This is a genomic window from Rhizobium sp. Rhizsp82 (assembly GCF_047325115.1).
GTDB lineage: Bacteria > Pseudomonadota > Alphaproteobacteria > Rhizobiales > Rhizobiaceae > Rhizobium.
In genome coordinates this window covers 1,621,521-1,677,570 of record NZ_CP168571.1, presented here as the reverse complement: position 1 = coordinate 1,677,570, position 56,050 = coordinate 1,621,521, and the positions used below count along the sequence as shown (strand labels likewise).

The 56,050-nt window shown below is 62.8% G+C and carries 52 protein-coding genes (2 of these 52 only partly in view); 20 read left to right on the top strand and 32 right to left on the bottom strand.

The genetic code is table 11. From position 1 onward, the window contains the following. Positions 1-671 carry the 3' portion of a precorrin-4 C(11)-methyltransferase gene (cobM, locus tag ACEN84_RS31990; protein ID WP_413711935.1) on the top strand. The gene continues 88 nt to the left of window position 1, outside the view, so 671 of the gene's 759 nt are visible here — the last part of the coding sequence; its start codon lies beyond the left edge, outside the window; it ends in the stop codon at positions 669-671. Position 672: 1 nt separating this feature from the next. Here cobM and ACEN84_RS31985 read toward each other — a convergent pair whose 3' ends face one another. Both ACEN84_RS31985 and ACEN84_RS31980 read right to left on the bottom strand, forming a co-directional pair. Next, positions 673-1,485: a TIM barrel protein gene (locus ACEN84_RS31985; RefSeq protein ID WP_413711934.1), complete on the bottom strand. Its 813-nt coding sequence runs from the start codon at positions 1,483-1,485 to the stop codon at positions 673-675. 154 nt (positions 1,486-1,639) lie between these two features. Continuing rightward, on the bottom strand, positions 1,640-2,668 hold the full coding sequence (locus ACEN84_RS31980; RefSeq protein ID WP_203430161.1) for a LacI family DNA-binding transcriptional regulator: 1,029 nt from the start codon (positions 2,666-2,668) through the stop codon (positions 1,640-1,642). A 135-nt stretch (positions 2,669-2,803) separates the two neighbouring features. Here ACEN84_RS31980 and ACEN84_RS31975 point away from each other — a divergent pair, with 135 nt between their 5' ends. Genes ACEN84_RS31975 through ACEN84_RS31960 form a run of 4 tightly spaced genes read left to right on the top strand, consistent with a single transcriptional unit; the run spans position 2,804 to position 6,290 of the window. Next, positions 2,804-3,889, top strand: a complete 1,086-nt coding sequence (locus ACEN84_RS31975) for a fatty acid desaturase family protein (RefSeq protein WP_413711933.1) — start codon at positions 2,804-2,806, stop codon at positions 3,887-3,889. A 27-nt stretch (positions 3,890-3,916) separates the two neighbouring features. Further along, positions 3,917-4,231, top strand: coding sequence for a MocE family 2Fe-2S type ferredoxin (locus ACEN84_RS31970; protein WP_130280165.1), 315 nt, complete (start codon positions 3,917-3,919; stop codon positions 4,229-4,231). 10 nt (positions 4,232-4,241) lie between these two features. After that, positions 4,242-5,465 (top strand): NAD(P)/FAD-dependent oxidoreductase, encoded by a 1,224-nt coding sequence (locus ACEN84_RS31965; protein WP_413711932.1) that lies wholly within the window; start codon positions 4,242-4,244, stop codon positions 5,463-5,465. Between the two features lie 12 nt (positions 5,466-5,477). Continuing rightward, entirely contained in the window at positions 5,478-6,290 is an 813-nt protein-coding gene (locus ACEN84_RS31960) for a 3-methyl-2-oxobutanoate hydroxymethyltransferase (protein WP_413711931.1), read from the top strand. Positions 6,291-6,292: 2 nt separating this feature from the next. Here ACEN84_RS31960 and hutC (ACEN84_RS31955) read toward each other — a convergent pair whose 3' ends face one another. The 5 genes from hutC (ACEN84_RS31955) to ACEN84_RS31935 all read right to left on the bottom strand — a co-directional run bounded on the left by hutC (ACEN84_RS31955) (position 6,293) and on the right by ACEN84_RS31935 (position 10,274). Then, entirely contained in the window at positions 6,293-6,994 is a 702-nt protein-coding gene (gene hutC / locus ACEN84_RS31955) for a histidine utilization repressor (RefSeq protein WP_413711930.1), read from the bottom strand. Between the two features lie 20 nt (positions 6,995-7,014). After that, the gene (locus ACEN84_RS31950) at positions 7,015-7,800 is read right to left on the bottom strand and encodes an ABC transporter ATP-binding protein (RefSeq protein WP_199625513.1); all 786 of its coding nucleotides are present in this window, start codon (positions 7,798-7,800) and stop codon (positions 7,015-7,017) included. Next, on the bottom strand, positions 7,797-8,570 hold the full coding sequence (locus ACEN84_RS31945; protein ID WP_413711929.1) for an ABC transporter permease: 774 nt from the start codon (positions 8,568-8,570) through the stop codon (positions 7,797-7,799). Before ACEN84_RS31945 ends, ACEN84_RS31950 begins: the two co-directional genes overlap by 4 nt. A 67-nt stretch (positions 8,571-8,637) precedes the next feature. Then, a complete protein-coding gene (locus ACEN84_RS31940; RefSeq protein ID WP_413711928.1) occupies positions 8,638-9,585 on the bottom strand; it encodes an ABC transporter substrate-binding protein in 948 nt (315 codons plus the stop codon). Positions 9,586-9,701: 116 nt separating this feature from the next. Continuing rightward, positions 9,702-10,274, bottom strand: coding sequence for a HutD family protein (locus ACEN84_RS31935; RefSeq protein ID WP_413712531.1), 573 nt, complete (start codon positions 10,272-10,274; stop codon positions 9,702-9,704). An 81-nt stretch (positions 10,275-10,355) separates the two neighbouring features. Here ACEN84_RS31935 and ACEN84_RS31930 point away from each other — a divergent pair, with 81 nt between their 5' ends. Together ACEN84_RS31930 and ACEN84_RS31925 are read left to right on the top strand one after the other, a co-directional pair. Further along, positions 10,356-10,610 carry a type II toxin-antitoxin system Phd/YefM family antitoxin gene (locus ACEN84_RS31930; protein WP_413711927.1) on the top strand — a complete coding sequence of 85 codons (255 nt, stop codon included), beginning with the start codon at positions 10,356-10,358 and terminating at the stop codon, positions 10,608-10,610. Further along, positions 10,607-10,990 carry a type II toxin-antitoxin system VapC family toxin gene (locus ACEN84_RS31925; RefSeq protein WP_413711926.1) on the top strand — a complete coding sequence of 128 codons (384 nt, stop codon included), beginning with the start codon at positions 10,607-10,609 and terminating at the stop codon, positions 10,988-10,990. The genes ACEN84_RS31930 and ACEN84_RS31925 overlap by 4 nt, the downstream gene beginning before the upstream one ends. 9 nt (positions 10,991-10,999) lie before the next feature. Here the strand turns inward: ACEN84_RS31925 and hutU are convergent, their stop codons facing one another. From hutU to hutI, 3 genes are read right to left on the bottom strand one after another with little or no spacing between them, the layout of a single operon-like run. Then, positions 11,000-12,685 (bottom strand): urocanate hydratase, encoded by a 1,686-nt coding sequence (hutU, locus tag ACEN84_RS31920; RefSeq protein ID WP_413711925.1) that lies wholly within the window; start codon positions 12,683-12,685, stop codon positions 11,000-11,002. 1 nt (position 12,686) lies between these two features. After that, on the bottom strand, positions 12,687-14,222 hold the full coding sequence (gene hutH / locus ACEN84_RS31915; RefSeq protein ID WP_413711924.1) for a histidine ammonia-lyase: 1,536 nt from the start codon (positions 14,220-14,222) through the stop codon (positions 12,687-12,689). Then, positions 14,219-15,469: an imidazolonepropionase gene (hutI, locus tag ACEN84_RS31910; RefSeq protein WP_112712548.1), complete on the bottom strand. Its 1,251-nt coding sequence runs from the start codon at positions 15,467-15,469 to the stop codon at positions 14,219-14,221. Before hutI ends, hutH begins: the two co-directional genes overlap by 4 nt. A 116-nt stretch (positions 15,470-15,585) precedes the next feature. Between hutI and ACEN84_RS31905 the strand changes: the two genes are divergently transcribed. From ACEN84_RS31905 to ACEN84_RS31895, 3 genes are all read left to right on the top strand, one after another. After that, a complete protein-coding gene (locus tag ACEN84_RS31905) occupies positions 15,586-16,932 on the top strand; it encodes a formimidoylglutamate deiminase (protein WP_112712546.1) in 1,347 nt (448 codons plus the stop codon). Between the two features lie 59 nt (positions 16,933-16,991). Then, positions 16,992-17,708: a histidine utilization repressor gene (hutC, locus tag ACEN84_RS31900; RefSeq protein ID WP_413711923.1), complete on the top strand. Its 717-nt coding sequence runs from the start codon at positions 16,992-16,994 to the stop codon at positions 17,706-17,708. A gap of 77 nt (positions 17,709-17,785) precedes the next feature. After that, positions 17,786-18,904, top strand: a complete 1,119-nt coding sequence (locus tag ACEN84_RS31895; protein ID WP_413711922.1) for an RHE_PE00001 family protein — start codon at positions 17,786-17,788, stop codon at positions 18,902-18,904. Between the two features lie 143 nt (positions 18,905-19,047). On the opposite strand, the gene ACEN84_RS31890 is transcribed toward ACEN84_RS31895, so the two are convergent. Genes ACEN84_RS31890 through ACEN84_RS31880 form a run of 3 tightly spaced genes read right to left on the bottom strand, consistent with a single transcriptional unit; the run spans position 19,048 to position 21,079 of the window. Next, positions 19,048-19,764, bottom strand: coding sequence for a Bax inhibitor-1/YccA family protein (locus tag ACEN84_RS31890; RefSeq protein WP_112712540.1), 717 nt, complete (start codon positions 19,762-19,764; stop codon positions 19,048-19,050). 21 nt (positions 19,765-19,785) lie between these two features. Continuing rightward, complete coding sequence (locus ACEN84_RS31885) at positions 19,786-20,553, bottom strand: anti-sigma factor family protein (protein ID WP_413711921.1); 768 nt, start codon at positions 20,551-20,553, stop codon at positions 19,786-19,788. Beyond that, a complete protein-coding gene (locus ACEN84_RS31880; RefSeq protein ID WP_413711920.1) occupies positions 20,540-21,079 on the bottom strand; it encodes a sigma-70 family RNA polymerase sigma factor in 540 nt (179 codons plus the stop codon). The genes ACEN84_RS31885 and ACEN84_RS31880 overlap by 14 nt, the downstream gene beginning before the upstream one ends. 117 nt (positions 21,080-21,196) lie before the next feature. Between ACEN84_RS31880 and ACEN84_RS31875 the strand changes: the two genes are divergently transcribed. Both ACEN84_RS31875 and ACEN84_RS31870 read left to right on the top strand, forming a co-directional pair. Further along, positions 21,197-21,436 carry a type II toxin-antitoxin system VapB family antitoxin gene (locus ACEN84_RS31875; RefSeq protein WP_130280135.1) on the top strand — a complete coding sequence of 80 codons (240 nt, stop codon included), beginning with the start codon at positions 21,197-21,199 and terminating at the stop codon, positions 21,434-21,436. Next, a complete protein-coding gene (locus ACEN84_RS31870; RefSeq protein WP_413711919.1) occupies positions 21,436-21,867 on the top strand; it encodes a type II toxin-antitoxin system VapC family toxin in 432 nt (143 codons plus the stop codon). The genes ACEN84_RS31875 and ACEN84_RS31870 overlap by 1 nt, the downstream gene beginning before the upstream one ends. Here ACEN84_RS31870 and cueR read toward each other — a convergent pair. The 6 genes from cueR to ACEN84_RS31840 all read right to left on the bottom strand — a co-directional run bounded on the left by cueR (position 21,864) and on the right by ACEN84_RS31840 (position 35,630). Then, positions 21,864-22,259 carry a Cu(I)-responsive transcriptional regulator gene (gene cueR, locus ACEN84_RS31865; protein ID WP_130280131.1) on the bottom strand — a complete coding sequence of 132 codons (396 nt, stop codon included), beginning with the start codon at positions 22,257-22,259 and terminating at the stop codon, positions 21,864-21,866. The two genes, ACEN84_RS31870 and cueR, sit on opposite strands and share 4 nt — an antisense overlap. A gap of 9 nt (positions 22,260-22,268) precedes the next feature. Further along, positions 22,269-24,788: a heavy metal translocating P-type ATPase gene (locus ACEN84_RS31860; RefSeq protein ID WP_413711918.1), complete on the bottom strand. Its 2,520-nt coding sequence runs from the start codon at positions 24,786-24,788 to the stop codon at positions 22,269-22,271. Positions 24,789-24,883: 95 nt separating this feature from the next. After that, positions 24,884-27,325: a malto-oligosyltrehalose synthase gene (gene treY / locus ACEN84_RS31855; protein ID WP_413711917.1), complete on the bottom strand. Its 2,442-nt coding sequence runs from the start codon at positions 27,323-27,325 to the stop codon at positions 24,884-24,886. Between the two features lie 95 nt (positions 27,326-27,420). Further along, complete coding sequence (locus ACEN84_RS31850; protein ID WP_413711916.1) at positions 27,421-27,984, bottom strand: dihydrofolate reductase family protein; 564 nt, start codon at positions 27,982-27,984, stop codon at positions 27,421-27,423. A 90-nt stretch (positions 27,985-28,074) separates the two neighbouring features. After that, entirely contained in the window at positions 28,075-30,156 is a 2,082-nt protein-coding gene (pbpC, locus tag ACEN84_RS31845) for a penicillin-binding protein 1C (RefSeq protein ID WP_413711915.1), read from the bottom strand. Further along, positions 30,156-35,630 (bottom strand): MG2 domain-containing protein, encoded by a 5,475-nt coding sequence (locus tag ACEN84_RS31840; protein ID WP_413711914.1) that lies wholly within the window; start codon positions 35,628-35,630, stop codon positions 30,156-30,158. Before ACEN84_RS31840 ends, pbpC begins: the two co-directional genes overlap by 1 nt. A 202-nt stretch (positions 35,631-35,832) precedes the next feature. Between ACEN84_RS31840 and msrA the strand changes: the two genes are divergently transcribed. The 3 genes from msrA to ACEN84_RS31825 all read left to right on the top strand — a co-directional run bounded on the left by msrA (position 35,833) and on the right by ACEN84_RS31825 (position 39,815). Continuing rightward, on the top strand, positions 35,833-36,528 hold the full coding sequence (gene msrA / locus ACEN84_RS31835; RefSeq protein WP_413711913.1) for a peptide-methionine (S)-S-oxide reductase MsrA: 696 nt from the start codon (positions 35,833-35,835) through the stop codon (positions 36,526-36,528). 230 nt (positions 36,529-36,758) lie between these two features. Continuing rightward, positions 36,759-37,199, top strand: coding sequence for a response regulator (locus ACEN84_RS31830; protein WP_112712516.1), 441 nt, complete (start codon positions 36,759-36,761; stop codon positions 37,197-37,199). 591 nt (positions 37,200-37,790) lie between these two features. Continuing rightward, a complete protein-coding gene (locus tag ACEN84_RS31825) occupies positions 37,791-39,815 on the top strand; it encodes a methyl-accepting chemotaxis protein (protein WP_413711912.1) in 2,025 nt (674 codons plus the stop codon). A 126-nt stretch (positions 39,816-39,941) separates the two neighbouring features. Here ACEN84_RS31825 and ACEN84_RS31820 read toward each other — a convergent pair whose 3' ends face one another. The 4 genes from ACEN84_RS31820 to ACEN84_RS31805 form a co-directional block, all read right to left on the bottom strand. Further along, positions 39,942-40,478: a cytochrome b gene (locus ACEN84_RS31820; protein WP_413711911.1), complete on the bottom strand. Its 537-nt coding sequence runs from the start codon at positions 40,476-40,478 to the stop codon at positions 39,942-39,944. Further along, the gene (locus tag ACEN84_RS31815) at positions 40,475-41,518 is read right to left on the bottom strand and encodes a catalase family peroxidase (protein WP_413711910.1); all 1,044 of its coding nucleotides are present in this window, start codon (positions 41,516-41,518) and stop codon (positions 40,475-40,477) included. Before ACEN84_RS31815 ends, ACEN84_RS31820 begins: the two co-directional genes overlap by 4 nt. Positions 41,519-41,657: 139 nt before the next feature. After that, positions 41,658-41,879, bottom strand: a complete 222-nt coding sequence (locus tag ACEN84_RS31810) for a hypothetical protein (protein WP_130280113.1) — start codon at positions 41,877-41,879, stop codon at positions 41,658-41,660. 186 nt (positions 41,880-42,065) lie between these two features. After that, a complete protein-coding gene (locus ACEN84_RS31805) occupies positions 42,066-42,464 on the bottom strand; it encodes a VOC family protein (protein ID WP_413711909.1) in 399 nt (132 codons plus the stop codon). Positions 42,465-42,562: 98 nt separating this feature from the next. Between ACEN84_RS31805 and ACEN84_RS31800 the strand changes: the two genes are divergently transcribed. Further along, a complete protein-coding gene (locus ACEN84_RS31800) occupies positions 42,563-43,264 on the top strand; it encodes a helix-turn-helix transcriptional regulator (RefSeq protein WP_413711908.1) in 702 nt (233 codons plus the stop codon). 14 nt (positions 43,265-43,278) lie between these two features. Here the strand turns inward: ACEN84_RS31800 and ACEN84_RS31795 are convergent, their stop codons facing one another. Both ACEN84_RS31795 and ACEN84_RS31790 read right to left on the bottom strand, forming a co-directional pair. Next, positions 43,279-43,554 (bottom strand): hypothetical protein, encoded by a 276-nt coding sequence (locus ACEN84_RS31795; RefSeq protein ID WP_413711907.1) that lies wholly within the window; start codon positions 43,552-43,554, stop codon positions 43,279-43,281. Positions 43,555-43,558: 4 nt separating this feature from the next. After that, entirely contained in the window at positions 43,559-44,353 is a 795-nt protein-coding gene (locus tag ACEN84_RS31790) for a DUF899 domain-containing protein (protein ID WP_199625492.1), read from the bottom strand. 110 nt (positions 44,354-44,463) lie between these two features. On the opposite strand from ACEN84_RS31790, the gene ACEN84_RS31785 reads away from it, so the two are divergent. The 3 genes from ACEN84_RS31785 (at position 44,464) to ACEN84_RS31775 (ending at position 47,676) form a co-directional block, all read left to right on the top strand. Beyond that, entirely contained in the window at positions 44,464-45,684 is a 1,221-nt protein-coding gene (locus ACEN84_RS31785; protein ID WP_413711906.1) for a helix-turn-helix domain-containing protein, read from the top strand. Between the two features lie 29 nt (positions 45,685-45,713). Continuing rightward, complete coding sequence (locus tag ACEN84_RS31780) at positions 45,714-46,349, top strand: glutamine cyclotransferase (RefSeq protein ID WP_413711905.1); 636 nt, start codon at positions 45,714-45,716, stop codon at positions 46,347-46,349. A 151-nt stretch (positions 46,350-46,500) separates the two neighbouring features. After that, positions 46,501-47,676 carry an MFS transporter gene (locus ACEN84_RS31775; protein ID WP_413711904.1) on the top strand — a complete coding sequence of 392 codons (1,176 nt, stop codon included), beginning with the start codon at positions 46,501-46,503 and terminating at the stop codon, positions 47,674-47,676. 22 nt (positions 47,677-47,698) lie between these two features. On the opposite strand, the gene ACEN84_RS31770 is transcribed toward ACEN84_RS31775, so the two are convergent. The 6 genes from ACEN84_RS31770 to ACEN84_RS31745 form a co-directional block, all read right to left on the bottom strand. After that, the gene (locus ACEN84_RS31770) at positions 47,699-48,730 is read right to left on the bottom strand and encodes a histone deacetylase family protein (protein ID WP_413711903.1); all 1,032 of its coding nucleotides are present in this window, start codon (positions 48,728-48,730) and stop codon (positions 47,699-47,701) included. A 62-nt stretch (positions 48,731-48,792) separates the two neighbouring features. After that, complete coding sequence (locus ACEN84_RS31765) at positions 48,793-49,827, bottom strand: extracellular solute-binding protein (RefSeq protein ID WP_112712494.1); 1,035 nt, start codon at positions 49,825-49,827, stop codon at positions 48,793-48,795. A gap of 16 nt (positions 49,828-49,843) precedes the next feature. After that, complete coding sequence (locus ACEN84_RS31760) at positions 49,844-50,644, bottom strand: ABC transporter permease (protein ID WP_112712492.1); 801 nt, start codon at positions 50,642-50,644, stop codon at positions 49,844-49,846. Further along, positions 50,637-51,551, bottom strand: coding sequence for an ABC transporter permease (locus ACEN84_RS31755; RefSeq protein WP_203431135.1), 915 nt, complete (start codon positions 51,549-51,551; stop codon positions 50,637-50,639). Before ACEN84_RS31755 ends, ACEN84_RS31760 begins: the two co-directional genes overlap by 8 nt. Before the next feature lie 7 nt (positions 51,552-51,558). Next, entirely contained in the window at positions 51,559-52,650 is a 1,092-nt protein-coding gene (locus ACEN84_RS31750; protein ID WP_112712488.1) for an ABC transporter ATP-binding protein, read from the bottom strand. A gap of 100 nt (positions 52,651-52,750) precedes the next feature. Then, positions 52,751-54,424: an amidohydrolase gene (locus tag ACEN84_RS31745; RefSeq protein ID WP_413711902.1), complete on the bottom strand. Its 1,674-nt coding sequence runs from the start codon at positions 54,422-54,424 to the stop codon at positions 52,751-52,753. A 283-nt stretch (positions 54,425-54,707) separates the two neighbouring features. Here ACEN84_RS31745 and ACEN84_RS31740 point away from each other — a divergent pair, with 283 nt between their 5' ends. Beyond that, entirely contained in the window at positions 54,708-55,451 is a 744-nt protein-coding gene (locus ACEN84_RS31740) for a metallophosphoesterase (RefSeq protein WP_413711901.1), read from the top strand. A gap of 28 nt (positions 55,452-55,479) precedes the next feature. Here ACEN84_RS31740 and ACEN84_RS31735 read toward each other — a convergent pair whose 3' ends face one another. Continuing rightward, positions 55,480-56,050, bottom strand: the 3' portion of a protein-coding gene (locus ACEN84_RS31735) for an N-formylglutamate amidohydrolase (RefSeq protein WP_413711900.1). It continues 176 nt past the right edge of the window; only the last 571 of its 747 coding nucleotides appear in the window; its start codon lies beyond the right edge, outside the window — the gene reads right to left on this strand; its stop codon occupies positions 55,480-55,482.

Here is a 56,050-nt window from a genome sequence, read left to right as displayed (position 1 = left end):
GCCTCTATGCCGGCTCGATCGTTTCGCCGGAGCTCCTGCAATATTGCCCGCCGGGCGCCCGCATCGTCGATACCGCGCCGATGTCGCTCGATGAGATCGAAGCCGAGTACCTGAAGGCCGCCAATGCCGGTCAGGATGTGGCGCGGCTGCATTCCGGCGATCTCTCCGTCTGGAGCGCCGTGGCCGAGCAGATCCGCCGCCTCGAAAAGCATGGCATCGATTTTACCATGACCCCCGGCGTTCCGGCCTTTGCCGCCGCGGCCTCGGCGCTCGGACGCGAGCTGACGATCCCGGCCGTGGCGCAGAGCCTGGTGCTGACCCGCGTTTCCGGCCGGGCATCGCCGATGCCGAACGAAGAGACGCTGGAGAAATTCGGGGCCACCGGCTCGACGCTCGCCATTCATCTGGCGATCCATGCGCTCGGTCAGGTCGTCACCGAGCTGACGCCGCTTTACGGCGCCGATTGCCCTGTCGCCATCGTCGTCAAGGCCTCGTGGCCGGACGAGCGGATCGTTCGCGGCACGCTCGGCGATATCGAGGCGAAGGTTGCCGCAGAACCGATCGAACGGACCGCGATCATCTTCGTCGGTCCGTCCCTTGCTGCCAGCGATTTCCGCGAAAGCTCGCTTTACGATCCTGCCTATCAGCGCCGCTTCCGCGGCCGCGAATAGCTCAGACCGCCGAAGAGAGATAATCCATGCTCTGGCGCAGCGCCGCTGCCGGATCTTTCAGTGCATGGACTTCGGCCGAGAACGGCTCGAAGGAGGCGGGACCCTTGTAACCTGCCTGCAGCAGCGCGCGCACCTGGCCGGCATTGTCGAGCCGGTCAGCGGATGTCACCAGAACGCGGTGCGGGTCGCGCATGTCCGAGACGGAAACGTCCTTGTCATCGACGCCCGAAATATGGATCAGGCCGGTCATATCAGGGAAGATCGCGGCCTCGCCAGCGAGATGGTGGTGGAACGTGTCGTGGACGAGCTTGAACGTGCCTTCAGCGCCGAGTTCACGGATCGCATCGGCGGCTTCCGTCTTTGAGCTCAGCGAGCAGATTTCGAAGCCGAGCGGCTCGACCAAACCGGTGATGCCGGCAGCATCGAGCATCGGCTTCAGCGCGGTCAGCGACTGACGCAGATTTGCCTGGCGCGCGCCGTCTTCACGGCCGGTGCCGTCGTTCTTCGGAACCAGCACCAGCGCCTTGGCGCCGCAGGCGGCTGCGTAGTCGATCAGTTCCTTGGCTTCGGTGGCGCGGGTCTCGTTCCACTCGTTGAAACGCTGCAGGGCGTTGATCGAGATAATCGTCACGCCGTGGCGCTCGGCGGCCGCCTTGATCTCCGCCGGCTTGGTGCCGTCGAGGATCGCGTTGCCACTGAGGTCGTTGCGGATTTCGACGGAGTCGATGCCGAGCGACTTTGCGAGCGCGAAGAAGCTGTCAATCTTCAGTGCGGGCGCTGCCATATGGTTCAGCGCGTAGCGAACAGATGCCATTTCAAAAGTCCTCCCAAGGGCGCTCCGGTCCTGGAGCGCAAATCTAGCCCGGGGGAATCTCTATCCGAAAATTGCCAAGGCGCCAGCAGGCAGACGGCTGTCCATCCTATCATCCGTGACAGATTTTCATGATGAATGATGGAATTCCATCATTCTAGATATTCTCCGGAATATAGATCTCGAACGGCAGGAAGGTCTGGCCGGGAACTGCCGCCTCACCGTTGCCGATGGCGGCGATCATCTGGGCGACCAGCTCGCGGCAGATCGCCGGCAGCGGGGTGCTGAGTGCCATGGTCACCGTTCCGTCCATCAGCGCGGCCTTGCTCTCCGGCACCAGCTCATTGACGATCAGGGCGACCTCGCCGGTGCGTTTCTCCTCCTGGATCGCAGCGATCGCCCCCTCCATGCCGCCACCGCAGACATAGAGGCCGACGAGATCAGGGTGTTTCTGTAGCAGCGTCGACGTCGCCTCATGGGTGATCTCCACGGTGTCGAGATTGATGAGCGTTTCCAGCACATCGAAATCGGGCGCTTCCTCGCGGAAATAGGAACGGAAGCCGACTTCGCGCAGCTCATGCCCATGGAAGCGATGGCTACCGACGAAACAGGCGACCTTGCCGGGCTTGCGGGCCGTGCGGGCGATCGTCCAGGCCGCAGAACGGCCGACCTTGCGGTTATCGAGGCCGATATAGCCGGCGCGCGTCCCCTCGGCGAAATCCGACAGCACGGAAAAGACCGGGATGCCCTTGTGTTTCAGCTCTTCCACGGCTGCGGTGACGGCCGGATAATCCGGGGCCACCATGGCCACCGCCTGGTTGCGGGCCGTCAGCGTCCGGAGCTTCTCGGTAATGGCGGCAGGCGTGGAGGCCGCCGGATAATCGATCTGGATTTGCAGCCGCGCGGTGGTGCAAGCTGCCGCCGCGATCTCGATCTCGCGGCTAAAGGCCTGGTAGAAGGATTGCATCGGCTTCTGCAGCAGGAAGGCCAGCTGATAGCGCGGCAGGTCCTCGAAGACGCGCTGCCGGATCAGGCCGACAGCGTGGTAGCCGATTGATTGCGCCGCGTCATAGACACGCCGCGCCGTTTCCTCGCGAACCTTGTGGCGCCCGTTGAGCACGCGGTCGACAGTCGCGACACTGACGCCGGACGCATGGGCAAGGTCTGATATCGTCGGTCGGCGCATGACAGTTCCTGATATAATCCATCACAGATGAGAGCCATGTGTGATGGCTTTTGATAGAATATATCAAGACTGCATTGAGCCCGGGGCAAAGTCAACTTAACCTTCATATCAGCCAAGGATTGGCGGGAGGCAAAAATGACCGAGACGATGAAACGCGACTACAGCCTGCTGGGGGAGAGCAGCCGCCGGGCGGTTGAGACCGGGCTTGCGGCAGCGCAATGGTATCACACCGACGTAGCGCGCAAGGAGATGAAGGCGCTGATGCAGCGTTCGGATGCGCCTGCGATCCGCGACACGATCATCTGGCTCGGCAGCATGCTGGTTTTCGCTGGCCTCGGTATCTACTTCTGGGGTTCGTGGATCTGCCTCCCGTTCTTCCTCGCTTACGGCGTTCTCTACGGCTCGGCGTCCGACAGCCGCTGGCATGAATGCGGCCACGGCACGGCCTTCAAGACGCGCTGGATGAACGATGCCGTCTATCAGATCGCCTGCTTCATGATCATGCGCAACCCGGTGACCTGGCGCTGGAGCCATACCCGCCATCACACGGACACCGTCATCGTCGGCCGCGATCCTGAAATTGCCGTCATGCGCCCGCCGGACCTCTTCCGGCTGATCCTGAATTTCTTCGGCATCCTCGACGCCGGCTATGCCGTGATCGACATGCTGCGCAACGCCTCCGGCGTCGTCAGCGAGGCGGAAAAGACCTTCATTCCCGAGATGGAGCAGCCAAAGACGATCCGCGTCGCGCGCATCTGGCTGGCGATCTATGTCGCGACCATCGCGCTCTCCATTTATATGGGCTCGTTCCTGCCGCTGATGTTGATCGGCCTGCCGCGTCTCTATGGCGCCTGGCACCATGTCATGACCGGCCTGCTGCAGCATGGCGGCCTCGCCGACAACGTCATCGACCACCGGCTGAACAGCCGCACGGTCTACATGAACCCGATCAGCCGCTTCATCTACTGGAACATGAACTACCACGTCGAGCATCACATGTTCCCGATGGTGCCCTACCATGCGTTGCCGCAGCTGCACGCGATGATCAAGCACGACCTTCCGGCGCCGAACCCGTCGATGTGGTCGGGCTACAAGGAAATGATCCCGGCTTTTCTTCGCCAGCTGCGAAACGAGGACTATTTCCTGAAGCGCGAACTGCCGCAGACGGCGCGGCCGTATCGCGAGGAGTTCCACGCCGAGCTCGCCCCGGCGGCTCAGTAAGACCAACGATAATTCTGGGAGGAAGATATGAGCGGAAACTGGATCGAAGTCTGCGCCAAGGATGATATCGACGAAGAGGATGTCATGCGCTTTGACCATGACGGCAAGACCTTCGCCGTCTATCGCAGCCCCGACGACGAATTCTTCGCGACCGACGGGCTCTGCACCCACGAGCGCATCCATCTCGCCGATGGCTTGGTGATGGAAGACATCATCGAATGTCCGAAACATAACGGCCGCTTCAACTATAAGACCGGCGAGGCCAAGGGCGCACCCGTCTGCGTCAACCTGAAGACCTATCCGGTCAAGGTCGAAGGCGGCTCTGTCTTCATCTCCATCTGAGGAGGTTTCCATGTCTCACTTCGTCATTATCGGGGCCGGCGAATGCGGCGCCCGGGCCGCCTTTGCTTTGCGTGAAAAGGGCTTTGACGGCGAGATCACCCTTGTCGGCACCGAGCCGCTGTTGCCCTACGAGCGCCCGCCTTTGTCGAAGGCGAGCATCAGCGAAGCCCTCGAGCCGAAGCTGATTGCCGCCTCCGAGCGCTATGCGGAAGCTGGCATCCGCCTGATGACCGGCGTATCGGCCAAGAGCCTCGATGCGGAAGCCAAGCGCGTCGTTCTCTCGGATGGCTCTGTCCTCTCCTATGACAAGCTGTTGCTTGCAACGGGCGCCAGCCCGCGTGCCTTTCCGGGTGCACCGGCCGTCAGCGCCCGGATCCGCGCATTGCGCACGCATCACGACGCTGTTTCGCTCCGCGATGTGATGAAGCCCGGCAGGCACATCGCCATTATCGGCGGTGGCTTTATCGGCCTCGAGGTTGCCGCCACCGCGATCAAGCTCGGCGCTCGCGTCACCCTCGTCGAGGGACTGGAACGCGTCCTGAAACGCGGCGTGCCGGAAGACATCGCGCTGGCGCTTTCCGAGCGTCATCGTGGCGAAGGCATCGATCTGCGCTGCGGCGCCGCCATTGAGGCCGTCGGCGAAGAGACCGGCCACGCCTTCATCAAGATTGCCGGCGAGAGGCTGGAAGCCGATCTTATCCTGGTCGGAATTGGCGCGCAGCCGAATGTCGAACTCGCCGAAGCGGCAGGCCTTGCGATCGAGAACGGCATTGCCGTCGACGGGCATTTGCAGACCTCATCGCCGGACACTTATGCCGCTGGCGACTGCTGCTCTTTTCCCCTTGAAATTTACGGCGGTAAACGCGTGCGACTTGAGTCGTGGCGCAATGCGCAGGAGCAGGGCAACCTCGCCGCAGCCAATATGATGGGTGCGAACGAGGCTGTTTCGGCCGTTCCGTGGTTCTGGTCGGATCAATATGACCTGACGCTGCAGATCGCCGGACTTGCCGATGGAGCCGTCACACATCTGCGGCGCGACCTCGGCGATGGCGCCTTCATCCTCTTCCATCTCGATGGCGAGGGGCGGCTGCTGGCCGCAAGCGGCATCGGCACCGGCAATGCCGTCGCCCGCGATATCCGTCTTGCGGAAATGCTGATCGCCGCGCGTGCCCATCCCGATCCGGCGGCGCTGACCGCCAGCAATGTCAAACTGAAGTCGCTGCTCGCGGCCTGAACGGAGAACAAGATGAAGAAGCATAGCCGGCCGACCGTTGCCGACCTCCTGTCGATAAAAGGTAAGCGTCAGCTTACGATGCTGCGCGTCACCACGCTGGAAGAAGCCGAAGCCGCGGAGAAGGCGAAGATCGACATGGTCTCCGTTCCCCCGGCGCTGCTCGGTCCGGTCTTCCGTGAGGCGGCGCCGAGCCCGTTTGCCGTTCCTGGCCTCGAATATGGCGATTATGTCAGCGCCGAGGAATATCTGCGCGAAGCCTTCAAGGCGCTGAAGGCTGGCGGTGACGCCGTCTATTGTGCTGCTGGCCTCTCCATCATCCGCCGCATGCGCGAAGAGGGCATTCCGGTCTGCGGTCATGTCGGCCTCATCCCTTCGAAGGCGACATGGACCGGCGGCTTCCGCGCTGTCGGCAAGACGGCGGCCAGCGCCTTCGAGATCTGGCGGCAGACAAAGGCGCTGGAGGACGCAGGCGCCTTCGCAGCCGAGATCGAGGTCGTGCCCGGCGAAGTCGCCGCAGCGATCAGCCAGAACACCTCGATGCTGATGATCTCGATGGGCGCCGGTACCGGCTGCGATGCGCAATATCTCTTCGCTGACGACGTGCTCGGCGCCAATCGCGATCACTACCCGCGCCACGCCAAGGTCTACCGCAATTTCGCCGCCGAATATGACCGGCTGCAGCGCGAACGGATCGCCGCCTTCACCGAATTCGCTGATGACGTCAAGAACGGCGCCTATCCGGAAAAGCGGCATCTCGTCGGCGTTGACGAGGAACAGCTGAAGCTCTTCCTGCAGCGGCTGAGGAGCGAGCTGGATCAAGCTTAAGGTTATCCGCCATGGGCGAACTGGGCCACGAGTTCGTGGCTATCGCCCGGGTAGGTGAGCTTTACATGGGTGACATGCACATCGCCGCTCTGCGTCTTGCGCTCGATGACCAGGCAGGCGCTGCCCGCCGGGATCGCCAGCGCTGCCGCGATGTCGGCCTTGGCGGGCTCGGCGCGGATGCGGTGTTCGGCTGAGCTCCAGGGCACCTTGCCGAGCAGCCATGTGCCGGGTGGGCTGTCCTCGAAGGGTTCGTCGGCGGCCTCGGGAACGGCGGAAAGATTGATCAGGCGCTGTTCATGGCAGAAGGGGCGGTCGCCGGCGAAGTGATCGCAAACGATGTCGAGCACCGACGTCCCGGCCTCGAGGTCTAGCCGCGAGCTGTCCTCTCGCTTGACCCGGCGGGCCTTCAGGCTGGCGATCGTGTAGCGGTAGGGGAGGCCGAGGGCCTGCACTTCGCGCCGGAGGTCGTGGATTTCCATGACCGCCGATTGCGCATGCGGGAAGCGGACGTAGGTTCCGGCTTTGCGCCGCCGCTCGATCAGCCCGCGCTTGACGAGATCGGTCAGCGCCTTGTTCACCGTCATCCGCGAGCAGCCATATTGTACGGTCAGTTCATGCTCGAAGGGAATGCGATGGCCGGGCGGCCATTCTCCGGAGAGAATGCTGCGTTCGACGTCGTTCTGGATGCGAAGGTGAAGCGGCATGTCCCCCATGGCCTGCTTCCCTATCCGTGCGCCGCCGCCGCGATCGCCTCGCTGCGGATTTCTTCGGTGAGCTTCAGGCGCAGCGCCGAAAATTCCGGGCTGGCCTTGACCGTGTAATGCCGGGGATGCGGCAGGTCGACCGGCGTGATCGACTTGATGCGGCCCGGCCGCGCCGTCATCGTCACCACGCGCGAGGCCATGAACACGGCCTCCTCGATATCGTGGGTGACAAAGATGACGGTCTTCTGCTCGCGCTCCCAGATGCCGAGCAACAGTTCCTGCATCAGGCCGCGGGTCTGGTTGTCCAACGCGCCGAAGGGTTCGTCGAGGAGCAGGATCTTTGGATTGTTGGCGAGCGCCCGGGCAATCGCCGTGCGCTGCTGCATGCCGCCGGAGAGCTGTTTCGGCCAGTGGTTCTCGAAGCCGCGCAACCCGACCTTGTCGATATAGCTGGCGACGATCTCGTTCTTCTCCTTCTCCGGCACGCCCTTTTCGCGCAGGCCGAAGGCGACGTTGTCGCGGATCGTCAGCCAAGGGAAGAGTGTGTAGGACTGGAAGACCATGCCGCGGTCGGCGCCCGGTCCGGTCACCGCCTTGCCTTCGAGCGTCACGGTCCCCGTCGTCGGCTTGTCGAGGCCGGCGATGATGCGCAGCAGGGTCGATTTCCCACAGCCCGAGGGCCCGAGGATAGTCACGAAGTCGTTGCGGGGAATATCGAGGTCGGTCGGCTGCAGCGCCAGCGTCGGCTGGCCGCCGTGCACACCGGGGAAGGTGCGGCTGACACCCTTGATGACGAGTTCGCTCATGCGAGCCTCCAGGCGAAGAGGCGGCGGTTCAGCCATTTGAAGGCGAAGTCCGAGATGAGGCCGATCAGGCCGATGACGATGATGCCGAAGATGATCTGGCCGGTCGCCAGCAGCGCCTGGCTGTTGATGATCATATAGCCGATGCCCGAGGACGCGCCGATCAGTTCGGCGACGATGACATAGGTCCAGGCCCAGCCGAGAACGAGGCGCAGCGTCTCGGCGATATCGGGCGCGCTAGCGGGAATGAGGACGCGGCGAACGACACCGCTGTCTCCGGCGCCCAGCGTATAGGCGGCCTCGACCAGGTCGCGGCGCGTGTTGGAAACCGAGACGGCGACCATCAGCACGATCTGGAAGACGGCGCCGATGAAGATGACGAGCAGCTTCTGCGTCTCGCCGATGCCCGCCCAGAGGATCAAGAGCGGCACGAAGGCGGAGGCCGGCAGATAGCGGGCGAAGGAGACGAAGGGTTCGAGCAGCGCCTCGACCGGCTTGTAGGCGCCCATCAGGATGCCGAGCGGAACGGCAACCAGCGCCGACAGGATGAAACCGCCGACGACGCGCCAGATGGTCATGCCGATATCGAAGAGGAAGCCCTGGTTGACCAAGAGATCATAGCCGTCCTGCACCATGGTGATCGGGTCGGCGAGGAAGGTCTTGGAAACGAAGCCGCCGAGCGTCGCGTAGCCCCAGCCCGCAAAGAAAATCACGAAAAACAGCAGGCCGTAGAGCAGTCTGCTGCGGGCTCCGATGGGTTGTAATGGATGCATGCCGCGCCTTCTCGATGGTCTCGGGAGCGCGCAGGTTTTGCCCGCGCGCTCCCAGGGTGTTCAGGGATTACTTGATGAAGGACGGATCGGCGAGCGTCGTCAGATCAGGCTTCTTCTTGATCACGCCTGCCTGCAGCAGCAGGTCGGCGGCTTCCTCGTTGAAACTCTTGAAGGTGGTTTCGAAGAACTTCTGGGCGGCGGCCTTGTCCTGCCATTCCAGATAGGCGGCGGATTCGCCGAATTCCTTGCCGGACTGCTTCACGTCCTTGCCCATGATCTCGAAGGACTTGTCCTTGTCGGTCTTGATCATTTCGAGCGCGTCGTAGTAGCTGGCGGCCAGCGCCTTTGCGGCTTCCTGATTGTCCTTCAGGAAGGCGGTGGTGCAGCCGAATGTGTCCATGACCGCCGGATAATCGAGCGTCGTGGCGATGATCTTGCCCTTGTCAGGCGCGGCGCGGACGCTGGAGAGGTAGGGTTCGTAGGTCACGGCAGCGTCGTTCTGGCCGGCGAGCAGGGCCTGCGCCGCCGGACCCGGCTCCATGTTGACGACCTTGACGTCCTTCATGGTCATGCCGTTCTTGGCGAGGATGAAGGCGAGCAGGAAGTAGGGCGAGGTGCCGGGCGCCGAAGCGGCAACCGATTTGCCCTTGAGATCGGTGATCTTTTCGATGCCGGGCTTGGCGGCAATGCCGTCGGCGCCGTGGGAAACATCGAGCTGGAAGATCTGCGTCGTGGCAACGCCGGCGGCATTCCAGACGATCCAGGTCTCGACGGTGGTCGCCGCACACTGGATGTCGCCGGATGCCAGCGCCAGATGGCGGCTCGCCTGCGGAACCTTGACGATCGACACGTCGAGGCCGTGCTTCTTGAAGATGCCGGCTTCCTTGGCGAGCGTCAACGGTGCGAAGCCGGTCCAGCCGGAGATACCGATCGAAACCTTGGTTTCGGCTGCATGAGCCGCGCTACCGGCGAGAAGCGCGGCAAGAGCCGCAGCAATAACAGATGCTTTTTTCATGTCTGACGTTCCCTGCTCTTTGTTTAGGCATGCGTTCGGTGTGCCTGTTTATTGGCATATTAGGCACGCCGGTTTTGTCTTGTCTATACAAAAGTAGAGGGAATTTCAGAGTGGCATCACAGCGCGTGGATGTGGATCAGATAGGCGGTTCCCGACCCGTGGAGTTTGAGCGCGGAAGGCGAATCCAGCTGCAATAACAGGGCATCGTCATGATCGAGGTCGATCTGCGTGCCATCATATGTGCAGCTGACGGCTCCATCACGGCAGACCAGCAGCACTGTCCCGGCCTGGACAGTTTCCTCCATGCCATCGACAGCAAGGCGCTCGACAGTGTGCTCAAGGCGTCCGCGCCGGGTCATGACGTTGAGATCGGTGATTGCTCCACCGGCAAGCGTAGCCATGACAGGTACGTCGGCCGGGAAGGCGAGCGGCGTGCTTATCTTGGTTAGAAGCACCGGCTCCCGTCCGTCGATGGCAAGCGCCATGCCGTCGCCGGAAAGGATCGACAGCGTCCGGTCGATACCTTCGAAGATCGAGAACGGCCCGTCGGTCGCGACAGTTGCCATACTCACCCGCCAATCGAAGTCGCCAAGCGCGGCATTCTCGGGAAAGACGGCTATCTCGACCGTCTCCCCGCCGCCGTTCTTCCACGGCATACGGCGGTGATTGGCGGCTCTCAGATGGGTGATGCTGGACATGCCGGGCTCCGGATTGAAAATTGCGGGCAAGTGGACTAAGTTTAGTGGACTAAGTTCAACGAGGTTTACGCCATGGAAATCGTCAATATCCATGAAGCCAAGACCAATCTGTCGCGCTTGATGGAGAAGGTCGCCAAGGGCGAGTCCTTCATCATCGCCAAGGCAGGCAAGCCGATCGGCAAGGTCGTACCCATCGATGAGGCCGAGAAGCCGAAGCGCCGTATCGGTTTCATGAAGGGCATGATCAAGGTCCCTGATGATTTCGACACCATGATGGCCGACGAAATCGAAGAGATGTTTTACGGTGGCGACATCTTCCCCAAATGAGGTTGCTGCTCGATACCCATATTCTCATCTGGCTCGCCGCCGATATAGGCCTGATCCCGGCTCACCTCCGATCGTTGATCGAAGACGCCGGCAACGAGTTGCTTTTCAGCCCCGCCAGCATCTGGGAAACAGCGATAAAGCAAGGGAAGGGCCGTCCGGACTTCCAGGCTGACCCTTACTTGCTTCGAACCCTCCTCCTGGAGAACGGCTATATCGAACTCCCGATCAACGGCGAGCATGCCATCGCTATCGCCGGCCTGCCGCCGCTTCACAAGGATCCCTTCGATCGCATCCTCGTCGCTCAGGCCATCACCGAGGGAGTGCCCTTATTGACGGTCGACAAGATGGTGCTGCAATATCCGGGCCTGATTTCGCTTTAGGCCCGGGCCTCAGTTCCCCAGAATCCCAGGCAACCGCAGGCCCTTCTCCTTGGCGCAATCGATCGCGATGTCGTAGCCGGCATCGGCGTGGCGCATGACGCCGGTGGCCGGGTCGTTCCAGAGGACGTTTCCGAGGCGGCGGGCGGCGTCATCGGTGCCGTCGGCGCAGATGACCATGCCGGAATGCTGCGAGAAGCCCATGCCGACGCCGCCGCCGTGGTGGAGCGACACCCAGGTGGCGCCCGATGCGGTGTTCAGCAGCGCATTCAGCAGCGGCCAGTCGGAAACGGCGTCCGAGCCGTCCTTCATCGCTTCCGTCTCGCGGTTCGGCGAGGCGACGGAGCCGGAATCCAGGTGGTCGCGGCCGATGACGATCGGAGCCTTGAGCTCGCCGTTCCTCACCATCTCGTTGAAGGCGAGGCCGAGCTTGTGGCGGTCGCCGAGACCGACCCAGCAGATGCGCGCCGGCAGACCCTGGAAGGCGATGCGCTCCCTGGCCATGTCCAGCCAGTTGTGCAGGTGCTTGTTGTCGGGCAGCAGCTCCTTCACCTTGGCGTCGGTCTTGTAGATATCCTCCGGATCGCCCGAAAGCGCTGCCCAGCGGAACGGACCGATGCCGCGGCAGAAGAGCGGGCGGATATAGGCAGGTACGAAGCCCGGGAAGGCGAAGGCATTTTCGAAGCCTTCGTCCTTGGCGACCTGGCGGATGTTGTTGCCATAGTCGAGCGTCGGTACGCCGGCATCCCAGAAGGCGACCATGGCTTCGACATGCTGGCGCATCGAGGCGCGGGCGGCATCTTCGACGGCCTTCGGATCGGTTTCGCGCTTGGCCTTGGCTTCCTCGACGCTCCAGCCAACCGGCAGATAGCCGTTGCGCGGGTCGTGCGCCGAGGTCTGGTCGGTGACGATATCAGGACGTGCGCCGCCGGCCTTCGTGCGCCTGACGAGTTCAGGGAAGATTTCGGCGGCATTGCCGAGCAGGCCGACGGACTTGGCTTCACCGGCCTTCGTCCACTTGTCGATCAGCGCCAGCGCCTCATCCAGCGTCTTTGCCTTTTCATCGACATAGCGGGTGCGGATACGGAAGTCGATGCGGGTTTCGTCGCATTCGACGGCAAGGCAGCAGGCGCCGGCCATGACGGCTGCGAGCGGCTGCGCGCCGCCCATACCACCGAGGCCGCCGGTAAGGATCCACTTACCCTTTAGATTGCCGTCATAGTGCTGGCGGCCGGCTTCCACGAAGGTTTCGTAGGTGCCCTGAACGATACCCTGGGTACCGATATAGATCCACGAACCGGCCGTCATCTGGCCGTACATCGCAAGGCCCTTCTTGTCGAGTTCGTTGAAATGATCCCAGGTCGCCCAATGCGGGACGAGGTTGGAATTGGCGATCAGGACGCGCGGGGCATCCTTGTGGGTGCGGAATACGCCGACTGGCTTGCCGGATTGAACCAGCAGCGTCTCGTCCTCGTTCAGCGTCTTCAGCGTCGACGTGATGCGGTCGAAATCGTCCCAGGTGCGGGTGGCGCGGCCGATACCGCCGTAGACGACGAGCTCGTTCGGGTTCTCGGCCACATCGGGATCGAGATTGTTCATCAGCATGCGCAGCGGCGCTTCGGTCATCCAGCTCTTGGTATTCAGCTGGTCGCCGCGCGGCGCACGGATTTCGCGGATGTTGTGACGCGGATTGCTCATCTCAGATCTCCAGGGAAGGAAGGATGTTGGCGGATACGGACGCGTTCAGCGCCCCGGTAGCGATCAGGCTGCTGGCAGCCTCAAGGTCATTGGCCATGTAGCGGTCGATTTCGAGCGTCGGCACGACGGTGCGGATCGCATCGATCGCCTTCTGCAGCTCGGGGCTGGTGGCGAGTGGAGCGCGGAATTCGACGCCCTGGGCGGCGGTCAGCGCCTCGATGCCGATGATGCCGAACAGGTTTTCGGTCATTTGCAGCAGGCGGCGGGCGCCGTGGCAGGCCATGGAAACGTGGTCTTCCTGGTTGGCAGACGTCGGTGTCGAGTCGACCGATGCCGGATGCGACATCTGCTTGTTTTCGCTCATCAACGCGGCAGACGTGACTTCGGCGATCATCAGGCCGGAGTTCAGGCCGGGCTTCTTGGCGAGGAAGGCCGGAAGGCCGTAGGAGAGGGCAGGGTCGACCAGAAGCGCGATCCGGCGCTGAGCGATCGCACCGATTTCGCAGACGGCGATGGCGATCTGATCGGCAGCGAACGCGACCGGCTCGGCATGGAAATTGCCGCCAGAAACGACGGAATTGTCGGACAGAACCAGCGGATTGTCGGTCACCGCATTGGCTTCGATCTCAAGCGTGCGGGCGACCGAGCGCAGAAGATCGAGGCAGGCGCCATCGACCTGCGGCTGGCAGCGGATGCAATAGGGGTCCTGCACGCGCTCGTCGCCTTCGATATGGCTCTGGCGGATGATCGAGTTGTCGAGCAGGGCGCGCAGCGCCGCCGCCGTATCGATCTGGCCGCGATGGCCGCGCAAGGTGTGAATATCAGGATGGAACGGTGCGGATGAGCCCATCGCCGCATCGGTCGACATCGCGCCGGTGATCAGCGCTGATTGTGCCGCCCGGTGGGCGCGGAAGAGGCCTGCCAGCGCCAGCGCTGTGGAGGTCTGCGTGCCGTTGATCAGCGCCAGGCCTTCCTTGGCGGCGAGCACGACAGGCTCAAGCCCTGCCTTCTTCAGTGCATCGGCGCCGGAGAGACGTTCACCGGCGAAGAAGGCTTCAGCCTCGCCCATCATCACCGCAGCCATATGCGCCAGCGGCGCGAGGTCGCCGGATGCGCCGACCGAACCCTTTTCCGGGATCACCGGGATAACGCCCTTTTTGAGCATGCCTTCGATCAGCCGCACCAGCTCGATGCGCACGCCGGAAGCGCCGCGGCCGAGCGAGACCAGCTTGAGGGCCATGATCAGCCGAACGACATTCTCAGGCAGCGGCGCGCCGATGCCGCAGCAATGCGACAGGATGAGATTGCGCTGCAGCGTTGCGACATCAGCGGCGTCGATCTTGATCGAGGCGAGCTTTCCGAAGCCGGTATTGATGCCGTAAACGGGCGCATTGCCGGCTGCGATCTCGGCGATGCGGGCCGCAGCCTTGTTGATCCCTGCGTCAAAGGACGCATCGAGCCTGGCCGGTTCGCCGGTCCAGTAGATGGTTTCCAGCTGCTTCAGAGAAACGGAGCCTGGATGGAGGGTGATGGTCAACGGCCGATCCTTTCGCCCTTGTAGATGCGTGCGTGAAGTGGGTTGAAGCCGATGCGGTAGACGAGCTCGGCGGGGCTCTCGATATCCCAAACCGCGATGTCGGCGGCTTTCCCGGCTTCCAACGTTCCGGTTTCGCCGAGAAGACCAAGGGCGCGCGCGCCTTCGCGCGTCGCACCGGCAATGCATTCCTCGACGGTCAGGCCGAAAAGCGTCGCCGACATGTTCATCGTCAAAAGCAGCGAGGTCAGCGGCGAGGTGCCGGGATTGCAGTCGGTCGCGATAGCGATCGGCACGCCTGCGGCGCGCAGCGCCTTTACCGGCGGCTTCTGCTTTTCGTTGATGGCGTAGAAGGCGCCGGGAAGCAGCACAGCGACGGTTCCGGCCGCAGCCATGGCCGCGATGCCTTCGTCATCGAGATACTCGAGATGATCGGCGGAGAGGGCGCCGTAGCCGGCGGCGAGCTTGGCGCCGCCGAGATTGGAAAGCTGCTCGGCATGGAGCTTGACCGGCAGGCCAAGCGCCTTGGCGCGATCGAAGACGCGGGCGATTTCCTCGGTCGAGAAGGCGATGCCTTCACAGAAACCATCGACGGCGTCGGCAAGGCCGCGTTTGTGTGCGTCATCAAGCGTCGGCAGTACGACGTCGCTGATATAATCGCCGTTGCGGCCCTTGTAGTGGGCGGGCGTCGCATGGGCGCCGAGATAGCTGGTCTTGACGCGAACCGGTCTGATGGTGCCGAGCGCGCGGGCGGCTTCCAGCATCTTCAGTTCGCCGTCGCTCGTCAGCCCGTAGCCGGACTTGATCTCGATGGTCGTGACGCCTTCGGAAAGCAGCGTGTCCAGCCGTCGGATCGACGCCCGAACGAGGCCGTCGACGGAGAGCGCATTGGTCGCCGTGACCGAGGAAACGATGCCGCCGCCGGCGCGGGCGATCTCTTCGTAGGTGGCGCCTTCCAGACGCATTTCAAATTCGCGAGCGCGATTGCCGCCATAGACGATGTGCGTGTGGCAATCGACGAGGCCGGGGGTGACCCAGCGGCCCTCAAGATCGGTGATCTCGGCGCGTTCGATCATCGAAACCGGCAGTTCGCCTTCCGGGCCGGCATAAGTGATCCGGCCGTTTTCGGTGACGATGGCGCCCTTCTCGATGATCCCGAGACCGGATTGCGCCGGATTGAGCGTCGCCAGTCTGGCATTGCGCCAGAGGCTCGGCCGCTCCATTTCGCTATGAAGATTATCCCCTGTCATCAGCTTTACGCCTTTCCTTATGTCAAAACATGTATATACATAATAACCGGGTGACAAGTGGAATTTTGGGCGCTTCCATGGAAAAGAAAGATGGACGCCTTCAAAGGGAGCAAGCGATGACGACCCTCCATGCAAAGAATGCCCTGCTGCAAAACGGCTGGCAGAGCGATGTGCGGCTGACGCTGGAAGGCGGCCGGATTGCCAAGATCGAGACCGGCGTCGCGGCTGACGCCGCTGACGACCGCCATGCGGCGCTGATCCCGGCAATGCCGAACCTGCACAGCCACGCGTTCCAGCGCGCCATGGCCGGACTGGCAGAGGTTCGCGGTCCCGCGGATGACAGCTTCTGGAGCTGGCGCACCGTCATGTACAAGTTCGCTTTGTCGATGACGCCCGATCATGTCGAGGCCGTTGCGGCGCAGCTTTATATGGAGATGCTGGAAGCCGGTTTCTCGCGGGTCGGCGAGTTCCACTATCTTCATCATGACAAGGACGGCAGCCCCTACGGCGATATCGCCGAGCTTGCCGGGCGGATCGGCGCGGCAAGCGCGGAGACGGGGATCGGCTTGACACTGCTCCCTGTTTTCTATGCCCATTCCGGCTTCGGCGGCGCAGCTCCCATCGATGGCCAGCGCCGTTTCATCAACTCCGTCGATGGCTTCGGCCGCCTGATGGAACGTTGCGCGTCGATCACCGGTAAGCTCGACGGTGCGCATCTTGGGATCGCGCCGCACAGCCTGCGCGCCGCGACGCCGGATGAGCTGAAGGCGATCTTGCCGCTGGCCGGCGATGGCCCTGTTCATATCCATGTCGCCGAACAGGTGAAGGAGGTCGAGGACTGCATCTCCTGGTCCGGCGCGAGGCCGGTCGAGTGGTTGCTGGCAAATGCCCCGGTCGATGGCCGCTGGTGCCTGATCCATGCGACGCATATGACCAATGATGAGACGCGCGGCATGGCGAAAAGCGGCGCGATCGCCGGTCTCTGCCCGATTACCGAAGCCAATCTCGGTGACGGCATGTTCGCAGCACCGCTCTTCCTGGAAGAGGGTGGCCGCTATGGCGTCGGTTCGGATTCGAATGTGATGATCTCGCTGCCGGGCGAGCTCTGCCAGCTGGAATATTCGCAGCGTCTCGGCCGCCGCGCTCGCAATGTCATCGCCGAAACCGGCGGCTCGACCGGCCGCAACCTGTTCGACAATGCCGTCAACGGCGGCAGTGCCGCACTGGCTTCCAAGCCGGGCCTTGGTGAGGGTAATGATGCGGATATCGTCTCGCTGGATTGCAGCGCCGTGCCCTATCTCGCCGGCGATCAGCTTCTCGACCACTGGATCTTCGCCGGCGGCGTGCGCATCGACAGCGTCTGGTCGCTCGGCCGCAAGCAGGTCGAGGGCGGGTGCCATCGCAAGCGCGAGGCGATCAATCGCCGTTTCCTGGCGGCAATGGGCGAACTTCTCTCCGCCTAGGGCTTTCGCTTCTGTGGCATCCGCAATAGAGCGGGAAGGGACGTCAACCGGAGCCTGATATGGCAAGCAAGGATGCCACGCTGCATCAGAGCATCTTGAGCGAGATCGAAGGCCGCATCGTTTCGGGCGAATGGCCGCCGGGCCACCGCATTCCGTTCGAGGTCGATCTCGCCACCCAATATGGCTGCTCGCGAATGACGGTCAACAAGGTGCTGACCCAGCTTGCCAAGGCCGGGCTGATCGAACGCCGCAAGAAATCCGGCAGCTTCGTCACCCAGCCGCAGGCGCAGTCCGCTGTTCTTGAGATCCACGATATCAAGGCCGAGGTTCAGTCGCTGAACCTGCCCTACAGCTATCGGGTCATCGCCCAGAAAACCCGCAAGGCGATGGCCGGCGAGGGTCAACTGCCCGACGTTGCGTCCGGCACGCCGCTTCGTGAAATCACCTGCGTCCACTTCGCAGGCGCGCTCCCCTTCTGCCTTGAGGAGCGCCTGATCAATCTGGAAACAGTGCCGGATGCGGCAGCTGCGGATTTCGCGGAAACCGCGCCCGGTCCATGGCTGGTGAAACAAGTGCCCTGGACGACCGCCGAGCACAAGATTCACGCTTCGCCGGCGAGTGGCAATGCGACGGATGCGCTGGATATTCCCCGCGGCACCGCCTGCCTCGTCGTCGAGCGCAGGACCTGGAGCAATGCCGGTCCTGTCACCCATGTGCGCTTCACCTATCCTGGTGATCGCCACGCGCTCGTTGCCCGTTTCAGCCCGGCTTCCTGAGATTTGATCGGCGCGCCGGTTGCGAATCATGGGTCAAATAGCGGAAGTAAAGGTCGAAATGACTTCCGGAAAATGACGTGCGCTACGAGATCGACAATGCCCTTCTGAAAAGCCTTCTGCCTGCCGTGGTGCAGGCGGAGGACATGCTGGCGCGCGTCGATGAACGGGCGGCGCGCTCGCCGGTTGGCGAAGGCTTTGCCGAGCGTGGCCATTTCTTCGATGCCGCTGGCGCTCTTTGGGTGGCGGGCGAGCTCGTGCATGTCGAGGATCTCGTGCTCCACGACGCCCATATGGACAGCCGCACGCCGAGCCATGAGCTAACGATCGCCCATGCGGTGCTGCGCGCGCGGCGCCGCATCTGGACCGCCGACCCCGCCTGGGCGCTGAGCGCTGCCGGTCTCAACGCACTGGCAGGGGCGGGGCTGGACGAGGGCACGGCACCTGAGACCAAGGGTTTTGCCGCTGCTACAGAAGAGGCGGATGAGCCCGATCAGCTGCTTTCGGCGGAGCTTGCGGAAATCGACGCGATACTCGCCCGCTCGCAGCGGCTGCTCGATGCCCATATGGGCAAGCCTGTCGAGGCCGAGGAAGAGCGGCCGAAGGAGAAGCGCAGCGACGATCCGCTTGGGCTTTTCGGCGATGACGAATGGGATGAGGGGCAGCGGCTTGCCGATTGGCGCGGCGTGCTGCCGCTCGCTGGCGAGCTGCCGCCGGTTCTCGCCGCCGCCGTTCTCTTCGACGCCTGGGAGCGGATCGAGCCGCTGCGGCGCCAATCCTGGCTCGGTGGTCTGCTGGTTTCCAGCCATCTGCGGGCACGGGGCAAGGTGTCCTCGCACCTCTTTTCCTTCTACGCCGGTTTGAAGAGCGTCCGCCACGAGCGCCGCCGCTCGCGCGACCGGTTGACCCGGCTTCTCGCCTTCCTGGAAGCAATGAGCGAGAGTGCTGCCACCGGCCTCAAGGAAATGGACCGCCTGCTGCTCGCCCGCACGCAGATGGAGCTGCGCTTCAGGGATCGCCGCTCGAACAGCAGCCTGCCGCAACTGGCGGAGTTCGTGCTGTCGCGGCCGATGGTATCGTCGGCGATGGTTGCCAAGCAGCTGAAGGTCACCAGCCGCGGCGCGCTCAATCTGCTGAACGAGATCGGCATTCGCGAGATCACCGGCCGCGGCCGCTACCGCGCCTGGGGCATCATCTGATCTGCACTCTTCACCCGGAATGCAAAAAGGCCGAAGCTTTCGCTCCGGCCTTTTCCATTAAAGGGTGAACGCCCGGCCCGCCATCCTGTCACAGATTGCGGACCGGGCGCTCTAGCGCTTCCATTGCCCCCAGAAGCGCAGTCCTATTCCCGCTCGCCCGTGAAGTTGAGCAGCAGCTGGAAGATGTTGACGAAGTTCAGGTAGAGAGACAGAGCGCCGAAGACGGCAAGCTTCTGGTTCGATTCCTGATCATGGTTTTCGGAATACTGTTCCTTGATGTTCTGCGTGTCCCAGGCGGTCAGGCCGACGAAGACGACGATACCGATGACCGAGATGGCGAACTGCAGTGCAGACGAGCCAAGGAAGATGTTGACGATGCTGGCGATGACGACGCCGATCAGGCCCATCATCAGGAACGAGCCGACCTTCGCCAGGTCACGCTTGGTGACGTAGCCATAGAGGCTGGTCGCGCCGAACATCGTTGCGGCGATGAAGAAGGTGCGGGCGATGCTCGTGCCGGTGAACACCAGGAACACCGAGGCAAGCGACAGGCCCATGACGGCACAGAAGGCCCAGAAGGTCATCTGCGCAGCACTTGCCGACATCGTCTGGATCTTGAACGAGAAGAAGAAGACAAAGGCCAGCGGAGCCAGCATCACCACCCACTTCAGCGGCGACTGGAAGATCGGCACGTAGAGAGCCGGCGTCGAGCCGACGATGAAGGCGACGATGCCGGTGATGACAAGGCCGATGCCCATGTAATTGTAAACGCGCAGCATATGCTGGCGGAGTCCCTCGTCGAAGAGGGCCTGCGAGCCGGCGGCAGAGCCGTAGCCGTAACGCGGGTTGATCTGGTTCATTCTGATCTCCTCGGTTTCAAACTAGTACAGCGAACGGGCAAGGCCTTCGGCCGCCCTATCGAGGTTGGAACCACCGTCACCGGCAACGAGGGCATAGGCCACTTCGCCGATTTGCCAGTAGGCGGCTTCTGCATTGTCGAGCGCGAGATGACCAACCGGTTGCACGGCAAACGCCCCCGGCCTGACGGCAAACAGCGAAAGCTGCTTCCCGTCCGCTTCCTGGATAGCCATCTCAACGCTCGGGCCGAATTCCGACGGGAAGATCTGAACATCAGAGACCTTCCAGCCCTTCGGCAGCTCGGGCATGGTAATTGCGGTCGCCGCACGAATCTCGTCGGCGTTGTAATGCGGTGCCGTCTGCGACGGCATGGTCTGGCGCAACTGCGCCGTCTGGTAGGCGCGAACGGCGTCTTCGACATAGGCCGGAGCCGGTGTCGAGGCAGCCACTTCGGTCGCCGTGAAGGCACCGAACGAAGTATGCGCGACCCAACCGGCTGCGACCAGCACGGCGACGGCGGCAATCCGCTGAACCGTATGCAGGATACGGCCATAGGAGAGACCGCGTTCCAGCCGGCGGGCGGCATCACGGGTCTCGATCCGGCCAAAGGCATTCTCGCCGGCAAGCGCCAGGCGAAGCTCGCCCTTCATGCTGAGATCTGCCATCACCTTGGCGGCGATATCAGGGTTCTCGGAGAGGTAGGATTCGACCTGAATGCGGCGCGCCACGTCGAGTTCGCCATCCACATAGGCGTCGAGATCGGTATCGATGATCGGATCAACTGCTTTCATTGCCGTTCCCTCCGATTAAGCGCAAATGCGAAACGCGCGGTGTCTTCTCCTCGAATTCGCGCAGCTGGGCGCGGGCACGCGAGATGCGCGACATCAGCGTGCCCACGGGAATGCCGAGCGATGCCGCGGCTTCCTGATAGGACAGGTCTTCGATGGCGACGAGATGCAGCGCCTCTCGCTGTTCCTCCGGCAGGTTGAAGAAGGCGTCGCGAACCTGCTGGAGGCGCACGGCGTGCTCCTGCCCTGCCGGCAGCGACTGGTCCGCCTCGAGGGCCGCTTCGTCATGCCTTCGTGTGATCGACCGGTTCTGGCGAACGCGATCGATATGAGCGTTGTGGACGATGGAAAGCAGCCACGTCCGAAGATTGCCGCCGCCGCGGAAGCTCTGACGCTTCTCGTAGGCACGCACCAGCGCATCATGCACCAGGTCCTCGGCCTCATCCGAATTGCGCACCAGGGCGCGCGCATAGCGCCTGAGCGCTGCGAGCTGTCCGATGACATCGAATGGGCGTTCTTTCCGTTCCATGATTGAGTATACGGATGCCGGTCGGGATTTATTCCACGGCCTCATCAAATTTTTTCGAGTTCTTGGCGCGAGCCTGTGTAGACGCTATATTGTGTATGTCTACACAAGGATGCCAACATGCCGCTGAATATCAGAAATGAGCGAGTCAATCAGCTGGCTGAAGAGCTGGCAACCAAGATGCACGTCAATAAGACCGAGGCGGTTCTCCTTGCGTTGCAAGGCGAACTTCGCCGTTACGATGAGAAACTGCCTCTTGCCGCGCGGCTAAAGCCGCTGCAGGCGCAGATTGCTGCTCTGCCTGACAATGACGTGGTGCTGGACAAGGCATTCTTCGACGAACTGAGCGGCGGTTACTGATGTTCGTCGATGCTTCGGCAATGCTGGCTATCTTGCTGCAGGAGCCTCAGTCAGACCGCTTCATCCGGGCGCTCGAAGAAGCCGCGCCAGGATCGCTCTGCACATCCGTTATTGCAGTCTGGGAAGCCGCCGCAGCGCTCTATCGCAAGAAGTTGCAGGGCTCCATGGCTGAGGCTCAAGAAAGACTGGATGCCTTTATCCGGCTGGCGGATATCGCAGTGCTGCCTGTCACGCCCGATGACAACGGCCTTGCGCTGAAAGCCTTCGACCTTCATGGCAGGCACCGTCATGCCGATGACAAGCGCAATGATGCACTCAATCTTGCAGATTGCTTTCACTATGCCGTCGCGAAAGGCCGGAACCTGCCGATCCTGACCAAGGATGCCGGTTTCGCGTTGACGGATATCAGGGCGATCGGCCCGGATTTCTAGACCTTCGCCCCCTCCGAAAGCTCCTCCAGTATCGGGCAATCCGGCCGGTCGTTACCGTGGCAGGCGTGAACGAGATGTTCCAGCGTGCGGCGCAGTTCCATCATTTCGCGGATCTTCTGGTCGATCTCGGTAAGTTTGGTCTGGGCGATGTCCTTGACGTCAGCGCTGGCGCGGCTCTTGTCTTCATAGAGCGCAAGCAGCTGGCGGCATTCCTCGACGGAGAAGCCGAGGCCGCGGGAGCGCTGCAGGAAGCGCAGCTTGTGGACGTCAGAGATATCGTAGTCGCGATAGCCGTTTCCGCCCCTTTCGGGGCGGATCAGGCCGATATCCTCGTAATAGCGGATCGTCTTTGCCGGAAGGCCGGAGCGATCGGATGCTTCGCCGATATTCATCGAAGTCTCCTAGAGTTTCTGCACGCGCAGCCGCAGCGCATTGGCGATGACCGAGACCGAGGACAGGCTCATCGCCGCCGCGGCGATCATCGGCGAGAGCAGCAGGCCGAGCACCGGATAGAGGATACCTGCGGCAACGGGAACGCCGAGCGCATTATAGCCGAAGGCGAAGCCGAGGTTCTGGCGGATATTGCGCATCGTCGCTTCCGCCAGACGGCGGGCGCGGACGATGCCATTGAGATCGCCCTTCACCAGGGTGATCCCGGCGCTTTCCATCGCTACATCGGCGCCGGTGCCCATGGCAATGCCGACATCGGCCGCTGCCAGCGCGGGAGCGTCATTGACGCCGTCACCGGCCATGGCGACGACGGCGCCCTTGGCACGCAGCTCGTCGATCAGCGCCTTCTTGCCCTCAGGAAGGACGTCGGCACGGACCTCGTCGATGCCGAGCTGCCTTGCCACGGCCTTGGCGGTCCGCTCGTTGTCACCGGTTGCCATGATGATCCGCAGGCCGCTTTCGTGCAGCGCCCGGATTGCGGCTGCCGTCGTCGGCTTGATCCGGTCGGCGACGGCGACGAAGCCTGCGAGGCTGCCGTCGATGGTGACGAACATCACGGTCTTGCCCTCATCGCGCAGCGCGATGATCTGTTGATAGAGCGCCGAGGTGTCGATGCCGAGATCCTGCATCATCGCGGCATTTCCGAGCGCGACCTTCGCGCCGCCGACGAGGCCGGAGACGCCCTTGCCGGTGAGCGCTTCAAAGGAAGTCACGTCAGCGGTTGCAATGCCACGCTCTTCGGCGCCCGCGGCGATCGCCTCGGCGAGCGGATGTTCCGAGCCGCGTTCAAGGCTGGCTGCAGCGGCGAGCAGCCGGCTTTCGCCGATGCCGCCGAGAGCGACGGCGTCGGTGAGGCGCGGTTTGCCCTCTGTGAGGGTTCCGGTCTTGTCGACGATCAGCGTATCGACCTTGGAGAAGCGCTCCAGCGCTTCCGCATCCTTGATCAGCACGCCTTCCTGGGCGCCGCGTCCCGTGGCGATCATGATCGACATCGGCGTTGCAAGACCGAGGGCGCAGGGGCAGGCGATGATCAGCACGGCGACGGCTGCGATCAGTGCGTGGGCGAGGCGCGGCTCCGGCCCGACGATCATCCAGGCGCCGAAGGCGAGGATCGCGACGGCGACGACGGCGGGCACGAAGACGGCCGAGACTCGATCGACGGCACCCTGGATCGGCGCGCGCGAGCGCTGCGCCTTGGCGACCATATCGACGATCTGCGACAGGGTCGTCTCGGCGCCGACGCGCTCGGCGGTCATGATGAAGCTGCCGTTGCGGTTCATCGTGCCGCCGGTGACGGCATCGCCGCTGGTCTTTTCGACTGGCAGCGGCTCGCCTGTGATCATCGATTCATCGACAGTCGACTGTCCTTCGCTGACCAGTCCATCGACCGGCACGCGCTCGCCGGGGCGCACCCGCAAGCGGTCGCCCTTGGCGATGTCGTCGACCTCGATATCGATCTCGCTGCCATCGGCATTGATCCGCCGCGCGGTCTTCGGGGCAAGGTCGAGCAGGGCGCGGATCGCCGAACCGGTACGCTCGCGTGCCTTCAGCTCAAGCAGCTGGCCGACGAAGACCAGCGCCACGATGACGGCAGCGGCCTCGAAATAGACCGGAACCGTATCGCCGTGGCCGCGAATACTCATCGGGAACAGGCCGGGCGCCAATGTCGCGACGACGCTGTAGAGATAGGCGGTGCCGACGCCGAGGCCGATCAGCGTCCACATGTTCGGGCTGCGGTTGACGAGGGATGCCCAGGCGCGGCGGAAGAAGGGAATGGCGGCCCAGAGCACGACGGGCGTCGCCAGCGCAAGCTCCAGCCAGACGGCGCGCGCCTCGCCGATCATGTCGCGCAGCGGCAGGCCGATCATCGGCCCCATGGTCAGCGCCAGCAGCGGCACGGCGAGCACTGCGCTCACCCAGAAGCGGCGGGTGAAATCGACAAGCTCCGGGTTCGGGCCTTCGTCCGCCGGCGGGATGCCCATTGGTTCTAGCGCCATGCCGCATTTCGGGCAGTCGCCGGGATGATCGCTGATCACCTCGGGATGCATCGGGCAGGTATACTGCGTGCCTTTCGGCATGGGCTTCGGCGCCGGGCGGTTGCCGTCGCGGTAGTCCGCCGGGTTTGCCTCGAATTTCGCCTTGCAGCCCGCGGAGCAGAAATAGAACTTCTCGCCCTCATGCTTCAGGAAGTGCTTTGCCGTCGAGCGGTCGACCGACATGCCGCAGACAGGATCCTTGGCAGTCAGATAATCCTGCGGTGCCGCTTCAAACTTCGTGCGGCAGCCGTCGCAGCAGAAATGGTAGCTGTGTCCTCCGTGAACGAGGCTCGGCTTGCCGGCGTTCGGATCAACCGTCATGCCGCAGACGGGATCGCGCGTGACCGGAGCCTCGGCACCAGCGCCGTGGCTATGGCCGGAGCAGCAATCATGCGCTCCGTGGCCGTGATGGTGGGAATGGTCGTGATTATCCATAGGCTTCTCCTTTGCCCAAGCGGGCAGTGGATAGGCTTATGAACCTTCCAGCAACTGGAAGGTCAAGCGGGAATTTTCATCCCGTCTGAAAATCATCAATCCGGCTCGATCAGGGCGACCGGCTGGACGCCGAGAATATCGCCAAGCGGCAGGCGCGGTCCGGGATCGAGATGGCGTCCTGTCAGCAGATCGCATTTGATGCCCTGCAGGCCGGGCGGGATTTCGATCGCCGTATCGGCCCAGAACTCCGGCCCGGAAAACAACACGCCGGGATCCAGCCAGCCGAGCATCAGCCGGGGCACGACCGTGATCGCATAGTCGCCGTCGAGCGCGCGAGCGAAGGCGACGGCATGATCCCTGCGGCTTCCGGTGATGCTGAGCGGCAGATAGCGGCCCTCGGCAAACAGCTTCGGTTGGCGGCGGCGCAGATGCAGGCCGATCTCGACGATCCGCTGTTTCAGCACCGGCACCGTGAGCTCGCCGATCTCGCCATGGGCTGACAGCGTCTTGCGCAATGCCTTGAAATCCACCGGGCGGCGATTGTCAGGGTCGACAAGGCTGAAGTCGAAGCCCTCTGCACCCTGATAGATATCGGGAATGCCGGGGGCGGTCAGCTTGATCAGCGTTTGCGACAGGCTGTTGAGATAGCCGGCGGAGAGAACCGGTCGCAGCGTCTCGGCGAAATCCTCGTGGAAGGTGAGGCTGGAAGAGGCAGTCAGCGCCGATGCGTATGTGCGGACCGCAGCCTCATATCCTGCATGCGGCTCGTCCCAGCTGGTGCCGAGCTTGGCCTCGCGGATCGCCTTTTCGGCATAGGCGGTGAACCGCTCCGTCAGTTTCTCCGCACGTCCCTCGCTGAAATCCTCCGGCCAGATGCCGGCGAGCGCCTGATAGAGCATCCATTCGACATTGCCTTCGGGTGTCAGGCCGCCGGGCAGTTCCGTCAGATGCTCGCGGTTCATCTGCCGCCAGCGCTCGACGCCGCGCCGCCAGAGATCCGGTTCTTCGCTGAGGGCATAGAGGCGGGCGCGGGCGTCTTCGCCGCGCTTGGTGTCGTGGGTCGAGGTGGCCGACAGCCCGTGCGGCTGTTCTGCGGCGCGGTCTTGCATGAAGCGGTGAAAGGCCTCGATGCCGCCGGGCGTGGCATCCGGCTCGCCTCCGACTTCGTTGGCCGCCAGAAGCCGGTTGTGGCGATAAAAGAGCGTGTCCTCCATCGCCTTCGCCACCACGGGGCCGCTCAATTGCTGGAAGCGCCGCTGGAATTCCTCCGCGCGTCCACTTCTCAGCAATCCACAGATGCCGTCGAGCGCCCTGCGGTCTTTGAGATGCCTGGCAGCCTCTTGCTTGACCTTATCCAGCACCACGGTTTCGGGCGCGTCCATGGCACCATCCTGACCGTAGGTGCGATAGACGGGAAAGGCGATCAGCAGCTCGCGGATGACCTTCTTGATTTCCGCCTCGGATGTATCGGGAAGCGTCGCGCTCGCGAGCCCGGTCAGGCGGCTGACTTCACCTGCAAAATTGCGCTCGACCATCAGCGTCTTGGCTGCCCGCAGCCCTTCCTGAAAATCCGCAGTACCGGGGGCGATGGTGGCATAGGACTTCTGCAGCTCTGCCATGCCCTTGGGATCGATGAAAAGATCGGCAAGCGCCGAGATGAACTCGTACCCCGTCGTGCCGGAAATCGGCCAATCGGCGGGCAGAGTCTCGCCATGGCCGAGGATCTTTTCGACGATGATATAGGTTTCCGGCCCGGTCGCTTGCCGCAACCGGTCGAGATAGGCCTTGGGGTCGGCAAGACCGTCGATATGGTCGAGCCGCAAACCCTGGACCTGACCGGAGCGGACGAGATCGAGAACCACGCGATGGCTGTCTTCGAAGACCGCCTCGTCCTCGACGCGCAGGCCGACAAGGCCGGTGACCTCGAAGAAGCGGCGGTAGCTCAGGTGAGCGGCGGCTGTTTTCCAGTGCGTCAGGCGCCAATGCTGGACTTCGTGGAGACGGGCGATGTCGCCGGTTTCGGCTAGGCTATCCGGGTGCAGCGGCAGATGCGTCTCGAAATAGGCGAGCGAGCGCTCGCCAGTGTTCTGATCAGTAACGATCTGCAGTTCGCCGTCGGCCAGCGCCTCCTCGAATGGCTTGCCGAGAATGGGAAGTGTCAGCGGCTCAGACCAATCGATGTCGAAATAGCCGGCGTAGCGGCTCTCCCTCCCGTATCTCAGCACATCCCGCCACCAGGCGTTTTCCACCGAAGCCGCCATATGGTTCGGCACGATATCGAGGATCAAGCCGAGACCGGCTGCCTTAAGCTCGGCACAGAGCCGCTCGAAACCTTCGCGCCCGCCGATCGTGGGGTCGATTTCATTGGCGTCGGTGACGTCGTAGCCGTGGGTCGAGCCGGAGGCCGCCGTGAAGATCGGCGAGGCATAGAGATGGCTGATGCCGAGCGGCTTGAGATAGGGCACGAGTTCGGCCGCCCGGTCGAAGGTCATGCCGTCGCGGAACTGTAGCCTGTAGGTGGATGTGGGAAGCGTCATGAGCCGCCTTTGTTCGGGATTGCAACGATCCGGAACGGCGGTGGCGGGCTTTTGTTCCCGCCAACGGAGCTCTTGCAGGCTTCAGGACGAGGTCGTCAAGCGCGCCGGTAGACCTGCGCCTGCGTGCCCTTCGGAAAGGTCTTCGAACTCACCAATTCAAGGCGGCGCAGCGCCGTGACGCCGGAGAAGATCGGCAGGCCGCTGCCGAGCGCGATCGGGTAGACCATCAGCCGGTATTCGTCGACCAGATCGCCAGCGATCAGGCTGCGGGCGAAGGCTGCGCCGCCATGAGCGACGATCGGCTTGCCGTCTATGGCTTTCAGCCGGGCGATTTCCTCACGCAGGTCACCGCTCGCGACATAGGCGTCCCGCCAGTTCCCGGTCTTTGCGGCTTCGAGAATCGAGGTTCCCTGCTGCGAAAAGACCGCCTTCGCGATCTCATTCATCGGCGCGGCGAAGGGGCCTGCCGCCGTCGGCCAGAAGCCGGCCATGCTCTTGAAGGTGCGGCTGCCCATGATGTGCAGACCGGCGCTCGAGACGGTCTCCACCTTCCAGGCGATCGCCTCCTGGTCGCCGTTGAAAATCCAGTCGAGCTCGCCGTTGGGGCCGCAGACGAAGCCGTCGAGGGACATGGCCATGGTGAGGATCAGGTCTCGCATTGCTCTCTCCTTGCGCTGTTCTGATCCAAGGACGCAGCGAGGGCGCAAGTTCCGACAGGCGCGGCGGAAAATTCGTGAAACGGCGTCGCCTCAATCGACGAAGATGCCGACGCTCGCGGCGCGGCCCATGGCATCGATCACCGTCAGCTTCGAGTAACCGGCGCCATCGGGCAGCCACTGGTTGGTGCGGCGGCGGGAGAGATCGGGCAGCGGCTTGCCGTTGGCGAGCCAGCGGAACGGTGCCCGGCCGCCCTGCAGCTTCAGCATCAGCGGCGCAAGTTGTCCGCTTTTGGCGCCGAGATCCACATGCGCGCCTTCGGGCGGATAGACGATCTGCGGCGCGGATTCGCGTGTGGAATTGACGAGCAGGCCGCTGGCATTCAGCGCGAAACGGCGCTGGCTCACCGGCAAGTCGGCCTTGGCGATGCGCACCGCGCCTGAGGGCGGGCGCGGCAGCGGCGTTGTGGCGATGCCCGACTTGGTGAAGGCCTCGAAGAGGATCGGCGCCGCGGTGCCGTAGCCCGTTAGGCCCGGAACGGCACCATTGTCAGGCCGCCCGACCCAGACGCCGAGCACATAGCGGCCGTCATAGCCGACCGACCAGGCGTCGCGGTAGCCGTAGCTCGTGCCGGTCTTGTAAGCGATGCCGCGCTGCGGTGCGCCGGCCGGCGGTATCACGCCCGAGAGAATATCGGCGATGTTCCAGACGGCGACCGGCTCCAGCAGCGGTTCGCCGTCGATCTTGCCCGGCATGCCGGTCACGCCGTCGCCGATACGCACCGGCTGCCCCTTGTTGGCAAGCGCCGTGTAGAGCTGGACCAGATCTTTCAATGTCACGCCGACGCCGCCGAGGCCGATTGCCAGACCAGGCGTTTCGTTCGGCGGCAGGCTGGGGCGCACCTCGGCGCGGCGGAAGCGCACCATCAGCCGCGTCGGATTGACGGCATCGAGCAGCTTGACGGCGGGAACGTTCAGCGAAAGTTGCAAGGCTTCCCGGATCGTCACGTCGCCCTGATAGCTCATGTCGAAATTGCGGGGCCGGTAGCCGAAGAAATCCGAGGGGCGATCCTCGATGATGGTTTCCTGGCTGACGAGGCCCTGTTCGAAGGCGAGACCATAGATGAAGGGCTTCAGCGTCGAGCCCGGCGAGCGGCTGATCCGGGTCATGTCGATCCAGCCGGAGCGGCTGGCGTCGAAATAATCGGCCGAGCCGACTTCGCCGACGATTTCGCCGCTGCGGGCATCGGCCATCACCATGGCGACGGAGAGTTTCGGGCCGAGCCGCATCGCGGCGTTCTTCGCGGCGAGTTCCAGCCCTTCCTGCACCTGCTTCTTCAGCGTCGTCTTGTGCTCGCGCTCCTGCGGCGCCTTGCGCAACGCGGCTTCGGCGACATGGGCGGCAAGCGCCGGGAGCTGCATGCGCCGCGCCGGCACCAGCGTCGCCTCGGCGCGCTCGGCCTCGCCATCGCCGACGGCGTCGATGACGGCGACGCGTTCCAACACGCGTTTGCGCGCCGCTTCGGCAGCGGCGAGATTGCGGTCCGGCCGGCGCTTTTCCGGAAGCTGCGGCAGAGCGACGAGAAGGGCGGCCTGCGCCACCGTCAGCCGCTTCGGCTCCTTGCCGAAATAGGCAAGGCTTGCTGCCCGGACACCTTCCAGATTGCCACCATAGGGGGCGTGGGTCAGGTAGATGTCGAGGATCTGTTCCTTCGAGAGCCGACGTTCGATCTGGATGGCGCGGGCCACCTGCAGCAGCTTGGCCGACAGCGAGCGGCCGCTACGCGGCTCGATCAGCCGCGCCACCTGCATCGAAAGCGTCGAGGCGCCCGAGATGATGCGGCCATTGGTGACGAGCTGCAGCGCTGCGCGGCCGATCGCCAGCGCGTCGATGCCGTGGTGATCGTAGAAACGCCGGTCCTCGTAGGCGACCAGCATGCGCAGGAACTGCGGATCGACATCGGATACATCGGTCTTCAGCCGCCAGCGCCCCTCAGGTGTCGCGAAGGCGCGCAGCAGCTGGCCGTCGGCGTCGAGCACCTCGGCGGAGACCTGCCCGGCCCTGTCGATCGGCGGCGGATAGGCCTTGTCGGCGGCATCGAGGCCAAGCAGCACTGCGCCGGCAAGAAGAATGCCGGCCGCAGATGTGATGGTGAGCTTGTGCCAGAGCCGCATTATTGTGCTGCGACAACCTCCATCTTGCCCATGGCCGTGCGTGCCGAGAGCTGCGGACGGTACATGTCCTCCACGACGGCCGCCGGATGATCGTAGGTGCCGGGTGTGACGGCGCGCACGACATAGGCGACGTTGATCTCGCGGTTATCGCCTTCCGAGCGGTTGAAGGCCGCAACGAAGCGGTCATCGCGGAATTCGGTATGGGCGGCCGTCTGTTCGCCGATCCAGTCGAAATTCGTCAACTGGGCGCTGTCGACCAGGCTCGGATTGTCGATCTGGAAACCGGCGGGCAGGAGATCGGTGATGACGATGCGCGACGGCCAGTCGTTGCTTTCGGTCACATGCAGCACGACGACATAGCGCTCGTTCTGCTTGGCCTCGCTGACATTCGCCTCTTCGCCGTCGAGCGTGTAGTAGCTGCGCTCGATCGCAAAACCGTCACCGCCGGCAGGCAGCGGCGAAACCGGCGCGGCAACCGTGGTGACGACGGCGGAGACTGCATCGCTGGTGGCGCTCTTCAGCGTCAGCGGGTTGGTCATCAGCGCATCACCGGTCATCGTCGCCATATAGGCACCGCTATGCTCGGCGCCGTTGACATCGACCTTCAGCGCGTCGTCGCCGCTCTGGATGGCGCGGGCGGCGAGCAGCATCCAGGCCTGTTCCTGCGTGCTCGTCCATTTCGACCGGTTGAACTCCTTGGCAACGGCTTTGGCGAGCTCCGGAATGACCGGAGGCACCGGACGGCTTTCGGCGGCGAGCGCCAGAATGGCAGCGCCATCGCGCAGGATCGAACCATAGTCGGTGCGCGAAAGATTGACGCGCTGGACCATCGATGTCTCGGTCATCTGCAGCGCATCGACGAAGATATTCTTCGAGCGCGTGGCGTCCCCATAGAGCGCCAGCGCGGCAGCGATATGCGCCTTAGCGAGCGGCGTCGGGAAGTCGTTGATCATCGTATCCGCGTAGTAGCGCAGGTCGCTGATCGCCGCCTTCTTGTTGCGGGCGAGAACGTAGAGCGCATAGGCGATCTCGTCGCCCTGCGTCTTGACGTTGACGTCGTAGCTGAGCGCGTTCTGCAGGTTTTCGAGCGCCTGCACGAGAGCGCGATCCGGTACGTCATACTTCTCTTCGCGCGCCCGCGTCAGGAAGTCGGTGACGTAGGAATCGAGCCAGAGATCGCCGGAATCCGGTCCCCAGAGGCCGAAGCTGCCGGCCGATGCCTGGTAGGAAAGCACGCGGTAGATCGCGTCCTGTACGCGCTTCTTGATGTCCGCATCGTCTTCCAGCCCGTTCTGCTTGGCGAGTTCGCCGAGATAGAGGAGCGGCATGGCGCGGCTCGTCGTCTGCTCGGCGCAGCCGAAGGGATAGCGGTCGAGCGTCATCAGCATCGCCGGAATGTCGAAGGCGGCGGAGCGGGTGACATTGACACTGACGGAGGCACCCGGCAGCACGCTGTCTGCCAGCAGTTCCTTGTCGATCGTCAGCGAAGCACCGGGCTTCAGCGCGATGACGCGGCGTTCGGTGACCGGCAGTGCCGCAGGGCGTACGGGCACGTCAGCGGTCTGGTCGAGCGACAGGCCGGATGCATCCGAGAGGTTGATCGAGACGGTGCCCTGGCCCGGCTGCTTGCCGACGACGGCAAGGGTCAGGTCGGATTTTCCGCCGGCATCGAGATGGATGGTCTTGGAGGCCGAAGCCGCGTCCACACCGACGGCGTCATTGCCTGTGACTGCGATCTTGAAATCGCCTGCAGGCGCGTCGGTATTGGCGATGTCGAGACGCAGTTCCGCCTTGTCTCCCGGTGCCAGGAATTTCGGCAGGCTGGCGGTGACGACGACGGGGTCGCGGATGATGACATCTTTGACTCCGTGACCCACACCGTCCTTCGACCAGGCGACGGCCATGATGCGCGCCGTGCCGTTGAATTGCGGAATGTCGAAGCTGACATTCGCCTTGCCCTCGGCATCGAGCTTCACCGGACCGGAGAAGAAGGCGACGAGCTTCTGCGTCGGCGGGCTGGCCGAGAGCGCCACCGCGCCACCATCGCCGCCGGTGCGTAGCTTGCCGGTCGCGCCGAGCGAGCCGTCGATCAGACGGCCGTAGAGGTCACGGATTTCAAGGCCGAGCTGGCGCTGGCCGAAATACCAGTCCTCGGGGTTCGGCGCCTCGTAGCGTGTCAGGTTGAGAATGCCGACATCGACGGCGGCAACCGTCACATAGGCGTCCTCGTTCGCGCCGGCTCCGGCAACGGCGAGGCTGATATTCAGCGGTCCGCGCGGCAGCATCTTCTCGGGCGCATCGACCTTGACCTGCAGCGCCCGCTGCTCGGGATCGACCTTCAGCCATTTGATGCCGATGGAGCGCATCGGCATGTGGTTGTCCTGGCTGTCGCCGGGCCGGAAGAGCGTGGCGGTGACATAGGCACCGGCGCCCCATTCGGCGGTAACGGGAATATCGACCTCTCCGCCGGTCTCGCCCATCGTCGCATTCTGCACGGCAACGAGATTTTCGGTGCCGGCTGCGACCATCAGCTCGCCGCCGTAGCGCGAGGTGACCTTGAGCTTGGCGGTTTCGCCGACCTTGTAGCTGTCCTTGTCGAGGGCGATTTCGAGACCATCGGGCGTCTCCGTCGAGGTCGTCTCGACGAACCAGCCGGCATCGAATTCGAAGCTCGAGGTCGGGCCGTCGGCATCCGGGCTTTCGACTTCGAGGCGATAGCGGCCCCAGCCGACAGGCACGGAAATCTTGCCGCCATCGGTTCCGGCATCGACCACGCCGTCGGCGACCTGGCGGGCATTATAGGCGGGTTCGTATTTCCAGGCAGTGCCATCGCGGTACCACTGGTATTCGCGCTCGAGATTGTAGAACTTCCAGCGCAGGCCCTTCATGTCCTGCTTCTGGCCTTCGGCAGTGGTGCCGATGATGTTGAAGGAGGCGGTCGAATTCTCGGCGACGTCACCGGAGAATTCCGGCTTGATGCCGATCATCGGTCCCTGGTTCTTGACCGGGATGACCAGCGAGCGCTCCAGCGCCCGGCCGCCCTGTTCCTGCATGCGGATATAGACGGTGGCGTTCAGAAGCTGCGTCGTGGCGGGCAGATCGCCGACGGTCAGATCCGTCGAGGCCTGGCCGTTCTCGTCGAGTTCGGGCAGGCCCTCGATCGTCTGGCGGTTCTCTTCCGAGGCTTCCTCATCGGCAAGGCCGAAGAAATAGCCGGGGAAGGCGGCGCTCTCGCGGGTCGGCTTGATGACGACATCGCCCTCGAGCGTCAGGCCTGCGGCCGGTGCGCCATAGAGATATTTGCCATTGATCTCGATCGTCGCCGGCGTATCCGGGCCGATCTCCTTGGCCTCGGTCTTCAGCTCCATGTCGGTGCGATCAGGGACGAAATCGTCGACCAGGAAGCTCTTGGTGCCGATCGCCTCGCCCTTGGGATCGGTATAGATGTTCATCGTCCAGGTGCCGCGCATGGCGTTCTGCTGCACCGGCAGATCGACAGTATAGCCGCCGAGATCGCTGGTCTCCTTGATGATCCGGCGATCCTCGACGCCATCTGGGCGCAGGAAGACGAAGGTGAGCGGCAGGTTTTCGATCGCCTTGCCGTCGGTATCGCGGGCAAGCGCCGAGGCATGCACGGTTTCCCCGGCGCGGTAGATGCCGCGCTCGGTGAAGGTCATGATATCGATCGCACCCGGTGAGGCGCGGCCGGTGACGCCGCGGTCCGAGAGATCGAAGCCTGCCCGCGTCATGTCGAGGAAGACGTAATCGGAATCGCCGTTCTTGGCAGTAATGACGGCGGGTGTCAGCGCCGCCGTGCCGCGCATCAGGCCGGCGGTGAAGGTGGCGCGGCCGTTATCGTCGGTCTTGGCGGTGCCGAGCACTTCGTTGTTCTTCGCAAGCAGCGTCAGCTCGACACCTGCGATCGGCTTGGCCGATGCCAGCGAGCGGGTGAAGACGTTGAGGCCGTCGGTTCCGGCATAGGTGGTGATGCCGACATCCGAGACGACGAACCACTGCGTCGCCTTGCTGTCCCATTCATTCGCAGGCGCATTGGCAGGCGAGGCGATCAGCACGTAGACGCCGGGCTTGCGCTGCGGCAGAGCTTCATCGACCGGGAAGCTCGTCACCACATCCTTGTTGAGGTCGTTGGCGATATCGATCGAACCCTGCCAGACGAGTTCGCCGCTTTCATCCTCGATGCGCTGGGCGCTGTAGCCGTCGAGCTGGGTCAGGAACTGCGAGCTCGTCAGCAGCGGCGCGATGCCGCGATCGCCGATGCGGTAAAGCTTCAGCGCCGCCGACTGGATGTTGACGGAAACCAGCGGAATGCCGCGGCGCGCCGTCGACGGCAGCACGAAGCTGTCGCCGGTGAAGCGCACGGTCTGGCTGCGGTCCTTGACGTAGATGTCGAGGCTGACGGGCGCTTCCAGCACCTCGTCGACCGAGGACGGCAGGCCGGAGCGGAAGACCAGCTTGTAATTCTCGCCGTGGACGAGGCCTTCGACGCAGATCTGCTTGTCCTTGGCTTCGAGCGCCTTCGGCGCCTGGCCGTTCAGCGTCACGAAGGGTGTGTAGTCGGTGGTCTTGACCAGCGATTCCGAGAAGGTGACGCAGGCGCGGGGCGTGGCGCTGTCGGCATCGACATTATGCTCGGTGATGCGGAAGCCCTGTTCGGCCTTCAGCTTCAGATAGGCGTCGCTGACTTCCTTGGAGCTGACAAGCGCCAGGCTCGCCTTGTAGGCATTGAGGGCGGCGCGGTAGTTGGAATTCTTGGCGAGCGAGGTCGCGAGTACGGCCAGCGCATCGGCGCGCTTGGTGGCGGTGCGCGTCAGATTATAGGCGTTCAGAGCGTCAAGCTGCGCCTGGCCGAAGACCTGGCTGTCGGTGCCGCCGAGCGAATTTGCGGCGCGCGCCGTCTCCAGCCAGAGGTCGCCATCGTCAGGGGTGAGTGCCAGCGCGCCGTGGAAGGATTCCAGCGCGGCCGCGAGATTGTTGGCGGTCAGGTCGAGGCGGGCGGTTGCCGTCAGGTTGTCGACCGACTGGCCCTCCTGGGCCTCGGTCAGCTCGTTGTTGGTCTTGTAGTCGCGGGCCTGCTGGATGACGTCAGCAGAGAGGAAATTGAGGCGCGGGGCAGCGCCCAGATCCGGCTCCTGCGGAATGGCTGCGGCCGTCGTCTCGACGATGCGCCCGGCGATCGCGCCCGGGAAGGCGTTCATCGTCTTGAAGTCGGATTTCAGAAAGCACCACTGGACCTTCGGATTATAGGTTAAGGCCTTGCAGCTCTTGTCGCCGATGCAGGAAGCCTTGCACTGGTCGAGCGAGACGTTCTGCTCGGTCCTGAGATCGAAGCCGAAGAAATCGGCGTCCTTGATCGTCTGGATATCGCGCTTCTTGTCTGCGGCAGTGGCCGGAAGGCTGATTGCAAATGCAGACAAGGCGATGGCGGCGAAGGCGAAAAACGAGCGTACAGACATCAAGTCCCCCCGGTCGGCTGGCGCTGATCGGCGTGCACTTTTGGCCGGGCCGTCGCCATTGTCAACACAACTTATGCGGTGTCCCGCTTTCGTACAGCAGCCGCCATCCCATTGTCACTTCCGCGTGAGATAAGTCCTTTTGAATTGCGCCTTTTTGCAGCTTTCGACACGATGGGAACAGCCCATTCGTAGAGGTGTTCTCATGAGCGTATTTTCGACAGGAAGGCTCGCCGCACTGGCGGCCATTTCGCTCTTTGCCTGTGGCTCGGCAATCGCCGCGGAAGATGCCGTCGTCATTCCAAAACCGACCGTCGACGAGACGGCGGCACCCGCCACCGAGAAGGCGGTCTTTGCCGGCGGCTGCTTCTGGGGTGTGCAGGGTGTCTTCCAGCATGTGAAGGGCGTGAAGAGCGCGGTCTCGGGCTATTCCGGCGGCGACAAGGCGACGGCCGACTATGAGACCGTCAGCACCGGCTCGACCGGTCACGCCGAATCCGTCGAGGTCACCTTCGATCCCAAGCAGGTCAGCTACGGCCAACTGCTGCAAATCTTCTTCTCCGTGGCGCACAACCCGACGCAGCTGAATTTCCAGGGGCCGGATCGCGGTACGCAATACCGCTCGGCACTGTTCGTCGAGAGCCCGGAGCAGCGCAAGGTCGCCGAGAGCTACATCTCGCAGCTCAATCAGGCGAAGGTCTTCCCGCACCTGATCGTCACCAAGGTTTCGGAGTTCAACGGCTTCTACCCGGCCGAGCGCTATCACCAGGATTTCCTGACGCTGAACCCGACCTATCCCTATATCGTCTATAACGATCTGCCGAAGATCGAAAATCTGAAGCAGGTCTTCCCGGCAGCATACAGGGAAGATCCCGTTCTGGTGCTGAAGGCCAAGGGCTGAGTAACGCCGGCCTGTGGATAAGCATAGAGGCGGCCGCTCGAGCCGCCTTTTATTTCAAAGACTTAAGCGATGTTAGTGTTTTATCAACGTTAACAATGGGTTAAGTTCAAAAAAATACGTCCCGGCCCGGAACATATCCTTTTCCACCTCGTTATCTCGTCAAGTTTCGCGGGCCACAACCCTTCGAAACGAAGTTCTTTCGCGTGCTTGGGTTAACGGAAGAGGGCGTCATGGCCATCAATGTTGTGCGTAAATGGCTGCGGGATAACGTTATGAACCAGAGAGTATTGATTGTAGAAGACGAGTTCCTGATCGCGCTCGATCTGGAAGCGACGGTCGAAAACATGGGTATGGAAGTCGCGGGCCTCGCGACCAACAAGGAGCAGGCGCTGCAGCTTGCGCCGCTTGCCGATGTTGCCTTCGTCGATGTCAACCTGTCCGATGGGGCAACCGGCCCCGAGATCGGCCGCCGCCTTGCAGAAGAGCACGGCATCACCGTGGTCTTCATGACCGGCAATCCCGAAACCGTCGCCGACGGCGTCAAAGGTGCCCTCGGCGTCGTCAGCAAACCCGTCATGCCCGCCGTCGTCGAGCAGTCCCTCAAATACGCCGTCGCACGCCGCGCTGGCATGCTCGCGGCCGTTCCGCCGCAGATGATGGTGTTTGCGTGAGCTGACATAGCCGCGGGCCGCGAGCTGCGGCCTTGTGCGGTTGTGAGGTGGATTGGGTGCGCCCCAGAAATGAAGCAGGCGCGCGTGCTGAAATGCTCTCGGTGAAGAGAGCATCTCCATAAATCTGTTTACGATTCAACGGTGCTGCACGCTCTCCGGCGCGCTACGACACCGATCGCGAGAATCTACACCCGAGCGCGATCCGCGACGAGTCCTCTTTGACTGCGGCCAGCACCCGGTGAGCCAAGGCTGAAGGTTCGGAAAAATTATCGCAGAGAGTTTCTTGTCCGGAAAATTCTGCGCAAATTCTACTTAAGATTGATCATTCAGACGTGCTTCCCCGCATATTAATAACAACTGAATTAGATTGGATATATATTTAAAGTTCAATCAGTAATACTATTGCCGGTGTCGTTAGCATTAATAGAAGATCATTTCTTATATTCGTAATTATCCATTCGCTAACCATCATTAACTTACGTTTTCGCTGCCCCCGACAATGAGGTCGAGACACAACGTCAGCGCAGAATGACTTCCCGCGTCCGCGATGATTGCGGCGCAAAGGCACATCTACGCCAGGAAATCGTCATCATGAAAATCAAGACGCAATTTATTGGCCTGGCCGCCGTCACCGGCCTCGCCATGGCTGGCCTGATGGCCAGTCTCTGGAGTTACGACAAGGCCGCCGAGGACATCAGCGGCGCCTATAATCAAAAGTACAAATCCTACATTCTTGCCGACAATTTCCGGCAGTCGTCCGATGATCTGACGCGCATGGTCCGCACCTATGCGGAGACCGGCGACAAGTCCTTCAAGGATCAGTACAACGCCGTCATCGAGATCCGCAACGGCACGCGTCCTCGCCCTGAGGAATACCAGCGAATTTACTGGGATTTCGTGGCCGGCGGCGATGCCAAACCTCGTCCGGACGGCCCGGCCATATCTTCGCGCGACGAGATGAAGGCTGCCGGCTTTACCGATGAGGAGTTTGCGCTTCTGGACGAAGCCGCCAAGCGCTCGGATGCGCTCGTCAAGCTCGAGACCGAGGCCATGGATCTCGTCGACAATGCCGCAACGCTTGGCCCGCAGGCGCGGCAGAAAGCGGCGGCGATGTTGAATTCCCCGGAATATCACAAGGCCAAGGCCGAGATCATGAAGCCGGTCGATGCGTTCTTCGTGAAACTCGAGCAGCGCACGCAAAGCGCCATTGACGGAGCGGCCGCACGGGCGAGCTTCTACTGGACGCTGACGTTGAGCGCCCTGTCGGTGCTGGTCCTGATGCTGGCTCTCGTCGGGTTTGTCACCTTCAAGCGCATCATCGGCGGTATGTACAAGCTGAGCAGTTCCATGGCGCAAGTCGCCGATGGCCGCCTCGATACCGACATCAGCCTCGCCCGCAACGACGACGAGATCGGCGAGATGGCAAAGGCCCTCGAAGTCTTCCGTCAGGCGGCAATTTCGAACCGGCGCCTCGAACAGGAAGCCGACGACAACCGCAAACGCGCAGAAGCCGAGCGTGTCGCGGTTCAGGAGCGCGCCGAGCGGGATGCTGCAGAGCGGTTGCGTCTCGCAACGTCAGGTCTGGCAGCAGGCCTGAAACGCCTGGCTAGTGGCGATCTCGCCTTCCAGATCAATGAGGTCTTCGCACCCGACTTCGAGGCGCTGCGCCACGATTTCAACGGCTCCGTCAGCAAACTCGGCGCGACTCTCTCGGAGATTTCGAACTCGATTTCGACCGTGGACACCGGCACTCGCGAAATCGCCGCAGGAACCGACGATCTTTCGAGACGGACCGAGCAGCAGGCGGCCTCCCTGGAGCAGACCGCAGCAGCACTCGACGAGATCACCGTCAACGTCACGAACTCCTCGAAGCGGACGGAAGAAGCCAGAAGCGTTGCCGGACAGGCCAATCAGTCGGCTGCGGAATCGGCCCAGGTCGTCTCCCATGCCGAGGAGGCAATGCGCAAGATCGAGGAGAGCTCGCAGCAGATCTCCAACATCATCGGCGTCATCGACGAGATTGCGTTCCAGACCAATTTGCTCGCGCTCAATGCTGGTGTTGAAGCGGCGCGTGCCGGAGAGGCAGGCAAGGGATTTGCGGTCGTTGCCCAGGAAGTCCGCGAACTGGCGCAGCGCTCTGCCCAGGCCGCCAAGGAGATCAAGGGGCTGATCCAGAATTCCTCGAGCGAGGTCGAGAACGGGGTCAAGCTGGTGCGTGACACCGGCTCTGCCTTGAAGACGATCAGCGGCTTCATCGTCGAGATCAACACGCATATGGAATCGATTGCGACATCGGCAAAAGAACAGTCGGTCGGCCTTGCCGAGGTCAACACCGCCGTCAACGCGATGGACCAGACGACGCAGCAGAATGCTGCAATGGTCGAGCAATCGAACGCGGCATCCAACACGCTCGCGAACGAGGCCGTGCGCCTGCGCGAACTGGTCAACCGCTTCAGCCTTGCCGAGACCTCGTCGGCCGCGTCGAGAACGCTGCGTCCTGCCCAGTCCACGGATGTCGCACACGCTTCTCCGGCGCGTGCCATCGGCCGCAAGGTCGCGGCGTCCTTCGGCAATGCGGCAGTGGATACGCGAAGCGCCCAGTGGAGCGAGTTCTAGGCACACGCCTCAAAGCCCCGTCGGTTTCGGCATCAATGCCACACGCAATGCTGTCGCAGCCGGCGGGTCTTCACATGGCTCCCCAGCGAGGAGCCGGCGAAGATCGGGATGAAGCGCGCCGGAACGTTACTTGCCCGGCAGCATCGTCTGGAGCACGCCGTCGCGGCGAACGAACCCATGAAACAGCGCCGCCGCGAGATGCATCACCACCAGCCCAAAGAACGCGAAGGCGAGATAGAAATGCGCGCTCCAGAGGAGAGCGTGCAGGCTCGCGCTCTGCGGCAGGATCGGCGGAAGATGGATCCCGCCATAAAGCACGATCGGATAGGCGGCCGCGGACATCATCGCCCAGCCGATGAGCGGCATACCGATCATCAGCGCGTAGAGCGCGACATGCGACAGATGCGCGGCGAGTTTCATCGGCACCGGAAGATCCGGCGGCAGCGCCGGTGCGCCCGAGACGAAGCGAACCACGAGACGAACCAGGGCAAGTGCCAGAATGGCGATACCCAGCGTCTTGTGGGTTATCAGCAATGGCACGTACTGCCTGCCGATGGTCGAGACCATCCCGACGCCGATGAACAGCATGGCGATAATCCCGATCGCCATCAGCCAGTGCAACAGACGCTGGGCGGCCGAGAAGCGTGTTTTCATCTCTGTCATGGCTTTGCGCTCGCTGCTGTTCGAGGATAGTGGCTCGCCTCGCTGGTTCTGAGATCGTAGGACTTGGCATAGGCCGCCGAGCGGGCTGCCGGGAACGGATCGTCGGATACCGCGATGCCATCAGGCAGGATCGTCGGGTCGAAATTGATATCCCGGCAGGGACCGTCGGCCTCCGGCTCGATCTTCTCCACCACAAGCGTTCCGGCCTCGACCGTGCGGCGCTCGGCCGGCCAGGCCTTTGTCGGATCGGAGGTCGGATCGGAGGGATCGGCGACCGTCAGCACCAACGTCCAGCGCTGCGGCGCTTTGGAGATGCGTTCCGTTATGTCCTCTTCGAGATGATTGGGACCGAGTTTCGCGAAATCCTCGGCTGAGATCGCCACGGGCTGTGCTTCCGGGCGGAGCGACCATCGCACTGCATTCCTGCTGCCGGCGGCGTCGGTGAAGATGAAGGCATTGAGACTGTTGAAGGTCACTTCGGCATAGCTCGCCGTCCAGGGTGCCTTGGTCGCCCATTCGCCGAATGCCGCGAATTCCGGATGTGCGCCGACGAAGCCCTTCATCGCATCGGGATTCTTGCTCTTCGAAGCTTCGAGCAACTCGTAAAACCCTTGCGGCGTCGAGACCGCGAAGACGGGCGGATCGATCAGCGCCATGCGCCAGACGCCGCCGGGCGCTGCGATCTGCACGCCGATGCCGCGCACCCTGACCGTCGGATCGGCGGCATCAGGATCGGGCGTTGCCAGATTGAAGCGCCCGAGAACCGGATATTGCCCCGCGATGAACAACGGCGCCTTCGAAAGCGCCACAGCGTTTCCATTGGCTTCGAAGCTGCCCGTAAAGCACACGCCCTTCGCATGATTGCGCCGATGCCCAAGGGCGGCTCCGCCAGGAGGCGCGAGAGCGCTGACAAGTTCGGTGGAGGTCAGGCGGCCAGGCGTGAGCCATCCGGCCGTATAGGCGAAAGCTCCGACGCTGAAGCCGACCACGGCGGCAATCAGCACGAGGGATCCGAGGGCGGAACGCTGCGAGCCCGGCATACAAGGCACTCCGTCGTTATCAGTTTCTCTTCGATGCTAGGAAATCAATGGCGGTGCGGCGGCAAGCGATGCGGCGGATTGCTTTATCCGCTCTCTAGTCACGGAAGATGGCATTGTTGCCGGGCGTGGTCAAACCCGGTCACGGCAAAGGCTTGATCAAGCGAAGCCTGTTGCCGGGCGCGATCTCAACGATGCGATCCTGCGCCAAAGCGTTGAGCACAGTGGTGATCTCATCCTGTGTGTATCCTGATGCGGTGAGGGGAGTGCTGAACTCAACAAGGTTGATGGTCATCTCGGGCTTGGCTTTCATCGCACGAAGCCGCTGCGCAATCGCAGCTTCGGTGTCCTCAAATCTGCCCATCTGATCTTCCCGTCGCAAAACTCTAATGTGGTTTGCCGCATGCCGAACATCGCCGGTTGCGGCCCGCGAACCTGTCGATGTCGCTAATCGATCCAGGTCGATACGTCGAGTGCACAGGGCGTTTCTATGCACAAGCGATGCTCTCTGCGTCTGATGTTCACATGGTTTCTTGGTTGGGCCAAGGCGTCACCGGCCACCAAACCGTACTCTCGCAGCCTCCGTCGCAGGCATGAAGAGCGACACGAGCGTGCCTTCGGGGTCGCGAAGCTGGAAGGTGCGGTTGCCCCAGGGTAGCAGTTTTGGTTCGTGGACCACGTCGGCCTTGTCCTTCAGGCGGGAGAACTCTGCGTCGATATCTTCGACCATGAATTCAAGTATGGTGGAACGGTTGGCGCCCGGTTCGGCGGTTCCCTCTTTGAAGAGCGCAACGGTTTCGGCCGTGCCGATCGCCAGCGTCGCGCCGGGCGTGACGATCTCGGCGAAGACCGGCGCCAGCCAGTCGGCGGGCGTTTCCGTCACCAGCTCGTAGAATGCGACAGTGGCCTTGATGTCGTGGACGATCAGGCGGGTGGATGCAAGTTTCATGATGTCGTCTCTCCGTTCAAAATGCTTGGCCGCTTGTGCGGTATCCGGGCCTTGTAAACGGAGGCTCCTGACAGCATGGTGGCAGCAGGAGTGACCCCATGCGCCGTGCCGACCGTCTTTTCCAGATCATCCAGATCCTGCGCCGGTCATCCCGTCCGGTGACGGCAGCGATGCTTGCCGGCGAGCTGGAGATCTCGATCCGCACGGTTTATCGGGACATGGCCGATCTGATCGGCCAGCGCGTGCCGATCGCCGGCGAAGCGGGCCTGGGCTATATTCTCGATTCAGACTACGACATGCCGCCGCTGATGCTGACGCCCGATGAGATCGAGGCGGCCGTGCTTGGCGCCCAATGGGTTGCCCAGCATTCCGACCCATCGCTTGCCGGTGCGGCTCGCGATCTGATTGCCAAGATCGCCGTCGCCATACCGGAGAGGCTGCGGCCTTATATTGCCGAACCGAGCATTGGCACCAAGCCGGTCGCGGGCGATCCGAAGGAGACCATCGATGCATTGCAGCTTCGCAACGCCATCCGAACCGGTATGAAGATCAGGCTCCGCTATCGCAGCGAACATGGCGAGGAGACCGAGCGGATCGTTTGGCCGATCATTCTCGGCTATGCAGAGACCTATCGCATGCTGATCGCATGGTGCGAGACACGGAGCGATTTCCGCCATTTTCGCAGCGACAGGGTGATTGCTGCCGAGGTGCTTGACGAGCGTATCGGCCTGCGGAAAGGCGAGCTGCGCCGCCGCTGGGAGAGCTGGCGAAATGCCCGGGATCCCGCAGCATCCCGGTAACAACGGACTAGGTGTCATCGAGTGACCGACTGGCCCCGCCCGCCGAGCAGATCCAGCCACGGCCCAAGATGGACAATCGCCATCAGCAGATACATCACCGGCATCCCGCTCAGCATAGAGCCGCCTTCGCCGGCGCAGATCATCATCGTCGATTGATCGCCAGCATTCACGAAAGCCATGATGCCGAAGGCAGGCGCGGCGGCCAGGTGCAGAAGGCGGCTGATCACCGTTTTCCTGTAATGGCCGGCGAAAACGCCGGCCATGCCGTTGGGGGTGGAGCGTCCACGCATGGCGCTAGACCCCGTAGCGGTCGTGATGGCGCCACCAGACCCCTTCCTCGTTGCGCCCGAGCGGTGCGCGGTCCAGCCACTGGTACATGCCCCAGAGACCATCGAGCCCGCGGGCGTAGGAGGAGTAGGTGTGGTAGATCTCGCCATCCCGCATCGCAAAGGCGCTGACGCCCGGGCGGTCGCGGGTGTAGGTCGCCACATCGGTGCCGGTCATCGAGGCGATTTGCGCGACGGGCCCCTCGCTGCCCTTCAGCTCCCATTGCTGCACCGTCTTGCCGGCGAGCGGTTCGGGCATCGGCGGCTCACGGCGATAGTTGTACTCGATGCCGCCATTGACCTGCTCTTCGGGCGTGAACCAGACATTGAAGTCGTGGTTGAAATCGCTCTCCGCCGAGGACGCCCAGTCGAAGCTCCATCCCATCCGCTTCTTGAACTGCTGCAGCTTGGCGAGCGGTCCGCGCGACACCGCCCAGAAGGCGACGTCGTGGTTTTCCAGATGGACGAAAATCCCGTTGAAGCCGTCGGCGATCGACGAGCAGGAGGGGCAGCCCGCCGTATAATCCGTGCCGAACATGAAATGATAGACCAGGAGCTGCGAGCGCCCGCGAAAGAGCGCCGAAAGTGGCACCGTACCTTGATCCGTCTGCAGCTGGTACTGTTTGCTGATCTTTACCCAGGGAAGCTGGCGGCGGTGCTCGGCGATTTCGTCGCTGCGCCGCGTCAACTCCTTTTCTTCTTCCAGAAGGGCAAGCCGGGCCGAAAGCCAGTCTTCACGCGTACCTGTCATCGGGGTTGTCATCATCCATCTCCTCATCGACATTCAACAGGCGCTTCACGTTGCCGGCCTGTTGGCATTACCCTAGGTGTGATTGAGCGGAGGGTGGGAGTTACAAGTGTGACGGGATTTCGATGGACTCGATGATCACGGCTGCCGCACAGGCGCTTGCCGCCGGCGATGTGCTCGGCGCCATGAAGCGTGTCGCGCTGCGCGACGATGCTCCAGCGCTCGCCCTCAGAGGCATCGCGCTTGCCCAGCTCGGCGACTTCGAGCGGGCCAAGGCGCTTCTCAAAGGTGCTCACCGCGCCTTCACATCCCGCGAAACGCTGGCTCGTGCCCGCTGTACACTGGCGGAAGCCGAGATCGCCCTTGTCAGCCGCGATCTCGGCTGGCCCGAGAAAGCTCTGGAGGTGGCGCGCCAGACGCTCGAGCGGCATGGGGACGGGCTGAACGCCGCCCACGCCCGCAATCTCCAAATCCGCCGCCTGCTGCTGGTCGGCCGGCTTGATGAGGCGGAGACGCTGCTTGCCATGCTCGACCTATCGCCATTGCCGCCCGCCACACGCGCAAGCCTGGAGCTGACAGTGGCCGGGATCGCGATCCGCCGATTGAAGACGAAGCCCGCTCGCGAGGCTTTGGCGCGTGCGGCCAAAGCGTCGGACGATGCGGGTATCCCGGCTCTGGTTGCAGAGGTGCGCAACGCAGCCGGCGTTCTCGACGCTCCAGCGGGGAGGGAGGTCGTCCGGGGCCGGGAACGCGCGCTTCACCTTGAGGATGTCGAGGCACTCCTGTCCTCCGATGCACTCATTGTCGATGCCTGCCGCTTCGCTGTCCGGCGCGGGTCGCGGATCGTGCGTCTGGCACACCGGCCGGTCTTGTTTTCGCTTGCCCGAGCGCTTGCCGAGGCCGCGCCCGATGACGTGCCGCGCGGCCTGCTGCTCGCCCGCGCCTTCGGCGCGCGCCATGCTGACGAATCCCACCGCGCCCGGCTGCGGGTCGAGATCGGCCGGCTGCGCGCCGAACTCGAAGGGTTTGCGGCCATCGAGGCTACGAAGGAGGGTTTCGTGCTCGTGCCCGCCGACGGTGCCGCGGTCGCCGTGCTGGCGCCACCGATCGAGGATGAGAACGGGGCCGTGCTCGCTCTCCTCGCCGATGGCGAAAGCTGGTCGAGCTCGGCTCTGTCGATCGCGCTCGGTATCAGCGCACGAACGGTGCAGCGGGCGCTCGAAACGTTAGCGACATCAGGCAAGGTCGAGAGCGTCGGCAACGGCCGGGCGAGACGCTGGATAATCACCCCGGCAATCGGCTTCCCGACAACATTGTTACTCCCGGGACCGCTCCCGAGCGACTAGCGTCAGGAAATGACGATGGAGGAAGAAGCATGAAGCGATCCGCAGCTGAGATCATTCGCGAGTACGGCCCCTTCGAGACCGCCCCGCGGGTCAACGGCGTCACCTTTGACGGGCAGCATGTCTGGTTCGCCTCCGGCGAGAAGCTGCACGCGCTGGATCCGGAAACCGGCAGCGAGCTGCGCACGATCGACGTCGCCTCGCATGCGGGAACCGCCTTCGACGGTCGTTACCTCTACCAGATCGCCGAGGACCGGATCATGAAGATCGACCCTCAGGACGGCACTGTTCTCTCGACCATTCCGGCGCCCGGAAACGGCGGCGATTCCGGCCTTGCCTGGTGCGAAGGCAGCCTCTGGGTCGGCCAGCATCGCGGCCGCAAGATCCTCGAGATCGATCCGGAAACCGGCGCGATCCGGCGCACGATCGAATCCGACCGCGTCGTCACAGGCGTGACCTGGGTCGATGGCGAGCTCTGGCATGGAACCTGGGAAGGCGACGAAAGCGACGTGCGCCGCATCGATCCGGCAACCGGCGAGGTTCTGGTGCGCCTCGACATGCCCGAGGGCGTCGGCGTCTCCGGCCTGGAATCCGATGGCAAGGACCGCTTCTTTGCCGGCGGCGGCACGCGCTCTGTGGTGCGCGCGGTGAGAAGGCCGCGGTCTTAGGCAGATCGTTTTGCCGCTCCGCTATTTTTCCGATCGCCCAAGCGCCCGATGGACCTTCCGCTAGCTTTGCTCTAGAGGAGGGCAGGTTCATTTCCCCACCTCCACCAGGATCCGCGGCGCTCCACCTTGGGCGATCGAAATCGGAACGAGAATGACAGATCATCTGGACGTCCAGGCCGTCACACCGGTAGCGGCTCGCGGGCGCTTGCTTCGCTGGTTCATATCGTCGGCAACGCTGTCCGTCCCGCAGGCGGCAGGGCCGGTGGCTTTTTCGCTGCTTGCGCTGCAGCTTGAAGGCGCGACAAGCGGCGGGGCGGCGATGATCCTGGCTATGACTATTGCACAGGTGGCCGGTGCCGTTTCGCTGACGCGGCTTGGGTCTTCGGTGACGCCGGCAACCGCACTGCGTTTCCTGCTGATCTTCCGGGCGATCGCGCTGGCGCTGATGACGCTGTCGGCGTTTTGGAGGATGCCGCTGGAAGTCCTGGTTGGTCTTGCGGCGGCTGCGGGCCTGGTGAACGGTGCGGCCTTCGGCTATCTGCGCACGGTCCTGAATGAGCTCACGCCCTCCGCCAAGCTGCCGCGCGCGCTTGGGATCGCCGCGACGCTCGGCGAAGCCACGTTCGTTCTTTCACCGGTGCTTGCCTCCGCGCTCGGCAGCGTCTCGCCGCTCTTTGCAGTCTGCGCGATGGCGGTGCTTGGCACGTTGCCGGCGCTGCTCGTCCCCTCGGTTGGGGCGAAGGTCCAGAAAGCCGGCGTACGATCCTCGGAGCCGACGATCACGCCTGAGATCATGATCTGGCTCCTCTGTTCCACGGCGGGTGGCGCTGCCGTCGCGGCCATCGAGATCGGTGCCGTCGCGTTGGCGCTCGAATTCGGCCATGCGCCCGCCTTGGCGATCATGTTCACAGTGCCACTATGCCTGGCTTCGGTCGCGGGCGGGGTCTGGGTAAGCGTACGAAACCGGGGCGCCTCGCGCGCCGAGGTCATCCTCAAGCTGCTGTTGATGTCGGTCGGCTCGGCGCTTGTTGCGACTTCCATCTCGGTCGCGACGACGATCGGCGGCGCCGTCCTCATGGGCTTCGTGCTGGCGCCCCTCAGCACGCATTATTCTCTCGAACTCGACAAGCTTGCCCCACCCTCGAAGAGGGCGGAGATATTTGCCCTTCTGCGAACCGCGAATGCGATGGGCGTCATCTTTGCGAGCGCGATGATGACGATGAGTTCGATCACAACGGCGCTCGTTGCGACGACCGGACTGATGGTCTGTGCGACGTTGCTGGTCGCGGTCGCAAGCCGTCGCAAACTGGGAACGCTGAGGCCCTAGCTTTTGGCATGCCGCAGGTGCCTTACGCGCCCTCGAAGCCCGTCAAGACGCCAACGGCATTGACGCCGATCTCTTCGACGGCATAGCCGCCTTCCATGACGAACAGCGTCGGCAATCCCAAGGCGGCGATGCGTGCACCGATCTTCGGAAAGTCCTCTGTCTTCAGCTTGAACTTGCTGATCGGATCCCGCTCGAAGGTATCGACGCCGAGAGAGACGACCACCACATCCGGCTTATATGCCGCGAGGCGGCTGCAGGCTTCTTCGAGCGAGGCGTTCCATTCGGCCCAGCTGGTTCCGAAGGGCATGGGATAATTGAGATTGAAGCCCTCGCCATCGCCCGAGCCTTTTTCGTCGGCATGGCCGAGGAAGTAGGGATATTCCTGCATCGGATCGGCGTGGAGGTTCAGTACCTGAACGTCGGCACGCGCATAGAAGATTTCCTGGGTGCCGTTGCCGTGATGGTAATCGACATCGAGGATCGAAACGCGTCTGGCACCGTTGTCGCGCAGCCATTGGGCGGCGACCGCGGCGTTGTTGATGTAGCAATAGCCACCGGCAAAAGCCGATCCGGCGTGATGGCCGGGCGGGCGGCAGAGCGCGAAGGCGGCACGCTCACCACCCTGCACGATCGCGGCCGCGCTCAGCGCCACGTCATGCGAAGACTTGATCGCATCCCAGCTGCCCTCGACGAAACCGGCGCCGGCATCGAAGGAGTAGTAGCCGAGCAAGCCGTCGATAAAGCGCGGCGGGACATCGCCGCGCAGGCCGCGTGTCGGCCAGGTGAAAGGGAGAGCGGTGCCGCTGCGTCCCTCCGCCGTCCAGCGATCCCAGACGGTCGGCAGAAAATCGAGATAATCCCTTCGATGGATCTTGGCCGCAGTCGACAGGTCATGGTCATCAGGCTCAAGGATCGCTCCCAATCCGACGGCCCTGATCCGTTCGGCGACGAACTTTGGACGGGACGGCAGTTCGAATCCCGGCACGATCGCACCGGCGACAAGCTCCAGCTGGCTCGAATGGCCGAGATGGCGGAGAGAAAAGACGGTCTTCATGAAAACACCTGCGAGAACAAAAATGCAGCGCCATTCCGGCGGGAATGGCGCTGCCGGCGATCTTACTTCTGCAGTTCCGTCCAGATCTTGGTGTAAAGCGCCTGAACATCCGGCGGGCAGGTCTGCGAGGGAACGCCGACCGACTTGAACTCGTCCGGTACCTTGATTTCAGGCGCGTCCTTCATGTCGGCTGGCATGAATTTCTCCGAGCCGGCAATGCCGTTGGCGTAACGGTGGAAGCCCGAGTTCATACCGGCATTTTCCGGATCCATCATGAAGTTCTGGAAGAGCTTGGCGTTCTCGACATTCTTGGCTTCCTTCAACACGACAAGATTGTCGCTCCAGTTGACGAAGCCTTCCTTCGGGTAGCCGAAATGGATCTTCGGATTGGCGAGCCGCTGGCGGAAGGCCGAGCCGTTCCAGTCGCTCGAGGCGGCAAAGTCGCCCGAGCCCATCTTCTGGATCGTGCCGTATTCCATCGCCACCCAATAGGGTTTGGCGGCGAGCAGCGTATCGCGCACCTTTTTCAGCACGGTCAGGTCGCCGGTGCACTTCTTGCCGCCGTTATAGAGAATGGCGGCGTCCATGACGTCGGTCATCTCGGGCACGACGTTGATCTTGCCCTTCAGCTCCTCCGGCGGATTGAAGATGATCGCCCAGGTGTTGATGTCGCCGTTATAGACATCGGTATTGACGACAGTGCCGACGATGCCCATCGCCCACGGGACCGAATATTTGCGGCCGGGATCGAAGTCGGGGTTTGCCCATTCCGGGGCGACATTCTTGAAGTTCTCCATCTTGCCCGGATCGGTTTCGAGCAGCAGCCCTTCCTGGATCCAGATCGGCAGGTAGTTCTGCGAGGGCACTGCCATGTCGAAGCCGGATCCGCCCTGGCGAACCTTGGCGAGCGCCGTGTCGTTCGAATCGTAATCGGTGATGGTGACCTTCACCTTGTACTTGTCTTCGAACTTCTTGATCATGTCGGGGCTCGTATAGTTGCCCCAGTTGTAGATGTTCAGCACCCCTTCCGCCGAAGCGAGCGAGGTCGTTGCAAAAAGCGTGGCCAAGGCGACGAGGCCGCAATTGATGATCTTCATGCTGTTCCCTTTCTTGTTATTCGCGTTTCTTGCTGACGAAAAAGAAGACGGTGACCGCCGCGATCGAAAGAACGAGGAAGACCGTCGAAATCGCATTCATTTCAGGGGTAATGACACGGCGGATCTGGCCGAGCATGTAGGTCGGCAGCGTGTCCTGGCCGGCTGACTTGACGAACTCGGTGATGACGACATCATCGAGCGAGATGACGAAAGCCAGCATGAAACCGGCAAGGACGCCCGGCCACAGAAGCGGCAGAGTGATATAGCGGAAGGTCTTGAGCGGCGTGGCGTAGAGATCGGCGGCGGCACGTTCCAGCGTCAGGTCCATGTTCTCCAGCCGAGCGCGAATGGGCAGATAGGCGAAGGGCACGCAGAAGGCGGTATGGGCGGCGATGAGATAGCCAAGCCCGGTATAGCCGGTCCAGATCTTGATCCGCGAAAACAGGATCAGAAGCGCCACCGCGGTGACGATTTCCGGCACCATCAGCGGGGTGTTGATGAAGGCATATTTCATCGTCAGGCCGCGATAGGCCTCGGTTCGCGTCGTGGCGATCGCCGCCATGGTTGCGGCGATGGTGGCAATGACGGCGGCGATGACGGCGATCTGCAGCGAACGCAACGACGCGTCGATCACCTGCTGGTTCTGGTAGGCCTGCGCAAACCAGCGCAGCGAGAAACCCTGCCAGGATGCAAGCGACTCCCCCGCATTGAACGCGTAGACAACGAGAACAGCGATCGGGAGATAGAGAAGGAAGAGCGAAATGATCGCGATCGTCGTGAAGCCGGTCTGGCGCTGCACCGAAAAGCGTCTAGCCATGCTGCGCCCCCTTTGAGCCGGCATTGCGGACATAGACCAGAAGCGCCGCCATCACGAAGATCATCAGGGTTATCGAAAGCGCCGAGCCGAGCGGCCAGTTGCGCCCCTGTCCGAACTGCAGTTCGATCAGGTTGCCGATCATCAGGTTCTTGCCGCCGCCCAGAATGGTGGGCGTGACATAGGCGCCGAGCGACGGGATGAAGACCAGGATGGAACCGGCCACGATGCCGGGGGTCGACAGGGGAAGGATGATCCGGCGCAGGACCTTTGCCGGCGTCGCATAGAGGTCATAGGCGGCTTCAAGCAGTCGGAAGTCGAGCTTTTCGAGGCTCGCATAGATCGGAAGCACCATCAGCGGCAGGTAGACATAGACCATTCCGATCAGGATCGCCGTGTCGGTAAAGAGAATCTGGACGGGGCGCTCAATCAGCCCGAGACGGATGAGCACGGTATTGATCAGCCCTTCGTTGCGGATGATCTCGAGCACGGCAAAAGTGCGGATCAGCAGGTTCGTCCAGAAGGGGATGGTGATAAGGAACAGCCAGAGCTCGCGCGTGCGTTCAGGCCGGGTGGCGATGAAATAGGCGGTCGGGAAGCCGACGATCAGCGTCAGCATGGTCGTGAAGAAAGAGAGCGACAGCGACCGTAGCAAGATCGAGATATGAGCGTCGGCGAGCGACAGCGTATCGTCGAAGATATCCCGCTGAAGAAAGACGCTGATCCAGCCGTCGCTGGAAGGCTGCCACTGCACGTCGCCGTAGGGTCCGGGCGTCAGGAAAGAGTAAACGAGGACGATCAGCAGCGGGCCGCAGGCGGCAAACAAGATGATCAGCAGCGCGGGGAGAGAGAGCAGCCAGCGGTTCCGGACGGCCCGTTTCCTTTCCGCGCTGACGATCTCCGCTGTCATCTCCGGGCTAGCTCCTGAGTACGCGGGCTGCGTCGGCGACGATCGAAATGCCGACCGCGTCGCCCTGGGAAAAGCCGGCAACGTGGTTCGGCCGGTTTTGCTGGCGCACCATGAAGCGCGTGTCGCCATCGGAAAGGCGCACGTGATAATGGGTATCGGTGCCGCAGTAGATGATGTCGGTCAGCGTCCCGCCGATCTGGCCCTCCGCCGGAGTGCAGAGCATGGCGTGTTCGGGGCGCAAGACGACGGTGACGTCGCCATCGGGGACGAAGCCATCAGGCACGCTCGCCGAGATGCGTGCCGCGACCGCAAGCTCGACCTCCGCCCGCCCGGCGTTCAGCGCGGAGACGCGTCCCTGCAGGAAATTCGTCTCGCCGATGAAATCGGCGACGAAGCGATCGGTGGGCGCATCGTAGATCTCACGCGGGTTGCCGACCTGAAGGACCTTGCCCGCCGACATGACCGCGATCCGGTCCGACATGGTCAGCGCTTCTTCTTGGTCGTGGGTGACGAAAATGAAGGTGATGCCGGTTTCCGCCTGGAGGCGCTTCAGCTCGATCTGCATTTCCTTGCGGAGCTTGTAGTCGAGGGCAGACAGCGGCTCGTCGAGAAGCAGGACCTTCGGCTGCGGGGCAAGGGCTCTGGCGAGCGCAACGCGCTGCTGCTGTCCGCCTGAAATCTGGCTGGTCCGGCGGTTGGCGAGCGCTTCCATCCGCACCAGTTTCAGCATGGCTGAAACCCGGGCGCTGATCTCGGCCTTCGGACGGCCGAGCATCTGCAGCCCGAAGGCGATGTTCTCGCTCACCGTCATGTGCGGAAAGAGCGCGTAATTCTGGAAGACGGTATTGATCGGCCGCTTGAAGGGCGGCATCGCGGCGATGTTCTCGCCGTTGAGCAGGATCGCTCCATGCGTCGGGAATTCGAAGCCGGCGATCAGCCGGAGCAACGTCGTCTTGCCGCAACCGGACGGGCCAAGCAGCGTGAAGAATTCGTTCTGCCTGATCGATAGTGAGGTTTCGTTGACGGCAGCTACGGCGTATTCGCCGAAGCCGAAAATTTTGGATACACCCTTAATCTCGACAGCATTCGTCTGAGCCATGCAAAGGCCATTTACCGCGCTATTATTATGTAGTTCCCACGGCCGTCAGGTGAGCACAGCGCCGGACGATTGACAACCCGGATTCGCTCAAGCGCCCAATCTAGTTCGCCTTGTAGGTGATTTTTCCGCCGCAGATTGTTATCGCGGGCTCGACCTCCCCGAGCTTATCAGGCGCAACGCTCTCGATATCGGCGTTGAGAATGGTGATGTCGGCGAAGAAGCCGGGCTTGATGCGGCCCTTGCGGTCCTCACGAAACTCGGCGTAGGCGCCTTCCGTCGTGTAGCCTTCCAGTGCTTCCATCAAGGTGAAGCTCTGATCCGGATCGGTCGCCTGCCAGGGCTCGCGGATCATCGCTGCCTGGATGCCGCGAATGGGGCTGATCGGCGAGACCGGCCAATCCGACGCGAAGCAGATCCTTGCACCCGCATTCTTGATGGTGCGCCAGGCATAGCTCAGCGGCCAGCGCGAACGTCCGATGCGCGATACGGTCGGCTCGAGCGGCACGCCCATGCAGCCTGGCGGGTGAGGGGGCTGCATCGAGGCGATGACGCCGAGTTCGGCAAACCGCGGCAGGTCGTCCTGATGGACGACCTCGATATGCTCGACGCGATGGCGGCCGTCGCGGGCGCCGTTCTCCTTGCGGGCCGCTTCGTAGCCATCGAGCACGGCCCTGACCGCGCCGTCACCGATCGCGTGGACGGCGATCTGCAGGCCGCGTCTATTTGCTTCGAGGGCGATCTCGCGGAAACGTTCTGGCGTGAACAGGCCCTCGCCGACATAATCAGGACGGTCGGCATAGGGTTCGACCATGACGGCCGTCCAGCTGTCCAGCACGCCGTCGTAGAAGACCTTCACCATGCCCGAGCGCAGGAAATCGCTGTCATAGGCCTTCGACATCGCGGAGGCCTTCTCCAGCATGTCGAGCGACATGAAGTTCTTGAAATGGAACGGGATGGCGACCCGGCAGGGCAGCCCACCGTCCTCCTTCTCGATCGCAGCCAGCAGCTCCAGCTGATAGAGATTGCCATCCATGTTCTGGATCGTGGTGATGCCGTGGCGGGCACAATATTCGAGCCCGCGGCGCATGACTTCCATGTCGGTGCGCCACTCAACGTCTGTCGGCCGCGGATCGGGTTCGCCACCGGTCGCAAGGCCAAGTCGGTAGCGCGCAAAGCCGCCGGCAGCCTGCACAGGGCTGAACGCTTCCATTTCGCGAAGCTCCCCGGTCGCCAGCCCGTCGTCGCCCATGACGATCTCGTTGCCCGGTCGCAATTCGGCGCCATGGAGAAGATTGGCGAGCTCCAAGGCCTTGGTGTTCGCCCATGCGGTATGATGGTCGGGCGCGAAGAGGGCCAGCGGCTGGTCCGGCCAGATCGCATCGAGATGATGCCGCGTCAGCCGCTCCTCGCCGCCGAGGATCGTGTAATCGGCGCCCTGGGCAAAAAGCATCACCTGCTCGCGGCGATCCTTTCCATAATTCCGGATCGCTTCCGTCAGTGCCGGAAGACCGTGGACACCGCTGAGCTGCAGATGCACGAGCTCGGCCGAACCGGAGAACAGATGCATGTGATTTTCAGAAAAGCCGGGCACGACCGACCCGCCGCCCGCATCGATAACCTCGGTACCGGGGCCGCGCAGCGAAGCAAGCTCGCCCTCAGCACCGACCGCGGCAATCTTGCCATCAATGACAGCAATTTCCGTGGCCTTGGGCCGTCCGGGATCGAGTGTCAGTACGCGCGCATTGAGAATCAGAAGATCTGCTGTTGGGGTCATAGGGAACTCGCGATTTGACGGATGGCGGGCGGTGGCGAAGGCGAGATAGGCAATGCAAGCTAGCCACAACGACTCCTTAAGACCACCCCGAATCTGAACGCACCCATTGCGTCTGATTATAATGTAAGTTTTGGCTTACGTATAATCTCCCGACTCAAGAACCTCTTGCGCTGATGCCTGCTTGCGAGGTAACCGGGATCAAGTCCCTCCGGCGCAGACATGCGTTTCCAGCACAATCGGTTATAGAGCGCCGCGAGAAATCGCAGTCAGGAGCCAGCCTTCATTGTCCGACATCTATGCAATTGCCGACATCCACGGACGTGCCGATCTTCTCAAGGCGCTCCTCGGCCATATCGCCGCTCGCGAAGGCGCACAGCCAGTCATCATTTTCCTCGGCGATCTGATCGACCGGGGGCCGCATAGCCCTGAAGTGCTTGATATCGTGGCTTCCACTCTCAAGCGCTATCCGGGTTCGCGCCTCGTCTTGGGAAATCATGATCACTACCTCCGCTCGCTTCTGCGCGAGGAGCTTGCTGACGAAGATGCGGTGAACTGGATGGACTGGGGTGGCGTTGCGACCGTCAGCGCTTATTCCCGCCACCCGGTGCCGAATTTCACTGGGATCGCTGCGGACATACGCGAGGCCTTTCCGCATCATGTCGAGCTCTTGAACGATGCCGTGACGCATCACGTTGCCGGCCGCTTCTGCTTTGTCCATGCCGGCCTGCGACCCGGCGTTCCGCTCGCCGAACAGACCGAATACGACTTGCGATGGATACGCGCGGGATTTCTCGATCATGGCGAACAGTTCGAGCATATCGTCGTGCACGGTCATACCGTTACCGGCTCTCTGCGACCCGAAATATATCAAAACCGCATCGCGCTGGACACGGCGGCCTACCGGACCGGGCGGTTGACCGCGGCCGTTATCCGCAATGACGAGCTTTCCCATTTCGTATGCACGGGCCTCGCTGCCGATGGCGGTATCGGCGTAGAGGAATGGGATTCGCTGGGCCAAAGGCTGTAGCCTTACGGCATAGCGTCGCGTCGAGTGGTCAAGCCCTCAAAGAATCTGCCAGATAATTTGCCCAGCGGGCCTGCCCGTCGGCGGATCCGATCAGGTCATGCCTGATTTCGATCAATACCGCGTCGAGCCTCCGGTCTTCACCATGCACCGGGATGGCGTAGTCGCTTGCTCGTTCGATGACGTAGGGCACATTTGCGCCGATCTTCAACGCCGTCGACCGGCTCAGATGATCAATGATCTGGCGGCCGAACCTGAATGACTTGTTGAACAGGATGCCTGCGTGCCAGGGGCGTTCCTCACCGAGGAAAACCGGAGTGAACGAATGGATCGCGACGATCTTCGTTGGCAGCCCCCGCTTCTGCCGCGCGTCCAGGTGCGCGGAAACAGCCTGTTGGAAAGGCGTAAATATCCTGTCGATCCTTTCCTGGCGCGCTTCGACACCGAGGCCGATATTTCCGGGAATGGCAGTCGCCTCCGAAAGTTCCGGGATGCTCGTAGGGCTGTCGGTTGGCCGGTTCAGGTCGATGAGAAGACGGGAGTATTTTCCGAGAAAGCATGGCGCGTCCAATAGCTGCGAGAGCGCGCGGCTCACGCCTTCA

Excerpts from the sequence above, each read along its gene's own strand:
- ACEN84_RS31985 (WP_413711934.1), bottom strand. The coding sequence starts at position 1,485 with ATGGCATCTGTTCGCTACGCGCTGAACCATATGGCAGCGCCCGCACTG.
- ACEN84_RS31980 (WP_203430161.1), bottom strand. The coding sequence starts at position 2,668 with ATGCGCCGACCGACGATATCAGACCTTGCCCATGCGTCCGGCGTCAGT.
- ACEN84_RS31975 (WP_413711933.1), top strand. The coding sequence starts at position 2,804 with ATGACCGAGACGATGAAACGCGACTACAGCCTGCTGGGGGAGAGCAGC.
- ACEN84_RS31970 (WP_130280165.1), top strand. The coding sequence starts at position 3,917 with ATGAGCGGAAACTGGATCGAAGTCTGCGCCAAGGATGATATCGACGAA.
- ACEN84_RS31965 (WP_413711932.1), top strand. The coding sequence starts at position 4,242 with ATGTCTCACTTCGTCATTATCGGGGCCGGCGAATGCGGCGCCCGGGCC.
- ACEN84_RS31960 (WP_413711931.1), top strand. The coding sequence starts at position 5,478 with ATGAAGAAGCATAGCCGGCCGACCGTTGCCGACCTCCTGTCGATAAAA.
- hutC (WP_413711930.1), bottom strand. The coding sequence starts at position 6,994 with ATGCCGCTTCACCTTCGCATCCAGAACGACGTCGAACGCAGCATTCTC.
- ACEN84_RS31950 (WP_199625513.1), bottom strand. The coding sequence starts at position 7,800 with ATGAGCGAACTCGTCATCAAGGGTGTCAGCCGCACCTTCCCCGGTGTG.
- ACEN84_RS31945 (WP_413711929.1), bottom strand. The coding sequence starts at position 8,570 with ATGCATCCATTACAACCCATCGGAGCCCGCAGCAGACTGCTCTACGGC.
- ACEN84_RS31940 (WP_413711928.1), bottom strand. The coding sequence starts at position 9,585 with ATGAAAAAAGCATCTGTTATTGCTGCGGCTCTTGCCGCGCTTCTCGCC.
- ACEN84_RS31930 (WP_413711927.1), top strand. The coding sequence starts at position 10,356 with ATGGAAATCGTCAATATCCATGAAGCCAAGACCAATCTGTCGCGCTTG.
- ACEN84_RS31925 (WP_413711926.1), top strand. The coding sequence starts at position 10,607 with ATGAGGTTGCTGCTCGATACCCATATTCTCATCTGGCTCGCCGCCGAT.
- hutU (WP_413711925.1), bottom strand. The coding sequence starts at position 12,685 with ATGAGCAATCCGCGTCACAACATCCGCGAAATCCGTGCGCCGCGCGGC.
- hutI (WP_112712548.1), bottom strand. The coding sequence starts at position 15,469 with ATGACAGGGGATAATCTTCATAGCGAAATGGAGCGGCCGAGCCTCTGG.
- ACEN84_RS31905 (WP_112712546.1), top strand. The coding sequence starts at position 15,586 with ATGACGACCCTCCATGCAAAGAATGCCCTGCTGCAAAACGGCTGGCAG.
- hutC (WP_413711923.1), top strand. The coding sequence starts at position 16,992 with ATGGCAAGCAAGGATGCCACGCTGCATCAGAGCATCTTGAGCGAGATC.
- ACEN84_RS31890 (WP_112712540.1), bottom strand. The coding sequence starts at position 19,764 with ATGAACCAGATCAACCCGCGTTACGGCTACGGCTCTGCCGCCGGCTCG.
- ACEN84_RS31885 (WP_413711921.1), bottom strand. The coding sequence starts at position 20,553 with ATGAAAGCAGTTGATCCGATCATCGATACCGATCTCGACGCCTATGTG.
- ACEN84_RS31880 (WP_413711920.1), bottom strand. The coding sequence starts at position 21,079 with ATGGAACGGAAAGAACGCCCATTCGATGTCATCGGACAGCTCGCAGCG.
- ACEN84_RS31875 (WP_130280135.1), top strand. The coding sequence starts at position 21,197 with ATGCCGCTGAATATCAGAAATGAGCGAGTCAATCAGCTGGCTGAAGAG.
- ACEN84_RS31870 (WP_413711919.1), top strand. The coding sequence starts at position 21,436 with ATGTTCGTCGATGCTTCGGCAATGCTGGCTATCTTGCTGCAGGAGCCT.
- cueR (WP_130280131.1), bottom strand. The coding sequence starts at position 22,259 with ATGAATATCGGCGAAGCATCCGATCGCTCCGGCCTTCCGGCAAAGACG.
- ACEN84_RS31860 (WP_413711918.1), bottom strand. The coding sequence starts at position 24,788 with ATGGATAATCACGACCATTCCCACCATCACGGCCACGGAGCGCATGAT.
- treY (WP_413711917.1), bottom strand. The coding sequence starts at position 27,325 with ATGACGCTTCCCACATCCACCTACAGGCTACAGTTCCGCGACGGCATG.
- ACEN84_RS31850 (WP_413711916.1), bottom strand. The coding sequence starts at position 27,984 with ATGCGAGACCTGATCCTCACCATGGCCATGTCCCTCGACGGCTTCGTC.
- pbpC (WP_413711915.1), bottom strand. The coding sequence starts at position 30,156 with ATGCGGCTCTGGCACAAGCTCACCATCACATCTGCGGCCGGCATTCTT.
- ACEN84_RS31840 (WP_413711914.1), bottom strand. The coding sequence starts at position 35,630 with ATGTCTGTACGCTCGTTTTTCGCCTTCGCCGCCATCGCCTTGTCTGCA.
- msrA (WP_413711913.1), top strand. The coding sequence starts at position 35,833 with ATGAGCGTATTTTCGACAGGAAGGCTCGCCGCACTGGCGGCCATTTCG.
- ACEN84_RS31830 (WP_112712516.1), top strand. The coding sequence starts at position 36,759 with ATGGCCATCAATGTTGTGCGTAAATGGCTGCGGGATAACGTTATGAAC.
- ACEN84_RS31825 (WP_413711912.1), top strand. The coding sequence starts at position 37,791 with ATGAAAATCAAGACGCAATTTATTGGCCTGGCCGCCGTCACCGGCCTC.
- ACEN84_RS31820 (WP_413711911.1), bottom strand. The coding sequence starts at position 40,478 with ATGACAGAGATGAAAACACGCTTCTCGGCCGCCCAGCGTCTGTTGCAC.
- ACEN84_RS31815 (WP_413711910.1), bottom strand. The coding sequence starts at position 41,518 with ATGCCGGGCTCGCAGCGTTCCGCCCTCGGATCCCTCGTGCTGATTGCC.
- ACEN84_RS31810 (WP_130280113.1), bottom strand. The coding sequence starts at position 41,879 with ATGGGCAGATTTGAGGACACCGAAGCTGCGATTGCGCAGCGGCTTCGT.
- ACEN84_RS31805 (WP_413711909.1), bottom strand. The coding sequence starts at position 42,464 with ATGAAACTTGCATCCACCCGCCTGATCGTCCACGACATCAAGGCCACT.
- ACEN84_RS31800 (WP_413711908.1), top strand. The coding sequence starts at position 42,563 with ATGCGCCGTGCCGACCGTCTTTTCCAGATCATCCAGATCCTGCGCCGG.
- ACEN84_RS31795 (WP_413711907.1), bottom strand. The coding sequence starts at position 43,554 with ATGCGTGGACGCTCCACCCCCAACGGCATGGCCGGCGTTTTCGCCGGC.
- ACEN84_RS31790 (WP_199625492.1), bottom strand. The coding sequence starts at position 44,353 with ATGACAACCCCGATGACAGGTACGCGTGAAGACTGGCTTTCGGCCCGG.
- ACEN84_RS31785 (WP_413711906.1), top strand. The coding sequence starts at position 44,464 with ATGGACTCGATGATCACGGCTGCCGCACAGGCGCTTGCCGCCGGCGAT.
- ACEN84_RS31780 (WP_413711905.1), top strand. The coding sequence starts at position 45,714 with ATGAAGCGATCCGCAGCTGAGATCATTCGCGAGTACGGCCCCTTCGAG.
- ACEN84_RS31775 (WP_413711904.1), top strand. The coding sequence starts at position 46,501 with ATGACAGATCATCTGGACGTCCAGGCCGTCACACCGGTAGCGGCTCGC.
- ACEN84_RS31770 (WP_413711903.1), bottom strand. The coding sequence starts at position 48,730 with ATGAAGACCGTCTTTTCTCTCCGCCATCTCGGCCATTCGAGCCAGCTG.
- ACEN84_RS31765 (WP_112712494.1), bottom strand. The coding sequence starts at position 49,827 with ATGAAGATCATCAATTGCGGCCTCGTCGCCTTGGCCACGCTTTTTGCA.
- ACEN84_RS31760 (WP_112712492.1), bottom strand. The coding sequence starts at position 50,644 with ATGGCTAGACGCTTTTCGGTGCAGCGCCAGACCGGCTTCACGACGATC.
- ACEN84_RS31755 (WP_203431135.1), bottom strand. The coding sequence starts at position 51,551 with ATGACAGCGGAGATCGTCAGCGCGGAAAGGAAACGGGCCGTCCGGAAC.
- ACEN84_RS31750 (WP_112712488.1), bottom strand. The coding sequence starts at position 52,650 with ATGGCTCAGACGAATGCTGTCGAGATTAAGGGTGTATCCAAAATTTTC.
- ACEN84_RS31745 (WP_413711902.1), bottom strand. The coding sequence starts at position 54,424 with ATGACCCCAACAGCAGATCTTCTGATTCTCAATGCGCGCGTACTGACA.